Raw genomic sequence first — 57,671 nt, 5'->3', positions numbered from 1 at the left:
GTTCCCAGTATCGTAAGCCTCTTTAAGGGAGCCAACTGGCCGGAACGGGAAGTGTTCGATCTTTTCGGAATTCCTTTCCGCGACCATCCTCAGCTGGAAAGGCTGATCATGCCCGACAATTTTCAGGGGCACCCTCTCCGGAAGGATTATCCTTTGGAAGGATTCGGACAGGATTACCTGATCGAGGACCTTTTGACGATCCATGTTAAGGAAGATATGGGGGCGGAATGACGATCATGTACGAAAAAACGGCCGAGCATTTCGGTTCGAAATTCCGGCATTTGCCGGAAGGCCATCTTCTCGTGAACTTAGGCCCGTCCCATCCGGCCACCCACGGAATTCTGCAGAACGTCATCCAATTGGACGGAGAAAGAGTGGTCGAAGCGGAATCGGTCATCGGATACGTGCACCGCAGTTTCGAAAAGCTAGGGGAGAAATATACCTACAACCAATTTCTGGTCTGCACGGATCGGATGAATTACGTTTCCACTCCTCTGAATAATATAGGCTGGATCCTCACCGTGGAAAAAATGATGGAGATCCAAGTTCCGGACAAGGTCGTTTATGTAAGAATGATCGTGTCGGAATTGTCTCGGATTATGGACCATATCATCTGCAACGGAATTCTGGGAGTGGATCTAGGCGCCTTTTCCGGGATGTTGCACCTGTTTCATCATCGCGAGAATATCTATCAGGTCCTGGAGAAATTGACAGGCGCCCGTTTGACTACCACGTTCTGCAGGATAGGTGGATTAGAAAAGGATATCTATCCCGAATTTGCCGACGAAGTGCGTACGATCTGCAAAGGACTAAAGCCTGCGATCGAAGAATTCCAAAGCCTTTTGGTAAATAATAGAATCTTTATGGATCGTACGAAAGGAATCGGCGGAATTTCCGCCGAGGATGCGATCTCATACGGATATTCCGGTCCGAATCTCAGGGCCGCGGGCGTTCCCTGGGATGTCCGTAAGGATGAGCCGTACATGTTTTACGATAAAGTGGATTTCGACGTTCCGATCGGGGAGGACGGTTCCGTGCTGCACCGAACTCTAGTGCGGATGGAAGAGATGCGACAGTCCATCCGTATTATAGAACAATTGGTGGAGGGAATTCCTCCCGGTCCCCATCACGCGGACCTGCCTCACGCGTATCTGCCGGAAAAAGGCAAAGTTTATAAAAACATGGAAGAATTGATCTACCATTTCAAAATCATCATGCACGGAGTCAAGGTCCCTCCGGGAGAATATTACCAGGCCACGGAAGCGGCAAACGGAGAGCTCGGCTTTTATATCGTGTCCGAAGGGGAAAAATCCCCTTGGAGAGTTCATGTCCGAAGACCTTGTTTTTGGTTTTACCAATCTTTTCCCGATCTGGTCAAGGGGGGATTGCTCGCGGATACGATCGCCACGATGAGTTCCCTGAACGTTATCGCAGGGGAGTTGGATTGCTGATGTCCTACCGATTCAATCCGGATTCCGAAAAGAGATTCTCCAAGCTGATGGAGATGTTTCCCGATAAGAGAAGTGTTATTCTTCCCGGTCTGTATCTCTTGCAAAAAGAGAAAGGCTACGTGGATCGGGAGGGAATGGCTTACCTCGCCGAAAAAATCGGCCCACCCATCTCCCTCGCTCAAGTATACGGGGTCGCTACTTTCTATACCTTGTACAACAAAAAACCGGTGGGAAAATACCACATCCAGATCTGCGGAACTTCCAGTTGTTATATGAGAGGCAGCGATAAGATCGAAGAGCATATCTGCTCCGAGTTGGGGATCAAGACCGGACAGACTACCAAAGACGGAAAGTTTACGGTAGAAGAAGTGGAATGTTTGGGCGCCTGCGGATACGCTCCTATGGTGCAGATTAACGACGCATATTATGAAAATCTAACGAATGAAAAAGTGGACGAACTTCTTCGGAGTCTGGATTAGGAGGATCGCCATGGCGGAAATGAAAATTCTTACCAAATACATCGACGACCCCAGATCCAACGAATTGGAATTCTACGAATCCGTACACGGATACGACGGGATGAAGAAAGCCCTTCAATTGAAACCGGAAGAGATCGTGGACATAGTCAAAAAATCCGGGCTCAGGGGGAGAGGCGGGGCCGGTTTTCCTACGGGAATGAAATGGTCCTTTATCCCCAAGGACATACCGAAACCGAAATACATCATCTGCAATGCGGACGAAGGGGAGCCCGGAACTTTTAAGGACCGCAAGTTGATCGAAAAACTTCCGCACCAGATCATCGAGGGTATGGTCATCGGCGCTCGGGCGATCGGCGCCAATAAGGGATTTTTTTATATCCGAGGGGAATTCAATAAAGGAATCGATTCCATGCAAAAGGCCATCGACGAGGCCTATGCGAAAGGATATCTCGGAAAAGACATCCAAGGAAGCGGTTTCGATTTCGATCTGGTTCTTTATGCCGGAGCCGGAGCTTATATCTGCGGAGAAGAGACCGCTCTCATCAACTCCTTGGAAGGAAGGAGAGGACACCCTAGACTCAAGCCTCCGTTCCCCGCCGTGTCCGGTCTGTACCGTTGTCCGACTGTGGTAAACAACGTGGAGACTTTTTCTACGGTTCCGCATATTTTGGACAAAGGCGCCGATTGGTATTCCAAGATCGGGACCGAGAAATCACCGGGCACCAGATTGTTTTCCGTATCCGGGCACGTAAAAAGGCCGGGCGTTTACGAAATCGTTTTGGGAACTCCTCTCATGGAACTCATCAACGATCTTTGTGGGGGAATGCTGGATGACGTGCCTCTGAAGGCGGTGATTCCGGGAGGATCTTCGGTGCCTATCCTGACTGCGGAGGAATGCAAGACTGCGAATATGGATTTCGAGTCCATGGCCGCCCACAAGACCATGCTAGGTTCGGGCGCAGTGATCGTGATCGGAGAGGGGACGGACCTGGTCGAAACCACCTATCGATTCGCCCGTTTTTACGCGCACGAATCCTGCGGGCAGTGCACTCCTTGTCGCGAAGGAACTCATTGGGTCCGAGATTTGCTTCATAAAATCCGGGAGGGAGAAGGAACCTCGGAGGATTTGGAATTGATTCTTTCCCTTTCCAGGAACATGGAAGGCGGAACTACAATTTGCCCGCTTTCCGACGCCTGCGTAGGGGCCGTACGACCGACAATCCAAAAGTTTCGGCATGAGTTCGAAGCAAAGCTGAAGGACCGTGCAAAAGCCCCTTCTCCCGTCGCCTCAGGAGTTTAAAACGAAATGGATTGGAACCAGATTCTCTTTTGGCTGCTGAAGAGCGTTCTTTTTTTCCTAGTATTCATCACTGCCTGCGCTTATTACACGTTAGCCGAACGAAAGGTTGCGGGTTATATCCAGGATCGCAAAGGTCCGAACCGAGCCGGGCCGTTCGGTCTTTTTCAGCCTTTGGCGGACGGGATCAAATTTTTAACGAAAGAAGAGATTTTTCCGAAGAACGTAAATAAGGTCATGTATCTGATCGCTCCCGGAATTTCCATGACCTGTGCCATCATGGCTTGGGCTGTGGTTCCTCTCGGCGGTGTTCTGCCTCTTCCGGAGTGGATTTCCCGAAAGACGGGATTGGCATCGCTGGATTTGCAGATCGCGAATCCGGATACCGGGATTCTTTTTTTGTTCGCGATTTCGAGCCTTGCGGTTTACGGGATCATTCTGGCAGGTTGGTCTAGTAATAATAAATATTCCTTAATCGGAGGGATCCGTTCCACCGCTCAGATGATCAGTTACGAACTCCCTCTCGGGATGTCCGTGGCGGCGATCGTGATCTTAACTGGTTCCTTAAGATTAACCGATATCAACGATGCTCAGGTAGGACTTTGGAACGTTTTTAAACTTCCCGGCTTGATCGCGTTTTTGGTTTTTGTGGTCGCTATGTTCGCGGAGACGAATCGTCTACCTTTCGATTTGGCCGAGGCGGAATCGGAATTGGTCGTAGGATTTCATACCGAATACGGAGCGTTTAAATTCGCACTCTTTTTTATCGCGGAATACATGAACATGGTGACCATGAGTTGTGTCGTCTCCCTGCTTTTTTTCGGAGGTTATAACGTGCCTTTCGGAATTCTGGAAGGTTCACAATTCCGCGCGATTTTCGGACTGCTCTTCTTTACCGGTAAAGTGCTTTTCTTTGCATTCCTGTTCATGTGGGTTCGTTGGACTCTTCCACGATTCCGTTACGATCAACTGATGACCATCGGTTGGAAAAAAATGATTCCTTGGGCTGTGGCGAATATCGTCATCGCAAGCGTTTACATCGGTATGGACGGGTTTTGGAAATGGTAGGTATTTTCGATCATCCTCAATTACTGCTCTTCTTCGTTTTTTCCGGAGTGTTAATCGCCGGAGCCTTGGGAGTGGTGTTTCATCCGAACCCGATCAGTTCCGCGGTCCTACTCGTGTTGGCTTTTTTTGCCTTAGCGGGTATCTATGCGGTGCTGGGATCCGTTTTTGTCGCGACCATGCAAGTGCTTGTATATGCGGGAGCGATCATGGTTTTGGTCGTATTCGTATTGATGCTCTTATCCCTTCATGACGACGGAATTTCTAAGTTGTGGAAGCATCCCGCTAAAAAGTTCTTTCTCCTCTTTTTCGTGGCTATCTTGGGAATCGTCCTGACCAATGCGGTTCGGGAAGGAGTTCCGAATTCGCAATCTCCTGCGCACGGCTATTCTTCGTCCGGAGAATACGAGTATTCCATCGCGGCGGAAAACGGGGGCCTCTCCAAGCCGAAAACGGTACGCGGAAATACCGCAGTAGTAGGAGCTTCGATGTTTTTGGACTATCTTCTTCCTTTCGAGGTATTGTCCGTCCTGTTATTAGCGGCCGTGCTCGGAGCGGTAATTTTAGGAAAGAAAAATCTCGGGAAAAAACCCGGGGAGGGCGATCTATGAATCCGTCCGTGTTGAATCCGACCATTTCGGGTATTCCGGTAGAGTATATTCTGATTTTAGCATGTATCGTATTTACCATCGGGGTTGCCGGCGTACTTTTTCGTCGGAGTGCGGTTGTGATCTTCATGTCCGTGGAGCTGATCCTGAATTCCGTGAATTTGGTATTCGTGACCTTTTCCAAAGCGTTGCAGCAGGTCCAAGGAGAGGTGATAGTCTTCTTCGTGATGGCCATAGCCGCTGCGGAAGCGGCGATCGGATTGGCGTTAGTCGTCGCGATCCAGCGCAGGAAGAAGACCAGCTTCGTCGACGAAATGAATCTGATGAAGTGGTGAAAATATGACTTGGAACGTATTGATACCTCTGATCGTTCTTTTGCCCCTGGTCGGAGCGGGAATCAACGCCCTATTCGGCAGGATTCTAAAAGGGAGTTGGTCGGGAATCGTAGGTACCTTCTTCTCCTTCCTTTCCTTCGGCTTCGGGGTATTCGCTTTTTTGAACTATAGGCCCATGGAGAGAACCGTTCCGGAGATCGTTCCTTTTTTCCGTTGGTTGGAGGTGGGCGGTTTTAACATAGAAGTCGCTTATCAATTGGATCAGCTTTCCCTTTTTATGGTCCTGATTATTACTGGGATCGGAAGTCTGATTCATCTGTATTCGATCGGATATATGAAGGGCAATCCAGGGATCGCACGGTTCTTTTCCTATCTGAATCTGTTTCTTTTCTCCATGTTACATCTGGTTCTCGCGGAAAATCTAGTGGTCCTGTTCTTCGGTTGGGAAGGCGTGGGTCTTTGCTCTTATCTGCTCATCGGTTTCGATACCCATAAAGAAACCGCCGCAAACGCAGGCATTAAGGCGTTTCTTACGAATCGGGTCGCGGACTTGGCTATGGTGATCGCGATCGCTCTGACATACTGGTATTCCGGTTCGGTTTCCTTTACTCAGATCGCTTCGGTCCTGCCCGAAATGAAAGGGTTCCAGCATGTTTTACCCGTGGTGACCGGTTGTTACTTTATCGGAGCCATGGGGAAATCGGCTCAGTTTCCTTTTCACATCTGGCTGCCGGACGCTATGGCCGGACCCACTCCCGTTTCCGCTTTGATCCATGCGGCGACGATGGTAACTGCGGGGATCTTTCTCATTGCGAGGCTCAATTTCCTATTCGTTCTAACTCCTCAGGTCGGCGTCTGGATCGTAGCGATCGGTACGTTTACCGCGTTCTTCGCCGCGACCATAGGGATTTTCCAAAACGACATCAAAAAGGTTCTCGCTTATTCCACGGTTTCCCAGCTCGGTTATATGTTCGTGGCGATGGGAACGGGAGCTTATGTTGCAGGCCTTTTCCATCTTTTGACCCACGCTTTCTTTAAGGCCCTACTGTTCCTAGGTTCCGGTTCCGTCATCCATTCTTTACACGACGAGCAGGATCTACGTAGAATGGGCGGATTGAAATCCCAAATGAAGATTACTTGGTTTACGTTTCTCTTAGGTACTCTGGCGATCTCGGGAATTCCTCCTTTTAGCGGTTTCTTTTCCAAGGATTTGATTCTGGAAAAAGCGTATTTTTATAGTCCGCTCTTTTTTGCTTTGGGCGTAGTCACAGCCTTATTGACGACCTTTTACATGTTTCGTCTAACGTTTCTAACTTTTACCGGAACCTCCAGGGTATCCCCCGACGTCCATCCCCACGAATCTTCCTGGACCATCACGGTTCCGTTAATCGTATTAGCCCTCGGAGCCGCCTTTAGCGGATTTTTGTTGGTGCCCGATTCTCTAGGAGGAATCGATTTGCTGGAACGGTACTTTAAGCCGGTGTTTTCTATGGGAGAAGAATATTCCCGTAGATTCCTTCGGTCCGGACATTCCACCGACCATCATCTTACTCCGAGTGCGGAATTAACGTTAGCCTTGCTTTCGTTGGGGGCCGTCGCCGTCGGTTTGACTCTTTCTTGGAGTTTCTACGTAAAGAAAAAAGAAATTCCTCCTGCAGAGCAGGATTATGCGGGCTGGAGAAAGCTCGTCGTAAGGAAATATTATATCGACGAGATATTTTCCGCTTGGGTCGTCCAGCCGATCCTGTTTTTTTCCGAATTCTTCTCTTCCGTGGTGGAAAAACAGTTCTTGGATAAGATTCTAGTCAATACCGGTAGGATCTCTTCCGGAATATCCGTACTCCTTCGCCGCCTACAGACCGGAACGATCGTAGATTATGCTTTTATGATCGTCCTCGGAACGATTCTCATTCTATCTTTATTCCTCTGGAGGGGATTGTAAGTGCCCCAGTTTTACTTAACGCTCCTTCTTTTTTTACCCGTACTGGGGATCCCCTTGCTTTTTCTTTCCGGACGTCCGGGGTGGATCCGTTCCGTTTCTTCCCTAATCACGTTAGCTGTATTCGGGATGACCCTTCCACTCTTTTGGGAATTCGTGCAAGGCGACAGTGGGCCTCAATTTTCCCATCGTATCCATAACTTCATCGATTTGGGATCCGGTGGGCTGGATTATTACGTCGCAGTCGACGGTTTTTCCCTGCTTTTAATCGCCATGTCCGCGATCCTGTTTTTCCTATCCTGTTTGTCCGCTTTTTCCGGAGTAAAATACAGGATACGTGAATTTTTCATCCTTTTGCTCCTTGTAGAAACTGGAGTGATCGGAGTTTTTCTTTCCTTCAACCTAGTGCAGTTTTACGTATTTTGGGAATGGATGGTTCTGCCTTTCTCAATGATGGTCGGAATCTGGGGAGAATCGGGTCGTGTTCGCGCGGCCATGAAATACCTGCTATTTTCCTTTACCGGATCGGTGTTCATGTTGGCGAGTATCCTGGTACTCTACCATTATTCCTCGACTCTCGATCTTGAAGAACTCGCCGTATTACCCTTGTCTAATATTCCTCCGGACCTCAGATTCTGGCTCTTTATCGGATTCAGCTTCGCGTTCGCCATCAAGGTACCTTTGTTTCCGCTGCATACCTGGATGCCGGACGTTCATGAGGAAGCTCCCACGGTAGGTTCCGTGGATCTGGCCGGAATCTTATTAAAGATCGGATTATTCGCGTATGTCAGAATCGCGATCCCGCTCTTTCCCCAGGTGTTCCTGGATTACAGGGATTTCTTTTCCGGTCTGGCTGTGGCGGGGATCTTGTACGGAGCAGTAGTGGCTCTCACCCAAAAAAACACCAAGCGCTTGGTGGCCTTCTCTTCCCTTTCCCATATGGGGTTCTGCATTTTGGGTATCTTATCTTTAACGGAAGAAGGAGTGGCAGGCGGAATGATCCAGATGGTGAACCACGGATTTACTTCCGGATTATTGTTCTTTTTATTAGGAATGCTGCATGAAAGAACCGGATCCAACGATCTGACTCATGTCTCCGGTCTTGCTAAGTCTGCTCCTTTCCTGGCAGTTTTTGTCGGATTAGCGGCTTTTGCCGGCGCCGGTCTACCCGGCACGAACGGATTCGTAGGGGAATTCCTGATTCTGATCGGAACATTCAAATATCATATTTTATTCGGGATCCTGGCGGGAACCGCGATCATTTTCTCCGCGGGGTATATGCTTCGGTTCGCAAAGGCTTTGTTATTCGGAGAGCCGAACGAGCCGGCTTCCTCCATGTCGGCTTTGACCATCCGGGAAAAGTGTATCTTGGTCGTGACAGGCGGATTGATTTTAGTGATGGGAGTGTTTCCGGGGCCTTTCCTAAACTTCGTGACTCCTAGCGCTCGGGTCGTTTTGAATAGCACTTCCGAAGAAGCGTTGAAGGAAAGGGCCTTTTCCGAAAAGGAAGGTTCCTTAAGGCAAGTGGACCGCAAGTATCAGAATTATAGATCTCTCGGAGCCTCCGTTTCGAGTTACGAGGAAAGGATTCCGGTCACAAAGGGGACGGGAATTCCGGGATTAAGACGCCCCGTTAAGGAGAAAACGGAATGAATTTTCTTCCGAACATAAACGACATGCTTGCGCTGCTTCCCGTACTGATCCTTTCCGGAGGCGGGGTTTTGCTGCTTCTTTTGCAATTCGTATTCCACGGTTCCGAGTTTCGTGTGGTTCGCTTTACCTGCGGAATCCTGCTGGTAGCCGCGTTTTTGGGAACTCTGTATTCGCAATTCAAGATCCCCGGGCCGGGAACGTATTTCGGAAATCAGATCGAGTTGGGTTTTCTAAGTTTTTGGTTGAGCGCTTTGTATTTAGTCATGGCTTTCGGAACGGTACTTTCTTCTCCGCGCTCCCTCGAACTGCATAAGATGGAGTTTCCCGAATTCTACCCTTTAGTTCTGTTTTCGACCGCGGGAATGTTTCTGATGACGAGTAGTCGGGACATGGTGACGATTTTCGTCGGACTGGAATTGATGAGTATTTCCTTATACGTTTTGGTCGGCATGGCGAAGAGCGACGAATTCTCTCTGGAAGCGAGCCTGAAATACTTTCTACTTGGAAGTTTTTCCAGCGGATTTTTTTTGATGGGCATGGCCTTTCTTTTCGGCGGGTCCGGAAGCACGGATCTGTCGGAAGCATTGAAGCCTCTGGTAAATCCCGGCTTCGACGCGAATTTTACGAAAATAGGGTTACTCCTACTTTTGACGGGAATCGCATTTAAGATCGCTTTGTTTCCGTACCATTCCTGGACTCCCGACGCTTACGAAGGAGCTTTGACTCCCGTCACCGGATTTATGGCGACTGCCTCTAAATCGGCCTCTATGGGACTCTTGTGCGTGGTATTCGGTCACCTTCCGATTCCGGTATTTTCCAGCGAATGGGCTTGGGTGATGGGAATACTCGCTCTCTTATCCATGACCTACGGAAATTTCCTGGCATTAAAACAGGAAAATTTAAAGCGTTTGTTGGCGTATTCCTCCATTGCTCATGCTGGCTATGTCGTTGTCGGAATCAGTCTAGGTGCAAGAGAAGAAGCCGTTTTTTATCTCATCGTATATTCCTTCATGAGTTTGGGCGCCTTTGCGCTCCTTTCCTATTTGGAACAGGGACGGAGACAGGTTACTTTCGCTTCCATACAATCTTTGGCTTCCTCTTATCCGAAAACGGCGTTCGCCTTGTTCTTATTTTTCCTCTCTCTCGCCGGAATTCCTCCCTTAGGAGGATTCTGGTCGAAGTTGTTTTTGTTTCAGAAAATAGCCGAGCAGGAAGGCGAACTCGCTAGACTCCTGTTGCTCGGAGGAATCGCGAATTCCGCCCTGGCTTTGTATTATTATGCGAAGATCGGTATCTCCGCGTATATGAGTTCCGAGGAAGGGGAGATCTCCAAGCAGGAGAATCCGGTTTCGAGTTACGGAGTCGCTTTCGTTTCCGGTCTCAGCCTACTGTTCGTGTTGGCAGGTTGGTATTTTCTGCAGCCTAAAAACCTCGTGAATCTCACTCTACAGCCTAGAGCGGAATCCCTCCGAAAATAGGTATGTCTTTCTTTAAAAGAATCCTTTCCCGCATCGCGGATCTTACGGCCGGTTCGGAACAGGTCGAAAGCGGGGAAAACCCGGCCCTTCGTACCGCAATGCTTTGCTACGGCAAAAGGAAGAATGCGAAGAATCTAGATCGACTTTCCTCGGAATTGACTCGGGCGAATTTTCTGGTGCCTATGTTCGAGGCCTCGAAAGTTTCTCCTAAAAAGAAGACAAGAGCGAAAAAGAAAAAAGTCTCCGGGAAAAAAAGAAAACCTTCGGACGATAAGATCGTTTTTTTGTACGTAAAGGACGAGAACGGTCGGATATTTCTTCCGGCATTTTCCCACTCCCAGGAGGTGGTGCGTTATTTCGGGTCGGAAACCCGGACGATCCGACTCGAAGCAGTCGATCTTTGGTGGGCAGGACTCCAAAACGAGGAAGTTTCCGGAGTGGTGATCGATCCCGTAAGCGCCCTTTGGATCCTGAACAGGGAGCATCTGGAAATATTACAAAAGGAATCCTCTATTCCCTCCGGATAAGGATATCCGTTACTTCTGAATTTCCGAATTTCGCGTCTTCTATTCGGGAAGGAACATTAGAATTTTCTTAATTAATAGGGTGGCGTTTAAGGGTTTGATGACGATGTCCACCATGCCCACAGCCTTACATGCCAAAAGCGTTTCTTCCTCGTTGGAAGCGGTAATCCCTATGATCGGAACTTTCGGATCCAATTCCCTGATTCTTTTGGAAAGCTCCAGTCCGTCCATTTTGGGCATTCGGATGTCTGTCAAAACAATATTCGGGCTCGTTTTTCGGAACGCTTCCAAGCCTTTCAGTCCGTCCTCCGCAGTGATCACTTCGGCAAAGGTTCCTGATAAGATTCTGGAAAGGGAAATGGATACGATGAGCTCGTCCTCTACGAACAGGATTTTGATCGGTTTCTTGCTCATGGTAATTCGATTCGGAACTCCGCTCCAACTCCGTCGGAGCTGGCCGTCAATTTTCCCCCCATATTCTTTTCGACGATCGCTTTTGACATATAAAGACCTAGTCCTACGCCCGCACCCTGTTCTTTAGTGGAAAAATATGGCAGAAAAATCTTGTCTCCGACGGAGGAATCGAAGCCTCCTCCGTTATCTTTTACGACGACGATCTTTCTGTCTTCCTCGGAAAAAATGCGAACAAGGATACTCGGAATTTCCGGTTTGTGTTGTAAGAGCGCATCCTTCGCATTGGACAGAATGTTCAGCAATACCTGTGCGAGTTCGTTGGGATATCCATAAGCCGTGTCGTTTCCCGAAAAATGGGTCTCGATTTTTATATTTTGGTTCTTCATACTTGCGGCGACGAGTGATAGACTTTTCTCGACGGTATTCCGCAGGCTGAAGGTCTCCTTTTCCTTATTCGGCTTATAGAAGTTACGAAAATCGTCTATCGTTTGGGACATGGATTGAAGTAAATCCAGAATGCGGGCGGTGGTGTCCTGGACGTATTTCTCGTCGGATTCTTGTTCGGTATAAGCGAATTCCATCTCCTGAATCAAAATGGAGATTGCATTCAGAGGCTGTCTCCATTGGTGGGCGATATTTCCGATCATCTCTCCCATTGCGGCCATTCTGGATTGTGCTTCCAGTGTCCTTTCTCTTTCCCGACGAAGGCTCATTTCATGGTCTATCCTGGCTTCCAGACTTTTATTTAAAAGCTCTAGCTCCTCGTTTTTTGCGACCAAGCTGTCCTCGGCATTCTTCCTTCTCGTAATGTCTCGAATCACTCCGACGAAATATCGATGTCCGTCGAGATGAACTTCCGAGACTGCGAGTTCGATCGGGAATATGGTTCCGTCCTGTTTGATCGCCAATACCTCCCTACCGATTCCTATGATTCTTTTTTCGGAAGTGTGAATGTACCGTTCTATATACGAATCGTGCTCGGAATAAAACGGATCCGGCATCAATACCTTTACGTTCTTTCCCGTGACTTCGTCGGAGGAAAATCCGAACATTTTTTCCGCAGCAGGATTGAACATGATGATTTCTGCGCCTTCCGTTATCAGAATGATCGCGTCCACCACCGTTTCGAAGATGGCTAAAAATTTCTTTTCACTCGTTGCCATCGCTTTTTGAGCTGATAATCTCCGATTCTGTTCGATCAGATGGGAATACGCGTAGGAGAGATGGTAGGAGACGTCCGCCAAAAGTTCGTTTTCGACTTCGTTGAATTCGGATTCATCGTCTGAAACCAAGAAAAGAAAAATTTTAGACTCGATTTCCAAGTTCAGGATCGGAACCAACATTGCGGAGTAGGTTCCTTTTTGCGCGGATTTCGAGAGAGAAATGATTTTTCCGGAAGACTGCGATAGAATTAAATTCTTAGGCTCGGGAGAAATGTTCTTTTTCGTGGGTTCGGGGAGATGCTTTAAGAAGTCTCCGAGAGTTTCCGCAGAACCCTGAGGAGCGCCGACTAATTTCTTCCATTTTCCTTCCCCCGCCTCCCATTCGAGAATGAATGCGCAAAAAAATCCGCCCTGTTCTAAGGCTAAATTGCAAACCTGCTCGAAAAACGACGAAACGTCCTTCCAGGAAAACCACTTCTGCCTTAACGCAGTTTTATAGTTGGATATTCCTGTCGTAGTATGAATTTCGCGAGACATAACGGAATACCGCTCCAAATCAGATAATTCTTAAAAGAATATCATAAAATATGCAAATAAAAAGGAAGTAATTCCTAAACCTAAAGGATAATCCGATGAGTTCCGGATTTGACCGTACGCTCCCGATTTTGTCAATATTTTTCTCTCTTGGATATAACCGGAAGAGATTAGGAACGGAGGATTTTTATCCGTTTCCCATAGGTTAGAATTCGGAGGAGAATTTCCGCTGGTCCGAAAAACGAGAATTTTCTCCATACGTAAGAAAAGAGGAGGCAGGCTCCCCAAATCGGAGGAACCAAAAGCAGTAGGACAAAATTTCCGATTCGGTCGTAGAATCCGAATCCCCAACCGCAAAAAAGACAGGAACAAATCATCGATTCTCCCAGATAATTCGAAAGGGAAAAGTTTCCTCCGGATTCGAACCAAATGCGATCACCCACGCTTTTCGGGGAATGATAAAATAAGCCTAACAAGTAAAGATAGCAGAAACAAAGTGCCGGGGCGCTCAGCGTTTCCGCTACAGCGGACCAGATCTTCCATTGTAAAGGGAAGTTGGAAATAAATAGATGCCGGGAATCTGCAAGATAAACGAAGTTGCCTAGGATTCCAAACGGGAGAAACCAGAAGAACAGTTTTCGGAGTCCTGTACGTGAGGATTCCCAATTCTGAAGCAAAGAGGATTTTGCCGCCGCCATACCGACGGAAAACATCGCAAGAATCGAAGGCCATTGGAATAGGATCGTAAAAGGATAGGAAAGTAGAGTATCTTCCGTTCTCTGTTTTACGGAATCCCAAAATGTTCCCAAATATCCTGCCTTGGATTTTGCTATGATTTCGGGAAGGGATTCGGCAATCCTCGCATGGAATTCGTCTTGGCCGTATGCGAGAATCATTCGAAATAAAATACCGACGAATAGACAAAGAAGGGAGAACTTATACAACCAGGATCTGCTTTTGTTCCGGAACAGCCAGGACAGCGAGCCCAAAATCGCATACGAAACCAGTATATCCCCCAAAAAGAGAAAGGCACTATGCAAAATTCCGAGAAGCAGGAGCCCGAACATTCTTCTAAAATATCTGCCTGAGGCGGACGAATCCTTCCACTCCCGGGTTTGAAGAGCGACACCATATCCGAACAAAAAGGAGAACATTACATAAAATTTGGATTCGAAAAAGAATGCTACGATCCAGGAAGCGATTTCGTCCAAGAAGATCTGGTTTTCTCCGAGGGAACCGACCACAACCATGGGCTTAGCGAAGTAAGGCAGGTTGACCGCTAAGATTCCGAATAAGGCAAAACCTCGTAGAAAATCTAGAAAGCCTATCCTTTGTGTTTGCATATCTCTATTCGGCTGTCCTTTTTGAAATCAACTGAAATGTCGAAAACCTTTTTCCTTCGGATGAACTACGTTTCCATTGTACAAAAATTCCACGCGAGGCGATTCGCCATCTTTTGTAGAGCGCACGGAACCTATGGGAGTGACGGGAACCGACTGCCATTCAGATGGAATTAATTCCGGGGAAAGAAATATCAGTTCCAGTTCTTCTCCCGAGGAGACGACTCCATCCAATCCGATCGTGTCTTCGATCCCGGGAAGGATCGGAATTCGATTCAATTCCACTTCCATTATCAAATCCGAAGCGTGTGCAAGTTTTTTTAAATCTTGGGCTAATCCGTCGGTAAGATCCATACATGCGTGAATTTTAAAATTAGAATGTAGAGATCTACTAATGGATAGATTCGAAACCGGTCTTAAATGGCGATCTAATGCCGCTTTTCGGAGTTCCGCCGATGCGGAACCCGAGGTTCCCTCCAATATCCGGTATCCCAATAACGAACAACCGATATTTCCGGTAAGATAGATCCGATCACCGGCCCTACCTCCTTTTCTTGTTGAAGGCGCTTTGGAACTTCCGATTAATGTCAACGTAAGGTTTAACTCTCCGGATCGGTAAGTGTCTCCTCCGCAGAGTTCTATTCCGTAAGAATATAATGTTTCTCTAAATTTATTTACGAACGGAAGCAGGAATTCCTTTCGGTTTGAGGTTTCCGGAAGGCCGAAATTAAAAAAGGCCTTTTCCGGAATTCCGTTCGCGGCGGCTATATCGGAAACGTTCACTTCCACCAATTTGGCGGCAATGTCGGCTGGGCTACTCCAATCCAATCGGAAATGAGTCCCTTCTACGATCGTATCCGTTGTGACCAGGAAACCGTTCCGGCCCACATAACAGTCACTATTCTGTTCTTGTCCGGCCGGATAAAGGGAGGAGATGAGTTCTTCTTCGTTCAAATCGTTTTCCTGGAATCCTTTCGAAAAACCTTGACTTCGTTTTTGTTCGGTCTCAGTTTAAACACATGAAACTAAGAACTGCAAAATCCAATCTGTCTGCCGGAATACGTTTTGTTTTCTTCGGACTCATCTTATCCTCTATCGTGCTGCTCGATTGGCAATCCAAAACGGAAGCCGCACCTCAGGCGGGAATCTGTAAATTTACGCTCGATCCTGAAAAAACGAGCGTGGAGTGGAAGGCCTTTAAGTTCACCGAAAAAACAGGCGTAGGCGGAAAATTTACGAAAATCCGGATCACGGGATTTAAAACCGGAAAATCGCCTGAGGAGGCTTTGAGAGGGTTCAAATTCTCCTTGGAGCCGATCGACTTAGACAGCGCAAATCCGGAACGCGACGCCAAGATCAAAGGGGCTTTTTTCGGAGCTCTCAAGGATGACGGCAAGATCTCCGGGCATTTTGTTTCGGTAAAGTTTGACGCAAGCGGAAATGCCGGCACTGGAGTAGTCAAATTGACGATGAACGGGATCAGTCGGGACGTGCATCTGAATTTTACATTAGAAAATGGCGATTTACTGAAGGCGAAGGGCACGATTCTTTTGAAGGAATGGAAAGCCGAACACGCCGTATCCGCTTTGAATCAAGTCTGCAAAGATTTGCATACCGGAAAGGATGGAAAGTCCGTCCTTTGGCCGGAAGTGGACGTGTCGATTACTAGCGTCTATCTGACCAAATGCGATTAGAAAACGTGTTGGTTCGGACTATAAGTTACTAGCAGGGAGTTTTTCATGGGATCCCCCTGGTTCGGGCAGAGGCGTGGGTTCACGGGAGTGCCGTTCGCCTCCAGATCATAAAAACGCCCTTTCTACAACTTCTTTTTTCCCAATTTTTCTTGTAGGACCTCCTACAAGAATTCGCTAAAAAACGTTCTTGCCGAAATGAGAAAATTCTGATAAGCGATCGAAGGTCGCGCGAGACCGCAGGGGTACCACCGCACCGGCCCCCACCCAGAGCAGGGTGGGGACCCGAAACCCAACCCCTAAAAATCCTTGACCCCAATAGTCGGTACGCGAAATTGGCCAATACAGGACGTTTTTTCCCCATGCCAATCATATCTAAACAGCATAGAACTCCTTCCTTGAAAAAGGAACAAGCCCAGAAGGCTTGGTACGTCGTGGATGCCGAAGGAAAAACCCTTGGCCGCCTGGCTTCGGAAATCGCCCATAGACTCAGGGGGAAGCACAAACCTACGTTTACCCCCAACGTAGACTGCGGTGACAATATCATTGTGGTCAATGCGGCCAAAATTGCCGTTACCGGAAGCAAAGAGAGCCAAAAGGAATATTTTCACCATTCACGTTATCCGGGCGGGATGACCGTTACTCCTTTACAGGAAATGAGAAAAAAACATCCCGAGAGAATTTTGTACGAAGCGGTAAAAGGCATGCTTCCCAAAAGCAAGCTCGGCGCGGAAATGCTGACCCACTTCCGGATTTTTCCGGGAGCCGAACACAACCTCGGTGCCCAAAAGCCCGTGAAACTGGAACTTTAGGAGAATCGATTAAATGGCAACTGCCAAGGAAATTTGGGCCGTAGGTCGTAGAAAGAACGCGATCGCTCGTGTGAAGTTAAAAGAAGGCTCCGGAAAAATCCTCGTAAACGACAAGGATATCAAGGATTATCTCCACAATAGTCGTTCCAATTTGAAAGAGGCTCTGAGTCCTCTCGCTTTATTGAATTTGAACGACAAATTCGACCTGAAATTGAACGTTTCCGGCGGAGGAATCATTGGTCAAGTAGGAGCGATTCGCCATGCGCTTGCACGGGTGATCTGTCGTTATAATCCTGAATTCAGACCGACCGTCAAGAAAGAGGGTTTACTGACTCGTGACCCGAGAATGGTAGAGCGTAAAAAATACGGTCTACATAAAGCTCGTAGAGGAACCCAGTTCTCTAAACGTTAATCTTTCGTTTTTCGAACCGTTTCTCGAAATGCCTGAAGTTCTTGAATGCAAGACCTCGGGCATTTTTTGTTTTTAGAGGACACAATGAAGTACAAGAAAGTCGCCGAGATTCGAAATATCTTCCTGAACTACTTTAAGGAAAAGGGACACACCGTGGTTCCTTCCTCTTCCCTTTTACCTGCGGGGGACCCAACATTACTATTCACCACCGCAGGAATGGTTCAGTTCAAACCGTATTTTACGGGAGCGGTCGAACTGCCTTATACGAAAGCGACTTCCGCTCAAAAGTGCCTCCGCACCACCGATTTGGAAAACGTAGGTAAAACGGAAAGACATTGTACGTTTTTCGAAATGCTCGGTAACTTCAGCTTCGGGGATTATTTCAAAGAGGAAGCGATCGAGTTCTCTCTGGATTGCTCCGTAAACTACCTGGGTTTCTCTAAGGAAAAAATCTGGATTACCGTCTTCGAGAACGATGATGAGGCGGAAAGAATCTGGATTTCCAAAGGAATTCCTCCGGAAAGGATCACCCGTCTCGGCAAAAAGGACAACTTTTGGGGACCGGCGGGAGATAGCGGGGCCTGCGGTCCTTGTTCGGAATTGTATTTGGATCGTGGACCGGAGAGGGGTTTTCCGGAATGCGGTACTAAAAAGGAATGCAAACCGGGCTGCGACTGCGATCGTTTTTTAGAATTTTGGAATATAGTATTCAATCAGTTCAATCAGGATACGGAGGGAAACCTTCATCCCCTGAAACAGACCGGCATAGACACCGGATCAGGATTGGAACGGGTAGCGCTTCTCCTTCAGGAAGTGGATTCCGTTTACGATACGGACGAACTCCGGGGAATCATCTCCGAAGTGGAGAAAGTTTCCGGAAAGAAGTATGTAGAAGAGACGAAGGTGCCCTTCCGCGTGATCACGGATCACATTCGATCCGTTTTATTTTCCGTCGGGGACGGAATTTTTCCCGATCGTACGGGAAGGGGTTACGTGATCCGTCGCTTGATCCGCAGAGCCGTACTCTTTGCGCGGAAACTGGAATTGAGGGAGCCTTTTCTCTATAAATTGGTAGCTCCCGTCGTTTCGATTTACAAGGAGCGTTATCCGGAATTAGAAAACCATGCGGCTAGCGTAGAAAGGACCCTTCTTGCGGAAGAGGAACTATTCTTGAAAACGCTGGAGATCGGTCTGGAGAAAATCGAAGCTTTGGTAGCCAAAACCGTCGCCTCCGGCTCGAAAATATTTTCCGGTAAGGACAGTTTCCTTCTCTACGGGACGTACGGTTTTCCCGCTGAAATGACGGAAGAAATCGTCGCCGAACACGGACTGTCCTTCGACAAGGAAGGCTTTTCCGAGGAGCTGGAAAAAGACCGGCAGACTTCCCGAGAGACCTGGAAGGCGAACCGCTCGAGTCTCTTTACCGGAACGAAGACGGATAAAACCGAGTTTTTAGGGTATTCCCGCTTGGAAGCGGAAGCGCCGATCACTTTCGCATTTTTCGAAAATAAATCCGTGGATTCCTTGCGTGAAGGTCAATCCGGAGTTCTGACGTTCCGAGCCACTCCTTTTTATCCCGAAGGAGGAGGACAGTTAGGCGATACCGGTTTCGTCAAAAAGGGTTCCTCCCTGTTCAAAGTCCTGGATACTCAAAAAGAGAATGATATCATTTTACATTACGGAATCGTGTTGAATGGAAGTTTTGCGGTCGGAGAGTCGGCGGTTTTAGAGGTGGAAAAGGAACGACGTGAGAAGTTGAAATCCCACCATTCCGGCACCCACCTTTTGAACGGAGCCTTGAGAAAGATCCTCGGTACGCACGTGATGCAAAAAGGATCCGTCGTTTCTCCCGATTATCTTAGATTCGATTTTTCCCATCCGTCCCCTATGACTGGAGAGGAAATCAGAAGGATAGAGTCCTGGGTGAACGAAAGCATTGCTCTTTCGATTCCGGTCGAAACGAAGGTTCTAGCGATAGAAGAGGCGAAAAAGACGGGAGCAGTGGCCGCCTTCGACGAAAAATACGGCGATTCTGTCCGCGTTTTGCAAATGGGGGATAGGTCTCTGGAATTTTGCGGCGGGACCCACGTAGAGAATACCCGAGACATCGGCTATTTTTATATCAAAAAAGAATCCAGCCCCGGGGCGGGAAATCGCCGTATAGAGGCGGTGGCCGGGCCGGCAGTGATCGAGACTTTTCAGAATCGATTTGCGGAGCTTACGGAATCCGTCCAAAATCTCAATCTGAAGATCAAAGAGGATTTAGGATCGGAATCCGCTTCTCTTACGATTCAGACCCATGTTCCCGGGCCGGAAGAAATCCGTTCTCTCTTTGTTGCGAAGGGATCCGATGCGGTGCGGGAACTCAGGGAGCTTTCCGAGAAACTTTCCTTTGAAATCGAGGAAACACAGTCCAAATTCCTGAAGGAAAAGAAAAACCGGGAATCCAAGGATTTCGAAAACAATCCTACTGTGATCCAATCCGTTCTCGAAAGCGCCGAATCCGCAGGGACGACCAAAGTTCTAAAAGCGATTTTCGATTTCAAAGACGCGAAAGCCCTGAAGGGACTTTCGGACAGTTTGAAGGTAAGGGAAAAGGATATGATCGCGGTGCTCGCAAGCAGAAACGGAGAAGACGCGAGTATCATCGTCACTTGTTCTCAAAACTTGGCAGGCAAGGTCGTTCATTGCGGTGATCTGGTTAAGTCCGCTTGCGAGTTTTTGGAAGGCAAAGGCGGAGGAAAGCCGGATATGGCGCAGGGAGGCGGCAAAAACGTCTCTAGGCTGGAAGAGGCAGTGCAAGTCGCGGTCGATCGCGCAAAGGCTGCATTAAACGGGAGTAAAGTATGAGCGATCCATCCTTCGACGTAGTGTCCGAAATCGATAGACCCGAATTAGTAAACGCGATAAACCAGGCGATCGGCGAAATTAAGACAAGATTCGATTTCAAGGGATCCAAGTCGGAAATCAAGTTAGAAGAGGAAAATCTGACCCTCACTTCCGATAACGAAGCAAAGCTGGAAAGTGTCATCGACGTATTGATCAATAAGATGGCCAAGAGAGGATTGGGATTGAAATCCTTCGATTTCAAATCCAAGGTCGAGCCTGCCACGGGAAATACCGTTCGGATGAAGGTAAAGATTAAGAACGGATTGGAAAAAGAGCAGACCAAGGAAATCACGAAGGTCGTTAAAGATTCTAAGCTAAAAGTGACTGCGACCATTATGGGTACCAGCGTCCGAATTCAGGGAAAGAAAAAGGACGATCTCCAAGAAATCATGCGAATGTTAAAAAATGCGGATCTACCTTTCGATCTTCAATTCCAGAATTTCAAAGGATAATTCGGACTTGGGAAAAGTTCGGATTTATGTTCCGGTCAAAAACATCCTCGAAAAAATCAGGTCTAAAGTAGCATGACAAAGAAATTATTCGTTATCATATGGACTCTCGTTCTGAGCGTCGGACTATCCGCTGAGGAGGAAAGTCCGGTCAAATTCAAATTGGAAAAGGGCATCGGTGAGGTTTACTTTTTGAAGGTGGTCCATCCTTCTCATTTCGGAATCCAAAAGGACGCGCCTCATCGAATCCAAATCGTCTCCGGCCCCGGATTGAAAGTGGAATCCTCAGACCTGAAGCTGAAAGGAAAGACCTCCCCTAAGAAAAAGGAATATTTTGAATCGGTCGAACCCATACCGATCACGGTAAAAGGGAAGGGCGAACTGGAGATACAGGCAAAGATTTTTTACTGCGACTACAATCGGAACATCTGTATCCCGGGCAAGATCGTTCAAAAGGAAATCATTAAATAGATTTTCCGAATTTACCGGCTTTCGCGGGAATGCGAAGCCGGACCTTCCTTCGTTTTATTTTTTTAATTCTATCTTTAGATCCGGTTGGGTGACCTGAAATAGATAATACGTCTTGCCGTTGATCGGCCGGGAAGTCTTGGCGATTTTCCCTTTCGAATCCACCAATTCCTTCAATATTTTCCGGTCCGTAGGTCGAAAGAACTCGCCTTTTTCCGCGATGAAAAGATTCAAAGCCCGTTTTCTTGCCAGTTCCAACGCTTCGTGTTCGTTCCCTTCCAGAGAAGAGACTACTACTTGGTAGGTCGAGGAATTGAGGAATCCCTCCGTAGCTTTTACGAATTGGTCCTCTTCGGCAGGTGCGGATTCCTGCACGACGGATTTGGGCGGTTCCGTTTGTCCACTTTCCTTTGTGGTCGGTGTTTTACAAACCGAGAAGAAGGAAAAAATCAAAATCAGAGAGACGGCGATTTTAGGTTGCATAAGCGCTCCGGCGTTACCTTACGGGAAGGTCATAGATTGGGGATTCTAAAATTCGCTTCAACAAATTCGCTTGTACGATCCTATAAACGAAAGTACAGTTTTTAGGATCGCTATAATCTTCTCGATATAAAAAAAAGCCTTCAAAAAACCAGGAGAAGGCTGCTCGGTAAGCCAAAAAATCCGCGTTCACGGCCTCTTTCTTACGGGAAGCATTTTCCTTAGTTGTTGTGTCGGAAGGATTCGAAGTGGGTTGTTGTTGGCTTTGGGGGGAAGTCGCCGTCGACTGGGCAGGTTGGTTTGGAGTCAGCGATGCAGTAGCTGCACCGGGAGATACTGCGACTCCCGTAACTCCCACTTGGGGGTGTTGGGCCGGAGGAATATAGGAGGGAACGGGAGTCCGTCCTGCGGTTCCCTGTAGGTATCTTTTTTCTTCCCTAAGTTGGGTCGCCAAAATCGGCACGGAGATTTCGTCCCTTTTTCGCAAAGCTCTCGCCTTGCATTCTTCTCTCAACTCCAGGAGGGGCTTCTCCTGATTCGGCATCGGAACGGTTACGACCGCTTGGAAATATTCCCTGGATATGAAACCGGTATCCGTGACGTTATCCCAGGCTTTTCTTCTAAACTCGGGGTCGGCCGGCTCGCAAAAGAGGAGGCAAAGAGGGATTAAGACCGTCAGCCAACGGAACATGGTTCCCATTTTTGCAAATCCCTCGGGAAAAACCAGCGGGATTTTTTCGGGGAACTTGTGGACATCGCGCCTTTACGAGGAAAAGCTGTTGGTATGTGGAAGTCCTTTCCAAAAACGATCTCTCCGATTCTAGGCATTCTCCTGTTCTCTTTCGTCGGTTCGAATTTGTCGGCCGAGGAGGACTTGTTTGCGAACGTCCGATCTTCCCTCGAATCTAGGGTTAAGAAAGTCGTTCTGAAAAACGGCATTCGATTGCTTATGATGAAAAGGGGGGAATCCCCTACGATAGCGGTTTATACGAAGTTCCTTGTCGGGTCCGTCGACGAAAAACCCGAGATCGCGGGGACCGCTCATTTATTGGAGCATATGCTTTTCAAAGGCACGAAGCATATAGGAACGAACGATTACGCAAAAGAGAAAGTTTATCTGGACCAAATTCGAGTCTGGGGAAAACGTCTGGACGAATATAATATTCGAGAAAGGGAATATGCCAATCGAAAAGAATCCGTTCCGCAAAATTTCCTAAAGGAAAAAAAGATCCTGGAAAATCGCTTCAAGGGTCTCTTGGAAACGCACCGTAAATTCGTGGTATCCAACGAGGATTCGTATATCTACGATAAAAACGGTGGTGTGGGCTTTAACGCTTACACGACGAACGACGTTACGAATTACCAGATCTTATTGCCCTCCAACCGCCTGGAAATATGGGCAAAGCTCGAGTCCGATCGTTTGAAGGATCCTATATTACGGGAATATTATACGGAACGGGACGTGGTCCTGGAAGAAAGGCGGATGCGCGTCGATAACCAAGGTCTGGGCACCCTCCGTGAGAAATTCCTGGGAACCGCATTCGAAAAACATCCCTACGGAATGCCGGTGATCGGCTATGAATCCAATCTTCCCTTTCTGGACATCGACAAGACCGAGGATTTTTTTCGTAAGCATTATCGCCCGGGAAATATGGCCATAGCGGTGGTAGGGGATCTGGATTTCTCCGCCGTCGAAACGATCGTTCGAAATTATTTCGAGGACATTCCCGAAGGAAGTCTGACCCAACCCGTTTCGGTCAAGGAAAGTTACGATCACGATCCTAGACGGATAAGCGTAAGACATCCCTCCGGTCCCATGAAGGTAATGGGATGGTTGGTCCCGGCTCCTCCTCATCACGATCGACCGGTACTGGACGTAATCGATGCGATCCTGACCCAGGGAGAAACCGGAAGGTTGTACAAGAGATTGGTCCTTCGGGAAAAATTAGCGCAGAAAGTGTCGTGTTGGACGGGAGATCCCGGAGAAAGGTACGACAGTCTCTTCGCGATTTATATCACGAACGTTCGAGGAGTGGATCCCGATGGGATCGAAAAATCCGTCTTGGAAGAACTGGAGACTTTGAAGAACGTAGCGGTCGGGGAGGAAGAGTTGGCTAAAGTAAAAAATCAGATCATCGCGGACTACATCCGCGGACTGAACAATAACGGAAAGCTTGCGGACGTTCTTACCTACTACGAACTCATTGCAGGGAATTGGGCGGCTATCTTCGAGGACTACTCCCAATTGGATAAGGTAACTCCCGAGGATATCAAACGGGCGGCCAAGAAATATTTTGTTCCGAGAAATCTCACGGTCGGAGACCTGATCAGTTCCGAAGGAGACAAAAAGTGAAATCCTCCAAATTCTACCTTTTCTTTTTCATGATCTCCTTCCTGTTTCCTTTCCGTACGGAGACCGCTCCCGGGGATTTCGTTAAGGACGTCAAGATTCCTGCCCTAGAATTCCATTTCCCGAAAATTCAGGAATTAGGCGCCGATCCGAATACTCGAATCCTATTTCTTCCGAATTCGGAATTTCCCCTAAAGACTCTCGAAATTTCCTTTTATGCAGGGCCTTCCTACTTTCCGGAAATCGAATGCGAACTTTCCGATATCCTGCCGGAAGCCTGGAAAAAGGGAGGATCAAAGGCACATCCGGGACAGACCTTCGCGGAGGTTTGGGAGTCTTACGGCTCCAAAATGAGGGTCCATGCGGACCTCGAAGCGATTACGGTCACGTTTTCCTGGCTCTCGAGGTACGATAAGGAGTCCAAGACTTTGATCGCGGAATTCCTGAACCAACCGTATTTCGGTCAGGAAGCCTTCGAGATAAGCAGACTTCAATTAAGCGAACAGATTAAGAGAAGAAATGACAATATAGCTTCTTTGGCCGGCCGTAAGGCGATGGAATTGGCCTACAAAGGAAAAATCCGCGGAAAGTTCTCTTCGGCCGCCGGCTTGGATAAACTGACTTCGGATGCCGTATTCGGATACTATTCGAACTACGTTTCCAAGGCGCGTAAATCCGTGTTGGTGACCGGGGATTGGAAAGAGGATACCGTATCCTCGTTTTTAAACGAAGTGTTGCCGGCTCCCGGTGGCGGAGGAAAAAAAGAATCGGAATTCCTGCCGCAGTCGGAACTGGAAAAGAATCTTAAATCCCTAGGGTATAAGAATCTAGTGGTGGACAAAGGAAATACCCAAAACGTAGTTCTTTTCCTCGGGATCGGACCTGCGCATAACGATCCGGATTTTTACGCCATCCAAATCCTGAATTATATCGTCGGAGGAGGGGGATTCAATTCCTACTTCATGAGCAAAATCCGGTCCGATAAGGGTTTGGCCTATTCCTCCTCCAGTCATCCCATCTTTGAAAAAGATCATTCTCTTTTGTTTTTTATGACTCAGACGAAGTCGCAGACCGCGTTAGAGGTATACGATCTGATGGGGGAAATTCTGAGCGAAAAGACGTTTCATCGAATCACCGAAGAGGAGTTGAAGAACGCGAAGGAAGCGATTCAGAATAAATTCATTTTTCTGTTCACGGACTCGTTGGAGATCCTGAGGAACGAGGCTCGTTTCCGGGAACACCGCATGCCCAAGGATTATCTCAGAATTTACAGGGATAAGATCCAAGCTGTGACTTTAGAAGATCTTAAGAGAGCGGGAAAAACCTATTTTAAACGGGACAAATTGACGGCCGTCATTTCGGGACCCAAGGCCGTAGTTTTGCAGACGCTTCCTTCCTCGAAAGCGATCGGACCCGAGGATCCGATCCCTTAGAATGCAAAGTCGGTTCGAACATAAGCGTTATACTTTCGAAGGTATTTCCGAAGGCGGGATCAGGACTTCCGTCGTCGTTCCCAATCTGAATCTGATGTTCGATATCGGCCATCAGAATCCGAATAAGATTCACGTAGGCACCCTACTGTTGACTCATGCCCATCTGGATCATTCCGCCGGCGTTCCGTATTACGTTTCACAGAGATCGTTAAGGAAACTTTCTCCCCCGAAAATATACGTTCCGAAGGAGTTGGAATCCCCTTTGCGGGAGATCCTAACCCTCTATTCCAAGATTGAGGACTTTCCTTACCAATACGAGCTGTTCGGAGTCGGAGAAGGCGAGGAAGTCGAGCTGGATTCCTTCCACAGCTTTAAACCTTGGAAGACGTTTCATCGAGTCGTATCCCAAGGTTATACGATATACGAAAAACGGAAAAAATTGCGGAAAGAATTCCAAGGACTGAGTTCCTTGGAATTGGCGGAGAAGAAAAAATCCTCGGAAGGAATCGAGGAAGTGATCTCAAAACCCGTAGTGAGCTTTTCCGGAGATACGAAAATAGAATACGTGCTGACCCACAAGGACGTAGCCGAGTCGGAAGTGATCTTTTTGGAATGTACTTATATAGACGAGGAAAGGGACATCGCAAAGGCGAGAGAATGGGGACATATCCATCTGGACGAGATTCTCCACAATCTTTCCGCGTTTAAAAACGAAAAGATCGTCCTCATTCATTTTTCCAAACGTTATCCTATTCCTTATATTAGAAAACTTTTGGCAAAGAAGATTCCTTCCTCGGAAAAGGACAGATTTCATCTGTTTTTGCCGGAATAAAAAAGCCGTTCCGAAATATGGCGGATTCTAAAAAACAGGCGGATAAGAAAGGACTCTCTCTGTATAAAAACGGACTGGAGGAATGGATCGATCGCGATCTGGTTCGCCGACCTTATCCTTGGCTCCGCACTTTGGAAGAGAACGCCTCTAAGGACGAGATTCCGGTACTTTCGCCCGCCTCCGGAGCAGTACTCGCTTTTTTGGTGTCCTCTTGGAAACCCACAGAAGTTCTCGAACTAGGGACAGGTTACGGAGTATCTTTGATCTGGATTTATTCGGCGCTGCAAGGGTCCGCTAAAATCAGAAGCGTAGATAGAGAAATACAGTTTATGCAGACGACGCAATCGTATCTAGACAGGCTGGAAGCGGATTCGCGTCGGATCGAACTTCTGAAGGGGGAATGTGTGGAAGTCCTACGAAGGTTCTTTTCCTCCTCCGTCAAAGGGGAGAAGGAATTTCTGTTCGTGGATTGCGACAAAATCCGTTATCCGGAGATCCTGAAATTGGTTCGGGACGGAGGCAGGGGAAGAGATTTACGGGTAGTCTTTGACAATGTTCTTTGGCACGGACGTCCTGCCGACCCGGAACGCCAGGCTCCTTCCGATCTGGCGATCCGGTCCTTCTGGGAAATTCTCCAGGAATCCGGCTTGCCTTATACGCTCTTTCCTGTAGGGGACGGCCTAATCTGCATCGATTTTTCCGGATAAAAAGCTTGTTACTCGCTAATGGAATGTGCTATATTGCCGCGAAGGGGCAATATAATGATAAAAAGTTTTTTCCCTAAGGGAATTGCGGTATTAGGATTACTGGTTGCCGCTTCGTACGGCGCGATCGCACAAAACAAACAACCGAACACGGATTCCAAATCGGCGGAACTGGCTAGCGTGGCCAACGATCCGAAATACCAGGGCGATTACTTGGAGGAATTTTATTTTGCAAGGACCTTGAATTCTTCCCAGTCCAAGCTCAGGCACGACCTGTCGGCTTTGGAGATCGTGATCAAGAATTTCGGTTCTCAGGTCCAGGGTTCTCCTGAGGAATTCGACGGGATTTGGAAAAAATACAACGAGGCGTACAAATTCTACTTAATGCGTAAATATGTCGTTTCAGGCAGGAAGACCAGGGAAACGGAGGAAGCCACAAACAAGTTGTACTCCAAATTTTCCGATCTTTATAGCCAAAAAGTGGACCAGCTTTTGGGTGAATGCGCAGACACCATCGTAGGTGCCGAGCAGAAAAGCGGGCCGGCGGGTGCGACTAAAGGAAACTCCGGAAGAGATATTTCGGAAAATCACCATAAATTACAGATCGCATATTACGAATACATTCAGGCGGAACGTATGCGTAAGGATTCCCGTTTTAAGGACAGTCTCATTCACCTTCGGTTGGCAAAGGAATACGGAATTTCCATCCTGAGTCATCTCAAGTCCGAAGAAGAAAGCAAGGGAGTCAGAGAGAAATACAAGGTCGATCTCAGCGATAACCGAAATCTCGTATTCTCGGAATCCAAGCAGCAGTAAAAGAACCGACAAAACCCGGGAAGTCCCGGGTTTCACTTTAGATCGACTTCCCCCGAATCCTTCAGGAACAGACTTTACACGGATCCTTCGTGGAAAAATCTTTCCAATACGTGAACGATAAATTTCGAATCTTCTTTCTCGCTTTTTTATTTTCTTCCTCCGTATTTTCGCAAGAGGTTCCTAAAAGCACGTTTAACATATTGATCGATCCCGGCCACGGAGGTTTGGATCTGAAGCCCAAGGAGGAGCACGGAGACAAGTATGATCCGATTACTCGGAAATACCTGGAACCGTACAAGGCCGGCGCAAAGACGAAGAGCAGACGTGAAAGCGAGGTCGTACTTTCTTTAGCCAAAGAAGTGAAGGAAATTCTGGATTTGACTCGAAGCCCCGAGGGTTTCGAGACCTTTCGGACTTACGCCAAACGATTCACCGAAGATACCTTGGTTTGGGTGCGCATCGATTCCGATTTAACTCGCGAAGAAACTGCGAAGGAAGAAGGGCCCGACCTTTCCGCAGATCCGAACGCACCCTATCGACTCTACGATTACCCCGACAAAAAGAGCGGTCAAATCAAGCCGGGGAGAATTTCCAAAATCAACGCGGCAAGACCTTATCTGGTTCTCTCCCTACACTTGAATCCCAGTTGGAAGGGACATCCCGGAGGAATGGCTGCGGTATTGACTCCTTCCTATCGAACCTTTTACTCCTTGCGGAAAATATCCGAAGGCGCCTCCGCGAAAAATTTCGAAAACGGACCTTGGGGGGAGTGGATGCGCTTCAAGATGGAATGGTCCAGATTGCAAAACGCGGTCGCGGATTCTTGGATTTATTTCAACGGCTATTGGCCTGACAAATCGGGGAGAAAGACGGATACTTCCAATTTCGAAGGATACCGTCAGAATATGGTGACATGGAAGTACGCGGATTCCCAGGGTTGGGTGGAGAAGGCGAAAGCGAACGGACCGGGACAATATGCCAAGAAGCATTCTGAATATTCCGCAAAAGGGCCATTCTGGAATCGGGAAAGGGGGCAACCCGAGCTATGGAGAAGGGAGGACGGAGCGGAAGGATTCGGCGGAGACAATCATTATGCATCGGCGGAGTTGATGCGTTTCGTTCAGTTCGGATTGAGAACGATGCCTACGGACGAGGAGGAGCTGTCACGTCCGGGACCGATCAACGATCCTTATATCTCGACATACAGTCTTCCTACGTTTATCAATGCGATTTCCGCGTATCTCGAAATCGGATATATAGATAAAGAAAAAGATATGCAAATTCTGACAAAGCGCAGAAAGGACGTTGCAATTTCCTTAGCCGTAGGAATTTACTCCCTCTTTCATGGAATTCATCCAAAGCAACTCGATTTACCTTATGTTCCGAAAGGAAAAAAGATTTCTTGGAAAAGATATGAGAATTGGGAGGAAGGAAATTATTTTCGGATCGTTCGTGAAGACTAATTCCGAGTCTTCTTTCCACAACGGGCAAAACGAATCCTCGACTTTCCTACGAAAAGTTCTCGGCTCCGAAGTTTTGCCCATAGTTCCAAGAAACATTCCTTAACAACTCGCAAATCCGCTAAACTAAAACCTCTCACAGCAAAAGATCGATTCAACAATCGCTTTCCGAACCTAAGCCAACCCTACTATACAGACCTAACTAGAAACATTCTGGCTAGATGTTATCCTAAACAATGTACTATGTAGATTCAGAAAAAAGAACAGAAGTAATCTTGACAAGAATTTCATAATATGACATAAATAATATTATGTCTCATAAGAAAGCTGTGGCTTACATTTCGAAAGAACTTTCTCAATTCAAACTTCGATATATCGATTCTAAGGGCCCGGAAATAGAGTTGCGCAGGGTCCAGGATTTTATAAGAAACATCTTTCAAAATGGAGGATACGAAAAGAGCGGATCCGGACAGGATTTGACTCCTTGGTCAAAATGGATCTACGTGGAGGACGAAGGTGAAATCATTTCGGCTCAAAGAATCGTTAAAAAGACTAAGGAGAATCGAATCACGATCGAACAGGCCAGTGTCCGAGGAGAAGACCCTGATTTTCGATATTCAGTGGAGGGGGAGGGGATTGCCGACTGGAATTCGGTAGCATTTGAAAATTCAAAGCGGGGGATAAAGGCAGCTTTTTTGAACGGGGGAGAAATCATTCGACATTGTTTAGAAGAAAATTATAAACTTGTACTAGGGTTCTCAAATCCACAAAAAAGAGGAATCGAAAGACATTACTTGGCAAATGGAGCAATCTTCTCATCACAATATTCTAAACCGGTATTTTTTCCTTCGGATAGCCTGAACGGTAAATCCTTTGACTTAAATATTATCGAAATAGGAAAAACTACTTTGCAAAGGATCGCCGAAAAAATATAAAATCATTTCGTCGGTTATTTTATGCAGTGGGTCAGTTTATTTTCTGCGATATTCGTTCTATATTTGGGAATTCATGTTTTTAGAATGGTTCCTAAGAAACCGGTCCAAAAGTATTTCTTGCTACTTTGTATCTGTTTTTCTCTCTGGGGATTCTTATTTTCGTTTCGGGGACTTTTGCCGTTAGAATTAAAAAATTTAGCCCTGAACATTACGGTTATTCCCGTCCTATTCGCCCCGTATCTATTTTATAGAATTGTTTGGTTCATTACCGAGAAGGAAGGGGAGCCGAAAACTTCCTTATACGTAAGTTCTGCGATCGTTCTATACTTAGTCGGTGCAGCTCTCTCATCTAAGATGGGTGTGTTGACAAATCCCGAAACCTTCGAAGCCAAGGGATTCTTAAATTACCACTTGGCAAACGCCTATTGTGTTTTGTTTTCCCTTCGGTCTATGATCTTACTTTCTAAGAGTAGCTATGAAGGAAGCGGTATGGTAAAAGTTAGATCGGCACTTCTCCTTGCCGGTTGCTTACTAGGAATTTGGATCTCCATCGGATTCGTTTACATTCTTCCTTTTTTTGGGTTAAACAAATCCTACTTAGCTAGTACTGGATCGGTTATCTTCGCTTTGTCTTGGTCAGTGGCGATCATCCATTTTGATGCATTTCAGGTCCGAGAAAGGGTGTTGGAAGGATCCGGTATTCCAATTCTAAAAAGGATCACTTTGGGCCTAGTAATGCAAGTGTATAGAATTTTGGATCCAATCGGCTACAATTTAAACCTACAAATGTCGCATGAAAAGTTTATTTCCGATCTACTGGATCATAGTAATTATCTACTTTCCATTCCGGGTTCAAGAAAATCGGAACGCACGAAAATCCTCAGATCCAGATTCAAAAGATACATTCGCTAATTTCATCAGGGTTTCCTGAGAAATTCCTTCATAACCAAGTGAATAGATTCTCTCTGAGCGGGAGTGAGCTTTAATAAATCCTGAACGATCCGTTCTGAATGAGTATTGACGATCGTTTCCCAAATCTCATCGTGCTTACGGGATTCAATTTTGATTTTCTTGGACGAAGGAAGGCGTAGTGGTCCAATCTCGTCCTTTATGTAAGCGGCTGAATAGCCTAATTTTAGTTCCATGACATGCAAAACTAGGTCCGGCGGTTCCCTCTCTCCGCTGCAATATAGGCTTATGCTTTGCTTCGTCCTGTTGATTTCTTTCCCAAAGCCTTCTTGTCCTTTTCCGAAATCCTCCACCGCTTCAGAAAAGCGTTTTGCTATATTTTGGCGTTTATAATCTACTTTTTTCAAAATAAATGTCAATACTGTGGATTAATCTGGTTGACAGTAGTCAACGCTGTTGACTAAACCATCAGTAATGGGTTGCCTTAAATATAAGGTTTATTCTAGGGAAGTTAAATATCAACATTAAAACTGCCGGCAGGTTTTGGAAGAGTAATAGCGGCAAAAATTTGATATTCAAAGGAATAAAGGGTCAAGAATCGTTGGCATTCCGGCAAAAGGTTTCCGTTAAGAATTCGAAATTGAGGAAACTTTCATAGAGGGTAATATGGAAATAGGAATGGGGATCGTAGTATTTTTAACGGCAATTGGTTCTAGCTGGTTTTTTTATAAAAGATCGGATCGAAGTAAGTTATCAATTTCCTTTGTCCTTATGGCGATCTCACTAGCAGGGTGGGGGATGTCAGTAGAACTCTGCGAATGGACGCTACTTTCGGATTCGGCTCGATTTATTTCTCTTCAATTGATTACATTCTTTCCGCTTTTCATTCCGGTTTTATTAACCTATGTTATTACAAACTACGCTAATCCGAACGAACTGAAAAGCCCTCCAGCATGGACGAGTCTTATTCACCTAATATCGATAACTTACTTCTTAATTTATACATTGAAGGAGCAGCTAACTCCTTTTGTAATTACAGACGGAATCGCGGTATATGTCTCGAATTACAGATACAATTTATTCCAAATTTATTTGATTGGGTCTATAGCACTTTCTCTAATTGCGATAGGAAGAAATTTTGTGAAAGGGGACTATGTAGTAAAGCTGCATTCCCTCTATATGTTTGCAGGGATCCTTGTAGGATTTATCACTGCGAACATATACTCTTGGATCCTTCCGATTTTGGCAATCCATGTGAATTCAATTTCCGTTTTAATAATGGTGGCCTTCCTGTGGCTCACTTATATTCCGGTCTCCTACCATAAACTATTCGATGCGAATTTATTCGGAGGGACCTCGGATATCCGAAACCCGAGGCTTGGGGCTCTTATTATAGAATTGAATAAGTGGCTTCTTCATAAACTCTATCCGGCCGAGTATGTAGACATTTGCAACAAGTTCGAGAAAAAAAGAGAGGAACTTCTGATAGAAGCCGCCCAAAAATTCGAACTTGAGAAATTCAGAGAAGTTCTTCATTCTAAAAAAATGGAACCAAGTAAGGTAACGACCAATTTCATTCGGAGGGTGCAGTTAATATTTTCAAAGCCGAATGAATTGGCTCGGAAGGGGGATAAAGAAGACTAGGAAGGAAAATTCATGATAAACGGTTGTGAGTAGAGTTTAATAGGAGAAGAATATTTGCATCTATCTTAATTCTGTCTGCATTTTGTATATCGGATAGTATTCTATTCGGGATCGTATATGTAATCCTAATCTCCCCATAGTCTTTTATATTTTTGGTCTGTGGGCAGGCCTTTTATATAACTTTTTTTATAAAATTTTTCGTGAAATTTGTATGTCAGCAATGTTTTTCTATTGCCTGATTGTTAAGTAATTTAATATTTTATCCAAACCGTCTATTTTTGGTTTTTGGAAAATCTCTTTTTTCGCTTAGGGTGCTTTCCTTTTTCGAAAGTAGCAGTTTTCTTTTTTGGTTCTATATTCCAATATAGGATATTTTGGCGGAGGATTTTCTGCATGTTTCATTCTTCTTTTTGTGTCCGTGTTTGCTTGTTTTTGTTCTGTGTTTTTTCTCCTTTGTACGGCCAACCTGCGAATGTTCCCTCTTTGAATCCTCAATCGTATGATTGGTCCCAATGGCAGAAGAACTTGCAGGGTTCGTATTCGGTGGCGAACAACCAACATTCCGTTGCGGGTTGGGACGGGTTGGTTCTGCAAGGGTTCGGGGTTTTGCAAGCAGAATGGGAAGCTCAGGTGCAGGCGGAGATCAACGCGAAGGTTTCGAGCATTCACACCCAAGACAGTTTTCAGAGCGTCCAGGATTATCAGAATTATGTGTATAACTTTTTGGAGGGCCAGGCTTCGAGTCTTTTGACTCAATGGCAAGCGGACGCAGAAGTGTCCATCCAACTGAATCGGGAACATTTTCTTTCGAGTAACTTCGGTGCGGGAGAAGCTCAGTTGGCCTCTATGGATCGTTCTTTTTCGCAGGAATTCCAGGACTTTCTTTCCGGGAAATCCTTGAGCATAGGCTCCGATCCTTTGTCGAATCCGTTTTTGTCTTCTTCCCAGAATTCCTTGCAACAGTTGGAACAGAACTGGTTTTCTCAATTTCAGGCGAATGTGCAGAACGGTTTGTTGAATTACCAGCAAGCTCTCCAGTCGTTGAACCAGAATTATGCGAACCTTTTGAACCAGGTGAACGCCACGGAAGCGAAGTACCAGGCATACATGCAGCAGATCCTTTCCTACGAATCTAGCGTTAAGGATCAGGTGAAGCAAACCATGGACGGGTACCAGCAATTCCTGAACGGCACGGATCTTTTTTGGAATACCGCGAATGTTCTTTTTGATTCCAAGGCGGGGTCTTATGTTTCTTCTCCGGCCTGTCCTTCCGGAGACATCTGTGCGGATTATCTGTACGACGTGACCTCTAGGCAATTTTCCTCCTCGTGCGCGAGCGGGGATGTTTGCATTTCTCTTCGCTATGACACTTCCACTCAGCAGTATCTCTCTGCGGTTTGTCCGAGCGGAGGGGATTGTTCCTCGAATCCGAGTCAGAATTTTTCCGTTCGGACGTCCTTGAACGCGGACGGCAAGGCTTTCCAAAATGTGATCAACAATATCGAAACAGCGATCACGCAAGGGTTGACTTCCTACGGGATTTTTGACGCCACTTCGGGGCAGTTGTTGAGCTACCCTCAGTCCTGCGTAAATGTCGGTAGTGTTTGTTCTTCAGGCCAGTTTGATTTTACCTCCTCTAAGTTTCTGTCGGGTTCCTCTTGCCCTGCGGGCCATTCCTGCGCTTCCGCAGTGGTGGATTTGTCGGATCCTTCCGCGCCTACGGGGTTGTATGTGGCTTCTTCCTGTGCGAGCGGGGATCCGAATTGCGTGGTCTGTCCTTCCACAAACGGGGTTGCGGATTCTTGTCAGGTGCAGTCCTTCGAGGCTTCTTTGGTATATGCTTCGAATGCGATGTCCTCTTTTTTTGCGAGGGAGCAAGGGATCTTTAACACCCAGTTGAACTCCGTTTTGTACGGTGGGAACGGGATCGGGGGAAGCCAGTCTTTGGGTTTGGGCTTCGATCCTTTCAACCATTCCATCAAGCCTTCTCACAGCAGTTCGAGCTTGTACATCACGACCTGGGATTTTTTGAGCGCCCAAGGCCGTCCAGACAGAAGGACGGGTCTTGTGGGTCTGGCTTGGGAGATCGTGGATTTTCTTTCCGGGAAGATCAGCGGTACGGATTTTCAGAATTGGCTCATGAACGAGTATTCTGCGGGCTCGAGCGGAGTCTGTCCGAGTAACCCTACGATCACAGACAATACCTACAATTCGAACGACTTCAATGATGCTTGTGTGGCACAGGCAATTTCAGGGATCGCACCCGGCGTGATCGTAGATGCGGTGAGTAGTCAAGGTACGGACCTCGTTGCGTTTAACGATCGTAGTTATGTGGGGAATAGCTACATGATCACGGAGGGCGGTCCGAACAACTGGAACATGGACCCCGCATACTGCCACGACTGGTTGGGCTGTTTTTTTGATCCTGCAGGTAAAGTCCCTGCGATCGGTGGTGCGAACCAATTCTTCCAAAACAATCCCACGATCGGGAGTCCCTACGGGAATAACTTTTACAATTATACGGAAGACCAAGCTGGGGTGACCGACTGGGGGCCGGTGTTGTCCAACACTACGATGCAAGAGGATTCCATCGGGATCTTTTTGAACTATCATACTTCCGATCTGAACGGTCGTGGGAACGCGGTGACTTGGCAGGCTGCCTTGAACCAACTGAACCAGTTTGCGACCAACTGGCAGAACAATGTGGCGCCTGCGATCCTGAATTGGTCGGCTCAGGTGAGCAATTTCCAATTCCAGTATTCCACTTGGCAACAGTCGGAGGCGAGGTTGTTGTCCCAGGCTCAGTCTCAATATTCTTCTTCTCTTATCAACCTTCAGAAAAGCGAGATGTCTTGGCTCTCCCAGATGAACGATCTGCAAACGAAGGTGAACGGTGAGTTTGCGGCTGCGAATTCCAAACTTCAGAATTCTCAAGGGCAGGCGGATGCGAACCTGGTCGCGAGGGAATTGTTTGCCCGTTTCAATCCCGGGTCCTCCGGCGCGGAACTTTCCTCGATCCCAAAAGGTTCTGGTTCCTCCGATCCGTTTGCAAGCATGGGTTCGGCTTTGGATGGGATCGATCCGAGTAAGGGTCTTCCGAATTTCGACCTTCTTTCCAAGTTTTCCGGGGCTTTCGGGAGCGCTGCGACAGGGATGGGGAATCTGTCCCTTCTTTCCTCCACGAACAACGCGATCGTGAACGCGAGGGCGAGCTATATGCAGGATCTTGCAAGTTCCTTGCGTTCGGAACGGACGTTTACCCAGAACGGAGAGGCGGATCTTTTGAAGGATCACGGAAAGTTGTCCACGAAGGAAGTGGACGGTCACACGTATCTTACGGACGAGCGGGGGTATTTCGTTTCTTGCAGCGGAGGTTCCTGCTCTTCCTGCGGTGTGGATCCTACGAAGTGCAACGGGGGGTCCGCTACGGAACTGGGGGCTTTTATCCAGAGCGTTTGCGGGGAGAAGATGGATTCCTGCAACCAGTATACTAGATTCAAATATTCGAATGTTTCCTACGACAAGAGCACGGATTCCATCTCTATGGACGAGTCTGTGTATACTGGTTCCGCTTCCGCTTCGAGTCCGGGTTGTAACGGGAACGCGACGGACGCGGGGTCGTACTGTTTCGGGACGGCTTCGAGGCATGTCACGATCAACGCTCCGGTTTTTGCTCTCGGCGGTGGGGCCAACAGTTTCGGGAGTCTTTTCGATGCAAATCCGGATCATCACGAAGGGGACATTCTCTCTTCGTTTATCAGCCGTAGTTTTGCGAGCATGAACAATTTCTTTGTGAATAGTTCGTATTCGGGCGCGATTTTATCCAAGTTGAACGCTCTTGAAACCGCGAACAACTACAACCTCCAAGCGGCCGGGAATAGCGCGAGCGCTCAGGCGCAGAATGCAAACCTCATCGCGGATGTGATCGACATCATGGTTTTGCACAAGGGTTCAGTTCAGGATTTTATCAAGAAGGAAACCCAGAATCTGGTGAACGGGATGGTGGCCACCGCTCTCGCGAATGCCTTCCATCTCACTCCGGACGAGGCGGCTTTTGCGGCCGGGGTGTATATGGACCAACAAGCTTACAAGAACGCAGAGCATCATTTGGGTTTTTTGAACAAGGTGGATTCGTTTTTAAAAGCAATTCCCATTTTAGGGAACGCCATCCTGGATCCTGCCTATCGGCAGGTGCTAGATTTGACTCATGCGGACGACCTTCGCGCCATCCAACAATGGAAGGAAGACAAGTACGCTACGTACGGTTTTATCGCGACGGAGATCCTGAAATCCCAGAATGCGACTCCGGAACAGATTGCGTATGTGAGTCGGGCGGTGGCTTCTTTTTTCCGGATGAAGGACGCGAAGGAGGAATTGGGGATGAGGGGAAATCTCTTGTCGATGTCCCGGCTCGATGGAATGTACCGGGCCCTCACGGCTTCGGTCGGAGGTCTCGGGGCGGAAGGTTTGGGAGCCTTTCTCAAATTTAGCGGCCACGCATTGCGGTCGGAGGGTTTGATTTCCGCAAGAGAAGAACGGAAATTCGACCAAGACCTGCGGTATGCGATCGACGATATGAAGATGGTATATGATAAAAACGCGATCAAGCAATGGCAGGGAGCTCAGGTCCAGCTCATCCGTGAGGCGACCGTCGCCTACGGTATGAACCAAGGGATGGATCCCCAAGCCGTGCAAACGATCGCGAACGCTGTCGCGGAAATGGTGGGACGGCAGCAAGCTCAGGCGGATTTGAACAAATTGCACGCGAACGAAGATTTGTTCACCTTAGGCGGAACCTATTTGGACAGACAGGCTTTTAAAGGAGGCCTTTCGATCATGATGACGAAGATCTTCCGCGGGGCTCTCTTAAGCATGGTGGACACAGGAAGATTGACGGGGCTTTTTACGAAGTCCCAGACCAAGGAATTTTACCAACAGACTCTTGCGTTGTCGAATTCTTTTACCGGAGCCACCCTCGAAGCTCAGGCCCACCAAGGTTCTTTGGACAAGTATTGGTGGAAGCAACAAGAACGAAATGCAGTCTTCGATTTTTTGAGTAAGGTCCTGGATCCGAACGGAAATCCGGCAGAACAACAAGGAGTTGCCGCAGCTCTCAAATACTACTTTGACCAGAAAGAATCCAAGAAACAGGCAAGAAAGCAAAAGCTTTTGGACATAGAGCAAGGGATCGAATTGGCGGCAGCGATTGCATTTACGGTTCTTACGGAAGGAGCTGGAAGCGAGACAGTTGCGGGGACGACTACAGAAATCGCAAACGAAGCGAGGATGGTGGAAGCAGGAGAAGATTTGGCGACTGTAGCGAAAGGAGCGGAGACTGTGGGCCAGACAGCGAAGGATGTGTCTTGGCTCCGAACCGTGGCCTTTTCGAAAGATCTGTTCGAAGTGGGCGGGAACATGCTGAAACTTCAATTAACAAACGGCCAACTGATCGCAGGACTCGTGAGTACCGTCGGACAGACATGGATCGGGGATGAGTTAGGAGGAACGAACGGAGCGGTCGCAGGACTGGTCAATGGAATCATCAGCACAGTGACAATGGGCTCGAACCTTCCGATGACAGGGTTCGTGAGTTGGACACCTCACCAAAACAAAGACATTCTCCTCGGAGAAGACGGACAAGCAGGAGGTTGGGGAGGAGGATTCGCATTCGCAGACGAAGGAGCGAACGTAGGACTGAGCTTTACTCCCGGAAGTGGAATCGACTTGAACGTAAACTACAACTTCAAGGGAGCGAATGGAGAAGGCTTAGGATTCTTGGGAGGTAGCTATAACGCAAGTAGCGGGAATACGAGCGTAAGCGGAGGAGTGGATCTGTTCGGGAAAGAAAAAGGAGACCTACACCACGGAGGATTGGTTGCAAGCGTGAGTAAGGACGGAACCTCAAGCATAGGAGGATACTACAACTACGGGGACGGAAGACTTCCTCCGAACCTCAGAGGCCACGGAGCTACTCTCAACTACTCGAACGACGGAAGACTGAACTTGAGCGGTCAGTTCAAGGGATCTACAGTAGCATCGGTAAATTATAATACTGCAACAGGAAAATTCGAGAAATTGGAAGGGAACATCAACTTCCAAAACGACCTGAACTTGGCATTTATCCAAGAACATGCGATCGAGAATTTTCAGAAAGGAAGTAAGACAGTTGCGACGACAACAGGAAAACTTCTCGCAGAGATGGGACTCTTGTCCAAATCGGACTTGAGTGTACTCCTGAGTAGCCCTGAAGGAGTGAACAAAATCAACGACCTCTTCGAAGAGATGAAATCCAAACTGGATACGGAAGAGAAGAAGAAGCTCTTCAAACAACAACTGAAACTTGCGGGGAAAAGAATCGGGATCCGAATCGAATTCGAACCTTCTGTGACAGAGACATGGCAGAAACTAACGAACAGAGTGTTGGGAGACGTGTTACTTGCTTTTGGTGGTGCGAATACGGGACTGAGCGCAGTGGACACTGCGGAGAACCTCTTCCGGACAAAAACCTGTTTTGTAGCGGAAACAGGAGTTTGGACTCCTAAAGGCAGAAGGTCAATCCAATCCTTGAAAGTAGGGGAAGAGGTCTATTCTCTTAACGAAGAGACGGGTGAGATAGAAATCCAAAAGATCACGGAGACATTCATCCACGACGTAATGAGTATCCACAAGTTAAAGTATGAAAACGAAGGGAACTTGGGAGCTACATGGAACCACCCATTTGGAGTGTTAAATGCAGGACAAAGGAGTAAAGATTCCGGAGTTTCAGGGGATCTGTGGGTGAAGGTGGAAGACCTGCGAGCAGGTGATAGAAGCATTACGAGAAGAAGCCTACAGAATGCGAAGTTGAAGAGAAGACTCGCAAATATCCCGGTCATTGCTGCATCCATCGGAGACAGGTCTTGGGTAAACGAGGACCTCCGTTCCAACTGGAAAGAGGAAGTAGAAGGGACACTGGAAATCAGAGAGATCCAGGAGATTCGTAGACCTGAGAAAGTGTATAACTTAGAAGTAGAGAAGAACCACAGCTATTTTGTATTCGTAGGAGATGAGCCGGTGGTGGTGCATAACTACATAGTAGATGAGAAGGAGCCTATCCTTTCCAGAAGTGAAGTTGAGAAGGCGTATAGCCCTAAAGAGACAGAATTGAAGTGGAAAGAGAAAGTTTATAAAAAGACAACTCTCAATGGAGAAACAGTTTTTGTTCGGGATTATGAAAAACCGAATGTAAAAGAATATGTTCGGATTACTAAGGACGGTTTGATTGAACAAAGACTAGTTTGGAAAGGAGATACACTGCTTGGGGATTTCGTAAATTCGATGACAAGCGGAGAGAAGGTAAAATATTTCAATACGAAAGGCCAAGAAGTCTTCCTCCAACCTGAAAAGATCGTAAGAGATCAAGGAAGCCAAAAACTCCCGTTCGATCCGGTTGACCCTAAACTTGCGAATGAGACAATTAATAAAGTCAAAGAAGATTATCGTAAGACTTTAGAAGCCGAGTTTGCAAATAACAAGAAGTTAAAACCGGAGCAGATTCAAGACGAGATTAATAAGAAAATGGAAGTAATTAATCGGATCGCAGATCGAACCTTTAAAAATAGTTTTGTTGATGAAAACGGAAATTCGATTCGATTCGGAAGTGATGAGTATCTAAAGACTCTTGCAGAACCTGAATTTAACGGGCAAGATGGCGGTGCAAAACATACGGGGATGGAAATCCCTGTTAAAGTGATTATCGACTATCTGCGAGCAAAGTATCCAGATGGAAAAGGATTCACCCCAAATTTAGCTCCTTGGAATGAAAGGATTACATCTGCAAAAGAAAGTCTAAGCATGATGTCCAAAACTTTGGAGGTGCTAAAATCTAATCCAGATATTCCAAAGGATGCGAAGGTCGCGATTGAAAAAGATATGACAAAAAGGATGAAGAGCAAGCGTTCTGAGATTTCAACCTTAGAAACTATTCGGAGGTCGAGAATGGAGAATTTCCAAGCAGAGAAGAATTTGATTTTTGGGAAAAATGAAAAAGGAGAATACAAAGTAACTTCCGAAAGAATCGGAGAACAAACTAAGGCTGCAATTTGTCGTGTCGATACGAATTATATGGAAGGCCGCGTTAATGGTAGATTTGAAGCTAGTTTCGGAGACTATTTCTTAAACAAAATCGAAATGGGCGATATTCTTCCAGGAAAGCAGCAGACTCAAGGACTTGTCTTGGACCAAGCCTTCTTGACTGGTTTTGAAAAAACCTACCCTCTAAACAATCGAGATAAATTGGATGGAGTTGGTTTTGAAGAAGCGAATCGGTATACGGGGGATCCAATGCCTATGTATGAGATCAAGAATTTGGTGCTTTCATTGAAACCCGGCGAGGCAATGCAGGTTTGGGCGGATACGGACTTTAATAAAGGGATGTATTCTACGCCTGGGCCAAATCATTATTATGAGATTGGTAAGAATTCTAAGGGAGAATTGCTTTACTTGAATCATACGGGAGAACAGATGAAGTATATTGATTCAAAGGGGAAGCAGAAGGTTTTGGTATTCGGGCAACCTATACCTCCCGAGGCTTGGCCTTACTTGCGAATTTTCCGGATCTATAAATAATGAGGCAACTAATGAAAGCACTTTGTAATTTCATATTCAGCGGATTGCTCTTAATTTTTTTTCTGCTAATTACATGCAAAGATAGTAAAGAAAGTTTAGAGCTTAAAAAGAAAGAATCTGTTGCGAATGCCATAAATTCTACCTATCAATTAGGAGGCAATGGTCTCGCTTTTCTTGTTGATAGAGAAACTGCGATAAGACTAAGGGATGAATGTCTTTCTGGCGGCGTTCCAAAATCAAACAGCAAATCATGTATAGAATATATGAATTATTGGGGCGAGACTTGCTTTGATTTTAGGCCAAAGGAGGGTAGAGCTATAGCAAAGTTTTATAAGCACCCTGAAATATATAAGATAGAAGTTACGATTATCAATGAACTAGAATATACTTTAATATTTAAGGGAAAAAAGGCCAGTCTGAGTTTGAACCTTTTAGGTGATTTCCCTGTAAAAAAGGGTTCTGGAAATGAATTTTATGCAGACCCTATTTTGACAATTCCAAACGATTCCCGGTCTTCTGGATCCATTGGCAGGATGGATTTGATTTACGGAGGAGAAGGGATTCGTAATATTCGTCATGCTCGTTTCAATACATTGGAAGAGTGCGAAGCCCAAAACTTAGCAGATGAAGAAAAGAATAAGCAGATTCAGAGAGATTCCGAAGAGCAGATAAGAATATTAGATAAAGAGGGGGTTAAAGTAGGTGAGCCTCGCAAAAACTAAAATAGTCAGATAGGGTCAATATGACGCACTTGTTGTATGTGGTTTCTGGAATGGACTCGGTTCCAGTTTGGATGGACGGTCTTTTAGGGGATTTCCTTTAGAAAACCTTCAAGCTCGGAATCAGTGATATTTTCCTTTTCTGCTTTATCATAAATAGAAAGTAGAAAGACGGTTTTAGCAATGAAGACTACGCAAGAGATGACTCTTCCGCCGCCGGATTTTCCTTTTCCTTTGGAAGAGATAGGAATTCGGATCTTATAACAGTTTTGGCCGAGATTTTTGCCTTGAGTGGGGTTTTCTTCGATATCCCAGCCTAGGTCCTCAATCTCCTTTTTAAGAGAAGGGTATTTCTTTACGAGACGTTTGAACTCCCTTTCGAAATTAGGAGTGGTTTCGACTTTATAATTCATTTAAGAATTGAGTTAGGGATTTAGATTCGAGTTTGCCTGCGAGGATGAGCTGAGCTTCTTTATAACCTTCCGCGATACCGGCGAGGATTTCCTCTTTAGTGGGTTCTTGTTCTTGAATGAGGTTTTTTTGAATGAGGGCTTCTTGAATGAGAGCTTCTTCAACGAGTTGGCGTAGGTCGGTGAGTTGCCTTAATATTTCTTTGAGTTCTGCGGAGGGAACGACCACGTAGCCCCCTTTTGGGGAGAGATCTTTTAAAGCAACGGCCCTCATTCCTTTCGAGGGAAGAGCGGTTCCTTTTTTTCCTTTGGTATTTTTGGGAGTCTTGGTCCGGGAAGTTGTGGTCTTCATGTTTGTTCTTTAGCGGTTTTGGCGGGCGCTAGCCTATTAGATATTAGAAGATAGAATTCGGAACTTTACCTTCCCACCATTTGTTTCATTTTCCGTTTCATTAGAAAAGCGTCGAGGAAATCGGTAACTTTTTCTTTGTCTTCAGTGGATAGTTTTTCGACTTCGCTGAAAAGGTTTAAAAGATCCCTGTCTCCAATCTGAACTTTTGCCTGGTCTTCGGTGGTATTTCCAAGAAGGAAATCTCCGGAGACACTCAAGACGTCGGCGAGTTTGCGAATTTTATCCGCAGTGGGTTGGGAATCTCCGCGTTCATATCTTCCGATGTGGTTTTTATGAAGCCCTACTAGTGCGGCAAGTTCCTCTTGAGAGAATCCTTTTTGAATCCGGAGTTCCTTGAGGCGCTCTGGAAAGCCTGCATTTTGGGGTTTTGGGGAAACCTTTTTCATTTCTAAGTGAAACATATACGTTATCAAAAGGTGAGTGTCTACCAATAAGTGACACTTTTTGTGTTGGATCAGGTTCCCTAAATGGTTGACCATTTCTACCATCTATGGTATTCTCAGTAACATATATGGTGTCGGAGAAGAAAGTGCCTATAGCGAAAAAAAATCCCACCCTTGAAGAACTGAAACGGTCCGTGGACCTCGTGGCCTTGGTTCGGGGCTACGGAGTGGACTTAAAGTCGTATGGAAAGAACTGGGTGGGGAGATGCCCCTTCCACGAGGACAAGACTCCCTCGTTTGTAGTGACCCCTTCCAAGAACCTGTGGCATTGTATGGGAGCTTGTAGAATGGGGGGTAGCGCGATCGACTTCGTGATGAAGAAGGAAGGAATTTCAGTGAAAGAAGCGATTATGAAGCTGCGGAAACTGCAAATTGCGGAACCTACTTCTCAAACTTCTATAAATACGATTGTCCCAAGGAAAGAAGAAATACCTCGCAAAAGATACGAGGAATTCACGAAAGAAGAGCAAGGTCTCATCGAATCGGTATTCGGGTATTACCAAGAGACATTTTTTAAAAGCAAGGAAGCGAAGGAGTATTTAAGGTCCCGAGGGATCTATGATAAGGAGATCCTTCGGAAGTTCCGAGTGGGCTTGGGTGACGGAAGTCTTGTGGAAAGATTCCTTCCAAGCTGGCATGTCCAGGAGGGCAAGGATGCGAGAAGGACCCTTATCGAGTTCGGCCTTGCGGCAGAGAAGGTTGGTTCCGAACATTTTAAAAACTACCTCGTATTCCCGCTTTTGGATGAGAATGGAAATCTTGCAGGTGCGTATGGGAGACACTTGGAAGTGAAAAAGCCTATGGGTCGTTTCCGCCACCGGTATATGAAAGGCCCTCATGCCGGGTTATGGAACAGAGAAGCATTCGGGGAGAAGAGCCTTGTTCTTTGCGAGTCGGTGATCGATGCACTTACATTCTATGTGAACGGGATCCGGAACGTGACTTGTAGTTTTGGGGTGGAGGGGTATACGGAAGAACTCCATGAAGAGATTCTAAAGCAAAATCCGAAACGTGTCAGCATAGCTTATGATAACGATCCTGCGGGCAACGAAGCGTCGGAGAAGCTAGCGGCCCGACTTTTAAAAGAAGGGATTCCATGCTACCGGGTAAAATTCCCGATGGAAATGGATGTGAACGAGTACGCGTTAAAAGTGGCAAAACCAGGAGAGATGCTTAATGCACTGGTATTAGATGCGGTGAAGATCAGAGTGGAAGAGTCTTTTGTTGAAACCGAGGAAGACCTTTCTTCTTTAGAGGAAGAGACAGAGCTAAAAGAAGAAACCCCGCAGGGTCTTGAGAATTCCAAGGGCTTTGTCGTGACAAGGGGTTACGAAGAGATCGTATTTCGCAAAGGGGAAAGAGAGTATAGGGTTCGTTCCCTTTTTAAGAACCAAGGTATGGATATAATGAAGGTGAACTTGCGCCTCTTAGTAGGTGAAAACTATCATATTGAGACCTTGGATTTGATGAACGAGAGGGCAAGGAAGGGCTTTATCCAAGGTGCCGGTGATGCGACGGGGATCTTGGAAGAGACGATCCGAAGCGATTTAAAAGAGGTGTTCCGGGAATCGGAAGAGATGCTATGGGAACACCTGGAGAAGATCCGTAAGCCTGCAAAAGAAGAGATCCAGTTAACTCCTAAGGAGATGGAGGAAGCGACCCGGTATCTCAAGGATTCGGAACTGGTTTCTAGGATTTTGGAGGATTTCGAGAAATGCGGGCTTGTAGGGGAAAGGACGAATTCACTCTTAGGGTATCTGTCTACGATCACAAGAAGGACGGAGAATCCTTTAGCAGTGATTATACAAAGCTCCTCCTCAGCGGGAAAGTCGACTCTTATGGACTCAATCTTAGATTTCGTGCCGGAAGAAGAGAAAGAGAAATACTCAGCAATGACAGGCCAGTCCCTTTTTTATATGGGGGCGAAGGACTTAAAATACAAGGTGCTTGCGATTTCGGAAGAGGAAGGAGTAGAGAAAGCCAAATACGCATTGAAGATCCTGCAAAGCGAAAAGAAGATCAGTATAGCTACGACTTCTAAAGACCAGCAAACTGGCAAACTTTCTACGACGGAATATACGGTGGAAGGCCCGGTTGTATTGTTCCTTACGACGACGAGCGTGGAAATAGACGAAGAACTGCAAAACAGGGCAATCGTTTTAACGGTTAACGAGGACAGGGAGCAGACGAAGACGATTCTTATGAACCAAAGATCGGAAGAGACTTTGGAGGGGGTCTTAAGGAAAAAGACGAAGGATAGAATCGTTACACTTCACCAAAATATACAGAGACTACTCAAGCCCTTGGCGGTAGTAAATCCCTACGCAAACGAGCTTCATTTTCCGGACACAAGATTAAGGATGAGGCGGGACCAAAAGAAATACCTGACTCTAATCCGTTCGATTGCACTTCTCCACCAATTTCAAAGAGAGATCAAGAAGGCTAAGGATGCGACGGGGAAAGAGGTTCCCTATATCGAAGTGGAGAGATCGGATATATCCTTAGCAGGGATCCTATTTAACCGGATCTTCGGAAGGAATTTAGATGATCTTAGCCCTCACACAAGAAAGCTACTCTCGGAGATTGGCGCGTATGTGAAAGAACTATGCACCGAGAAAAAGCTGGACAAGTCGGAAGTCCGGCTTACAAGAAAAGAGATCCGGGAAAGAACCGGAGTAAGCGATACCAGACTTCGAATCCATTTAAAGAGATTGGAAGAACTGGAATACGTCTACGCGAGACCAGGCAAACAAGGTCTCGTAGTAGAATACGAACTTCTTTGGGAAGAGGAAAGAGGGGATGATTTCACTCTCACCTTTTTAGAGGAAGAGACTTGTGCAAAACAAGTATTCGATTGGAATACAGTCCTCCTTCCAAACCCCCGACCTTCGTCTACTTCGCCTAGCAAAGAGCCCACTTCGCCGGGGGTTCGCCTGCCCCTCGCCCCCCCTTCGCCTGGGGGTAGCCTAGGGGGAGAAAATGCAAACGGACCGGGAATTTCTGCATCAATCGGGGATTCTCTGCAAATCGATCAAAACGCTTCCGAAAACGCTAGTCTAGGAGAATAGAAAATGGGTTTTAATCCTTACGCAAGCACTGGCGGCAAGAAAAACAAGATCCCGAAGGAGCTCCGGTATCTATTGCCTTTAACGGAAGATCCGAATCCGAGTATTTTAGAGAAAAGAATATTAGAATACCTTTACTACGAAAGAGGACTTGGGTTTGTCGTGGATAAAACGATCCGGGGTCACCGGTTCTTTTTGGAGGTGTTTTTTAGATGGTGTATAGAAAGAGGGATAGAGGATCCTGAGCAGTTGAGCATGTCCCTTGTGGACAGATACCAAAGGTATGTATCCCAATATAAGAACCAAGTAACGAAAAGACTTATTATACCGCAGACCCAAGCGCATTTTCTAAACACGGTAAGGGCCTTTTACCTGTGGATGGAGAGACGGGAATTGATCGTAAAGAATCCCTGCCTGGAAATGAGGCTTCCCCGCAATATAAAAAGGATTCCTCGGAATGTATTGAAGGTGGAAGAAGCGGAGAAGATTTTGTCTGTTCCCGATTTGAACTCTCCTTTGGGACTTCGGGATCGTGCGATTCTGGAGTTATTCTATTCTACTGGTATGAGAAGATTCGAACTCCAAAAATTGAAAATTCAGAATATAGACTTCGTGAATGGAACGGTATTTATAGAAGAGGGAAAGAGAAAGCAGGACAGACTGATTCCGGTTTCAGAAAGAGCTTTGGAGTGGATTCGCAAGTATTTAGAGGATGTTCGGATCCGGTATGTGAAGGAGCCGGACGATGGGACTTTGTTTTTATCCAGATTTGGGAAACCGATAGATTTAGAATGGATTGGGTGGATGGTAACAGGCTCCCGTAATAAATCAGGTGTAGAGAAGAAAGGTTCGACTCACATGTTCCGGCACACTACTGCGACTTTGATGCTTGAGAACGGAGCGGACATTCGTTTCGTCCAAGAGATGCTTGGACACCGTCAGTTAAGTTCCACCCAAATCTATACTCACGTAGCGATCCGTAAACTGAAAGAGGTCTACGAGAAGACCCACCCTGCGGAAATCAAGGTGGAGAAATCGGAATTGGAACTGGGAGAGGAAGGAAAAAAGACCTCTGACTCAAGCTAAATAGATTCTCTCTTTAGTAGGTAGAAGTACATTCAAAAAACGAACCAAGTAAACAATCACGACGCCGGAGGCTTACCTTGTGTATATAATCGCAGTCGCATCTTTAAAAGGAGGGGTAGGTAAGACTACACACTCTACGAATTTATCGGTCCATCTTTCTATGAAAGGAAAACGAGTCCTTGCGGTGGACTTGGATTTGAACAATAACCTAACGGATTTTTTCTTGAGGAGTTTGGATAGAAACTATCTGGAGGAAAGAAACGTACTTTCGGTAATCCTAGGAGAAAAGGAAATCGAAGATTGTGTCCATAAAACGGGGTTTTCAGGCTTGGAAGTATTGCCTGCGACTATTTCCTTGGGAGCAAAGACGAAGAATCTGGAAACGGACTTTCTTCTTTCTACTTTGGGGAGTTCCCTGAAACGATTGGATTACGACTATATAGTCTTAGATACACCGGGACATTTATCCGTAGAGTTGCAATTTGCGGTTACGATTTCCGATCTGATCCTTTCTCCTGTTTGCCCGAAACGTTGGGTGTTCCAAGGAATGAAGGATTTAAAAGACGTGGAAGAGGGTTTCGAGAAAGAGTCCCTTCGGATCGTTGCGGTCCCTTCTATGGTTGGTAAAGGAAAACAGGAAGAAGAGAGACTTTTTAACTTAAAAAAGAAATATCCCGTGACTCGAACTTCTATCGGAAAACTGAGAGCGATTGAAAAAGCATCGGAAGAAGGAAAGGCCCTAAAGGTCGGAAGTAAAGGATACCTTTGGTTTGAATCACTTGCAGACGAAATCCTTCAAATCCAAAAGCGGAGTGTTACTTCTAAACAAAGGATGTTCGTATGAGAAGCGAGGAAGAGAAAGCTAAAGAATGGATGGAGACTCAAGAGAGGACACCTCGTCCCGGAGCTTCTCTATCTAGGCCCTATATTCCTAAGGGAGTTGCATTGAATCCGATCGTAAAGATGGTTCCGCCAGAGAGTTTGAAACCGAACCCTCGGAACGATTTCGACCCTTTGAGTCCGGAAGAATACGAGAACTTAAAAGAGGACATCGCTATAAACGGAATCCTGGATGCGCTCACTGCCAAGAAAGGCGGAACTATTGTCACGGGAGAGAACCGCTACCGAATCGCTTTGGAATTGAAAGAGCATGAAAACGAAGAGGTAAGAAGGCGAGTCCAGAACATTCCTGTACGTTTCTACATGAATGATTTAACGGAGGAAGAGGAATACGACATCCTGGAAGGGGACAATCTATTCCGCCGACACTTGACCCCGGAGCAAAAGAAAGAACGACTAAAGAAGAGAATCCTCCGTAAATACAAGGACGAGCTTGTATTAGATAACCGAGGAGGGGATCGTAAGAGTGAAATACCAAAGGATGAGGTGGATTTATTTTCCGAAACGAAAGGATCTGGAGATGAGGATGAGGCTTTGGCCGAAGATCCAAACCAAGGATCAAACCTTCAGGGTGAAGTTTTGATCCTTGAAAAGAAAAATATCGCAAAGAAGATTTCGGAAAATGAGAATATACCTCTCGGAACTGCGACTCGATATGTTTCCGAAATCCGTAAAGAGCTTCACTCTAAAGATCCTAAACCGGCAAAGCAAAAGACGACAAAAGAAACTCATTCTAATAAGGACAAAGTAAAGGAATTTCAGAAGAAGTTTTCTAGGCTAACCGCTACGGGCAAGAAGACGGAGGTCAATCGACTTGTAGGAAAACTAATCGGAGTTCGGAAAAAAATATCCGAATTGAATGCTCAAATTTCTGCTCTTCAAAGTCAAGAGAGCGAAGCTATAGAGAAACTTGTGTCTGTCGGAGAGAAGAAGAGGGTCCAGGGGTTGCACGTATGAAGCGGAAAAAAACTCCCGGTCTTACGAAAGAAGAAATTGAGATGACTCAAAGAATAGAGGAATTCCGAAAGCGTCACGAAAGAATGAGTGCTCGCGGACAACTAAAACGGGCAAAGGAATTATTCGAAAGATTGGCTTCTTATAATGAGAAATTCGAAAGGCTGTATACCCGGATGCAAAAACTCGGGCAAGAAGTAAGCGAGATCGAACGGAAGATCCGGGTCATAGGACTTGGGGAGATACTCGAAAAGTTGAAAGGAAAACAGACGTAAAAATACTGTTGTTTTTGAAGAAAATGATTTGAGAATATGAAAGTAAAAGAGATAATCAAAATCATAGAAGATGACGGTTGGTATTTAGTGGACCAAAAAGGAAGTCATAGACAGTTTAAACACTCTTTAAAACCTGGAAGAGTCACTGTAGCTGGAAAGCCCAGTGCCGATATTCCTACAGGAACCTTGAAGAGTATTTTAAAACAATCCGGTCTAAAGTAAAAGAATATGGAATACCCAGTAATTATAGAAAAAAGTCCTACAGGTTACGGAGCCTATGTTCCAGACCTTCCCGGATGTGTTGCCGTAGGCGGAACAGAGGAAGAGGTCACCCAATTCATCAAGGAAGCCATTGAATTCCACCTGGATGGAATGAGAAAAGACGGGGAACCTATCCCGGAGCCTTCTCGGGTTACCTTGGTGTCCGTTTAAACTTAAACTTCTCTCACCATGCTTTCCTAAACCAGCACCGTTAGAATCTTACCCCTCTTTAGCTGGGAATTCACACCGCTTTCCTATATCGCTTGAGATTGGATTTCTAAGGGAGGACATCCTTTGAGAAACCTTTTTGCACCCCCAACCCAGTAATACGGGGGTGCTAATTACAAACCGACTTTGTTAAAAATATGGAAGTGTGTTAAATATGGATTCTCAAGCAGGTCACAATCAGGATCCAAAAGACGAAGCCCTTGGATAAAATCAGCTTTAAGAAGGAATAACTCCTTTGGAAAGTCCAAGAGACTCCCAGACTAACTTCAAGAGGGGGTTTGCATTGGTGCCGATAAATAGGCAAATAAGTCCTTTTTAGCCCCGAATTTTTGTACAAATTAGTATATTTTAGTAAAAGAGGTTCCTAGGTGCATTGGGGAAATTCCCCAATGGAAAAGAAAGCGCGAGGATTTGGTTTTAGCCTCTGTAGTAAAAAGCTCGGGAAGTATATCGCTTTTGGGATACGATCGTATGTACGACGAAGCGTCATCGCGGCGTTTTACAGTTCAAAGTCTTAGAATCAAATGTAACACGATGTTACATTTGATTCTAAGAAGAAACGGGAGATTTTTCCAAATAAAACCTCATTTAGTGTCCTTTCCTCTCTTTCACGAAAAACGTGTCTAGGGGATTTTTTTCTGAGCTAAAGGTTCTCTTAGGCGAATTTCACAAGGAATCGGCAAACGCTCTGGAAGAATCTCAACTTCACGAAAAATTTGCACACGACACCTGTTTTGTAGCGGAAACAGGAGTTTGGACTCCTAAAGGCAGAAGGTCAATCCAATCCTTGAAAGTAGGGGAAGAGGTCTATTCTCTTAACGAAGAGACAGGGGAAATAGAGATCCAGAAGATCACGGAGACCTTTGTCCATGACGTAATGAGTATCCACAAGTTAAAGTATGAAAACGAAGGAAATTTGGGAGCTACTTGGAACCACCCATTTGGAGTGATAAACGCAGGATCCAGAACAAAAGATTCCGGAGTTTCAGGGGATCTGTGGGTGAAGGTGGAAGACCTGCGAGCAGGTGACAGAAGCATTACGAGAAGAAGCCTCCGGAATGCGAAGTTAAAGAGAAGACTTGCAAATATCCCGATTATTGCTGCATCCATCGGAGACAGGTCTTGGGTGAATGAGGACCTCCGTTCCAACTGGAAAAAGGAAGTAGAAGGGACACTGGAAATCAAAAGAATAGAAGAAATCCGTAAACCTGTGAAAGTGTATAACTTGGAAGTAGAGAAGAACCACAGTTATTTTGTATTCGTCGGAGACGAGCCTGCAGTTGTTCACAATTATAACGAGGCTATCCAAAGGATTTTAGATGGAATCGGAATCGTTTCGGAAGATGGTACGAAGCTGTTTGGGGGTATTGTGGAAGGCCCGAACAGCACGAAGAAGGTTGCGAGTGTAGATGATCGGATCCGAGCATTAAAAGGAGCCAAAGAATTCGATTACGGAGGCTCTAAATGGAAGAATATAGAAACAGGTGAGAAGGAAGTAGTTCATTTCCAATCGGAACGAAACGTATATGGACTGAAAGAAGATCTCTATTTCCGTAAGAAGAATGGAGAAATTATTATTGAGCAAGTCCAGCACGTAAATGGGAAAGAATTAAAGACGGTCGGGAACAATCTTGATGTACTCAAACAAACAGTTGTCGGAGTGGGTTACAAGACGACGGAAGAATATTTGAACCATTTGACGAATGTGCTTGAAGAGCGAGCAGGAAAAGGAACTAAATACGACGACGGCCGACCTGTAGCTAAATTGAGCAAGGATCCGATAACTGGGCGTCCGATCTTGAGAGAGACACCAAATGGCCTACATACGGCTGCTGTGGAAATCACCGTAAAAGGAGAAAAGCTCCAGGGTAGAACTTTAGTGGAAGAAGTGGGACGGACTCAGAGAGAGGCACAAAGCCAGTATCCGGGAGAAAGAGGCTTGGTGAGAAGCTACGATAAGAGTAATCCTTTAGAATATAAAGCCTGGGATTGGAAAAATGATAAGTATGGAGATGGAATTGGCGGAGATTTGAGAGATAGCCATATTTGCCAGTCGACAGTGATTGCAGAAGATATTCATAATAATAACCGAACAACTGGGGAAGTTGCTAAAATCATTGCTGACTATGCAGCTGCGAGAGGAAAAAGACCATCGGAGTTATTATATTTCGAAATTTCGGAAGCAGTAGGAGATCTAGGGCTGACGATACGCAAACAGGATTACATTGAATTTAATCCGAAAAAAAGCCGTAGTTCATTTAATGATAAGTTATTTGATTTCGTGAAGGAACAGTTAGATCAAGGCAAATCTATTGTTACTGGTGGTAGATACGGAGATAGTATAGATCACGTTGCCAAAATAGTTGCTTTCGTAGAAAGTCCAAATGGACAAAGAGGATTTTTGGTAAACGATTCTTATGGAGATGCATATAAAGGTTATGCTCGAAATGGAAAGAACGGTTCTCAGGATGGACGGATGGTATTCTATCCTTTGGATGATCCCATGATTGCAAAATTCAAATATGCATACTCCGTTACAGAAAACAATGGAACAAATACACCCTCTAATCCTCAGGGGCCGAGAAGACGTAGTTCTTCAGGTTTATGGAATAGATTTACAAACTTCTTTAAATTTTGGAAATAGAATAAAATGAGAAACTCGAAAGTAAAAATACTAGTCCTGCTAATTCTTTTGTTGCAAACGGTTGGAATTTGGGCCCAAGAAGAGCCTCGTCCTGGAGCAGATTGTATCACCGGAAAAGATAATGTTTCTTTAAAAGTTCTAAAGACGATGAAGGACGATGACGTTTTGAAGCAAGAGTTTGTCGGACCGGCAGATATGGATACTGGCGGCTGGTGGTGGTCCCTTGGATGGGCGACTTCTCACCTTCGCCCTAAAGGACAAGAACTTGCAAATTTTATGAAATCTAAGCCCAAGGAGTCAAATAAAAAGGCTATTAGAGATTGGACCAAAAAATCCTGCGATAATATTGCTTATTATGCTCAATATTATGGATTAAAGGAAAGAAAGGCATATTGTACCAATGTAAATCGAGGTATAGGCGAAATAATTCTTTCATATATCTATATACATGAAGATAAAAATAAAATGAATTCCTTTTATCTTCTGCCTGGAAGGCAAAATATGAAAAAAGAATTTTATGAACACGGTCGTCCGAGAGAAATTACAGTTTATTATTTAATACCTGAAAATTCAGGAATGATTCAAAATGGTGCAGTTGTTTTTCAAAATCCTTGGTTATATCAGAAGCAGAAGATAATACTGAAGGATACTTTAAGCTACCAGAAAATTGAGATTCCAAATTTTGAAAATATTTATGAGGACACTCCATTTTCAGATTGCTGTAGTAAGAGAATCATGGTGGCGATCGAAATCAATAGCGTGTATGATGGCACTAAGGAGAAAGACATTACCTGTATAACAGATATACGAAGCGGAGGAGAAGATGAAAAGGTCTACCAGTATGTCCCGAAATAGGAAAAGGAAAACGAAACCCGGCTTCTGCCGGGTTTCTTCGTAAAAGGGGTAAAGAGTAAGCCCGAACGAGAAGATTATGAGAATATTAGAATTCACAACTCTGCTAATTCTAACTGCGATGAGCTTTGAAGCCAACGCTAGGATTCTCACGCTCAACACCGCGAAGGATCGAGCCGGGGTCAAGTTATTGGGGGGTAGGGAATTGTGGAATTTGAAAAGAGCGCAATAACTTGACCGAAGGTGAGAGCCTGACCCGAGGATAGAAACATAAAGGTATTAGAATAAGCGAAAATGCGAGGGACGCGGCCAAAGGAGAAGTGGGTGGAAACGCGATCCGAGTTCAATTAACAAACGGCCAACTGATCGCAGGACTCGTGAGTACAGTCGGACAGACATGGATCGGAGACGAACTGGGAGGAACGAACGGAGCGGTCGCAGGACTGGTCAACGGAATCATTAGCACAGTGACAATGGGCTCGAACCTCCCGATGACAGGATTCGTGAGCTGGACACCTCACCAAAACAAAGACATTCTCCTCGGAGAAGACGGACAAGCAGGAGGTTGGGGAGGAGGATTCGCATTCGCAGACGAAGGAGCGAACGTAGGACTGAGCTTTACACCTGGAAGTGGAATCGACTTGAACGTGAACTACAACTTCAAGGGAGCGAATGGAGAAGGCTTAGGATTCTTGGGAGGTAGCTATAACGCGGGGAGCGGGAACACAAGTGTAAGCGGAGGAGTGGATCTGTTCGGGAAAGAAAAAGGAGACCTACACCACGGAGGATTGGTTGCAAGCGTGAGCAAGGACGGAACCTCAAGCATAGGTGGATACTACAACTACGGAGACGGGAAACTTCCTCCGAACTTACGAGGCCACGGATTCACACTGAACTATTCTACAGACGGAAGACTGAACTTCAGCGGTCAGTTTAAGGGATCTACAGTCGCATCGGTAAATTATAATACTGCAACAGGAAAATTCGAGAAGTTAGAAGGGAATATCAACTTCCAAAACGATCTGAACTTGGCATTTATCCAAGAACATGCGATCGAGAATTTTCAGAAAGGAAATAAGACAGTTGCGACGACGACTGGGAAACTTCTCGCAGAGATGGGACTCTTGTCCAAATCGGACTTGAGTGTACTCCTGAGTAGCCCTGAAGGAGTGAACAAAATCAACGACCTCTTCGAAGAGATGAAATCCAAACTGGATACGGAAGAGAAGAAGAAGCTCTTCAAACAACAACTGAAACTTGCGGGGAAAAGAATCGGGATCCGAATCGAATTCGAACCTTCTGTGACAGAGACATGGCAGAAACTAACGAACAGAGTGTTGGGGGACGTGCTGCTTGCGTTCGGTGGTGCGAATACGGGACTGAGCGCAGTGGACACTGCGGAGAACCTCTTCCGGACAAAAACCTGTTTTAGCGGTAGTCAGGAGATCTGGACGGTAAAAGGATACAGAAGGTTAAACGAATTAAAATCCGGAGATAAGGCGTACACGTTAAACGAAGAGACTGGAGAAATAGAGATCCAGGAGATCGAAGAAGTGATCACGCACGATGTAAATGTAGTACACAAAGTTCGTTATGGTAACGGAGGAATTGTGACGACAACTTGGAACCACCCGTTTGCAATTTTAAACGCAGGAGAAAGAAGTAAGAATTCGGGAGTGAGTGGAGACGTGTGGGCGAAGGCTGAGGACTTAAAAAGCGGGGATAGAAGCATTACGAAGCAAAGTATCCAGAGAGCCAGAATGAAATCGAGACTGAAAAAGACCCCTGTTTTAACGGAGAGATTGGCATACGCGTCTATTGCGCTGCATGGGAATCCGTTTAACGGCGTAGTAGAAGCGAATTGGAAAACTGAAGTAGAAGGAACGCTCGAGATAGAAGAGATCCGTGAAGTCATAGAGAAGGAGAGAGTGTATAACCTTGAGATGTCCGGAAATCACAACTATTTTATCCGGATCGGGAATGACCTTGCACTGGTCCACAACTACGACGAGACGACTCAAGCAATCCTGAAAGATCCGAATCTAACACCGAAAGAGAAAATGGAGAAACTGCTTGCCCGAGAATCGTTTACGTTTGAGGGGAAGACTTGGAATCGAGAAGAAATCACTCCTGAGAAAAAGGACGCCAAAGGCAAGATTGTACAAAGAAGAGAATTCGGATACGTCTCTGAGGAAAACCAGTATGGCAAGAAGGATACACTTACCTTCAAAGAAGTGAAGGGAAAAGTAGAAGCAGTCCAGTTGCAAGAAGGCGGGAACTTAGGGAAATATTATAAAGAGATTAAGAAATATAACGAGAAATTTAATCAAATAGATGGAAGAGAGAGAATCTATGGGAACTTACCAACTTTTGAAGAAAAGCCTCAACATTATAGAGATGAGGTTCGCATAGCGCTGAAAGATAAGGGAATAGAAGTGCCTTTAACGGAGGATGCTAATGGAAAGAAATCCTTCAAATTCTTAAAGTTGGAAGGAGACAAGATCAAGTCATCCAATACCCCGAGCCGGATGATAGAGACGGACGGAGGAGTTCTTGTGATTGCTGGACAAACACATACGCAAAGAGGTTTTTCTTACCAAGGAGAAAGTGACAGAGAAGGTTTAAAAGTACATGATGGTCCACATCCTGGACGAGCAGTTCATGACTATGAAATCTGCCAATCTGCTGCACCTGCGGAAATACTGCATGCCTTAGGTTTTAAAATGACAGAAAGTCAAATGAAAAAATTCGGGAGTTTGGAGGTGATGATTGCTCGGGATTTTGCTGACTTTGCGGCTAAATCAGGACGAAGACCGTCTGATCTCAATTATAACGAGATTACGAAGATCTTGAGTGAGAAATACGGATTCGGAAAACAGGATTCAAAAGAAGTAGGATACAATAAATCTTACGAAGCACCGAAGGCAAAATATTTTACAAACGGTCGTTTTGATGAAGAATTCCTGACTCAACTAAAAGACTACAATACAAAAGCAGCTCACGATTTCCAGGGAGAAAAATTGAAATCCTGGATTATCTCCGAGTTAAGAGCGGGACGACAGGTAGTCGTAGGCGGGAATTTTGCTGGCTTGGATCACATACTTGTAATTACTGGATACGACAAGTATGGATATATTGTGCATGATTCCTATGGGGATGCGAATAAGAAGTATACGAATACGGATGGTCGCTACAATCGTTATAAATTTAAGGATCCGCTTTTTAGATTCGGATACGGCTATTCGGTTAAGAAAAATTAGGAAAGGAATAACGTAAAGATATGAAAAAAGAAATATTCATTTTGATTTTAGTTCTTCTGGCTTCCTCTGCTGCAAATGCGCAAGAGGATACGTTTAAGGAAGATTGTTTTTCGAAGAAGAATAACCAAGAGTTAAAGCTGCTATCCCAAAAGAAATCTTTGGATCCGATCACAGGACCTCTTTATGCGAGAGATGCGAAATATCCGGCTAAAGGGATGGATTGGTCGACCTCTTATTTTGCAGAACCTTGGGTGAAGATTAGTAGAACGAGACCTAAAAACAGAGGTGAGGCCATTGAATGGGTGGAGGACACTTGCGGATTTAATGCTTACTTAGCGCAGGATTTTTACCCTCAAACTTTTTGGTGCGAAGGCGTAGATGGTTTCGGCATCGGCGAGGTAATTGCCGGAGTCATTTCGATTCAAAAGAGTCATTTTTATATTGCTCCAGGATACAATCAGGGAATTGAAAAACGAAACAGTCAACGAGAAGGTTTCCTCGCGTATTCTCGTCCTAAAGAGATTACAATTTACTATTTAGTTCCTCGTGTCGTGGATACCCCCCAAGGAGGAGGGACCCGATTTAACGACATTGTATTCTTCGATAAACAGACTTTCAAGTTGGGAGAGGCACCTGGTTGGCAGAAAATCGATATAGAGAATTACGATAAAATCAAATCTTATGTTTCTAAGTTCGATTCGAAACGGAGAGAACCTTTGATCCTTGTGGCGATTGAGATCAATTCTGTATACGAAGGGAATAACCCGAAATATAAAGATAAGACTTGTATCAGCGAAATTGGAAACGTTTTGGAGGACTCGGAATATTCTAAGCAGTATATAAAGAAATGAATTCTCGCATACAACACCGCGAAGGATCGAGCCGTGGTCAAGTTATTGGGGGTGAGGGAAATTGGTGTACAGTGATAGTATTCGGCTGACATTTCTTCAGAAAGAAATTTCCTAATTTTCTAAAATTGGTTCGTCGTTTT

At 46.0% G+C, this 57,671-nt stretch carries 50 protein-coding genes (1 of these 50 running past the window's edge); 40 read left to right on the top strand and 10 right to left on the bottom strand.

Features of this window, described 5'->3' with window-relative positions; all coding sequences use genetic code 11:
* The 11 genes in view from EHO60_RS15025 to EHO60_RS14975 are tightly spaced (at most 11 nt apart) and all read left to right on the top strand, a layout consistent with a single transcriptional unit that may run on beyond the window.
* Window positions 1–231 carry the 3' portion of an NADH-quinone oxidoreductase subunit C gene (locus tag EHO60_RS15025; RefSeq protein ID WP_135769033.1) on the top strand. It extends 294 nt beyond the left edge of the window, so only the last 231 of its 525 coding nucleotides appear in the window; its start codon lies off the left edge, out of view; its stop codon occupies window positions 229–231.
* A gap of 5 nt (window positions 232–236) precedes the next feature.
* On the top strand, window positions 237–1,451 hold the full coding sequence (locus EHO60_RS15020; RefSeq protein ID WP_135769032.1) for an NADH-quinone oxidoreductase subunit D: 1,215 nt from the start codon (window positions 237–239) through the stop codon (window positions 1,449–1,451).
* Window positions 1,451–1,930, top strand: coding sequence for an NADH-quinone oxidoreductase subunit NuoE (gene nuoE / locus EHO60_RS15015; RefSeq protein ID WP_135769031.1), 480 nt, complete (start codon window positions 1,451–1,453; stop codon window positions 1,928–1,930). Before EHO60_RS15020 ends, nuoE begins: the two co-directional genes overlap by 1 nt.
* A gap of 10 nt (window positions 1,931–1,940) precedes the next feature.
* On the top strand, window positions 1,941–3,230 hold the full coding sequence (gene nuoF / locus EHO60_RS15010) for an NADH-quinone oxidoreductase subunit NuoF (RefSeq protein WP_135769030.1): 1,290 nt from the start codon (window positions 1,941–1,943) through the stop codon (window positions 3,228–3,230).
* A gap of 6 nt (window positions 3,231–3,236) precedes the next feature.
* On the top strand, window positions 3,237–4,295 hold the full coding sequence (gene nuoH, locus EHO60_RS15005; RefSeq protein WP_135769029.1) for an NADH-quinone oxidoreductase subunit NuoH: 1,059 nt from the start codon (window positions 3,237–3,239) through the stop codon (window positions 4,293–4,295).
* The gene (locus tag EHO60_RS15000; protein ID WP_135769028.1) at window positions 4,289–4,903 is read left to right on the top strand and encodes an NADH-quinone oxidoreductase subunit J family protein; all 615 of its coding nucleotides are present in this window, start codon (window positions 4,289–4,291) and stop codon (window positions 4,901–4,903) included. Before nuoH ends, EHO60_RS15000 begins: the two co-directional genes overlap by 7 nt.
* An 11-nt stretch (window positions 4,904–4,914) precedes the next feature.
* On the top strand, window positions 4,915–5,235 hold the full coding sequence (nuoK, locus tag EHO60_RS14995; RefSeq protein WP_135769235.1) for an NADH-quinone oxidoreductase subunit NuoK: 321 nt from the start codon (window positions 4,915–4,917) through the stop codon (window positions 5,233–5,235).
* A gap of 4 nt (window positions 5,236–5,239) precedes the next feature.
* Window positions 5,240–7,177: an NADH-quinone oxidoreductase subunit L gene (gene nuoL, locus EHO60_RS14990; RefSeq protein ID WP_135769027.1), complete on the top strand. Its 1,938-nt coding sequence runs from the start codon at window positions 5,240–5,242 to the stop codon at window positions 7,175–7,177.
* Window positions 7,178–8,827, top strand: coding sequence for a complex I subunit 4 family protein (locus tag EHO60_RS14985; protein ID WP_135769026.1), 1,650 nt, complete (start codon window positions 7,178–7,180; stop codon window positions 8,825–8,827). It begins immediately after the preceding gene.
* On the top strand, window positions 8,824–10,305 hold the full coding sequence (locus EHO60_RS14980) for an NADH-quinone oxidoreductase subunit N (RefSeq protein ID WP_135769025.1): 1,482 nt from the start codon (window positions 8,824–8,826) through the stop codon (window positions 10,303–10,305). The genes EHO60_RS14985 and EHO60_RS14980 overlap by 4 nt, the downstream gene beginning before the upstream one ends.
* Before the next feature lie 2 nt (window positions 10,306–10,307).
* On the top strand, window positions 10,308–10,832 hold the full coding sequence (locus tag EHO60_RS14975) for an SseB family protein (RefSeq protein WP_135769024.1): 525 nt from the start codon (window positions 10,308–10,310) through the stop codon (window positions 10,830–10,832).
* 39 nt (window positions 10,833–10,871) lie between these two features.
* Here EHO60_RS14975 and EHO60_RS14970 read toward each other — a convergent pair whose 3' ends face one another.
* From EHO60_RS14970 to EHO60_RS14955, 4 genes are all read right to left on the bottom strand, one after another.
* Window positions 10,872–11,243, bottom strand: a complete 372-nt coding sequence (locus EHO60_RS14970; RefSeq protein WP_135769023.1) for a response regulator — start codon at window positions 11,241–11,243, stop codon at window positions 10,872–10,874.
* Entirely contained in the window at window positions 11,240–12,943 is a 1,704-nt protein-coding gene (locus EHO60_RS14965) for a PAS domain-containing sensor histidine kinase (RefSeq protein ID WP_135769022.1), read from the bottom strand. Before EHO60_RS14965 ends, EHO60_RS14970 begins: the two co-directional genes overlap by 4 nt.
* Before the next feature lie 167 nt (window positions 12,944–13,110).
* Window positions 13,111–14,283: a DUF418 domain-containing protein gene (locus EHO60_RS14960; protein WP_135769021.1), complete on the bottom strand. Its 1,173-nt coding sequence runs from the start codon at window positions 14,281–14,283 to the stop codon at window positions 13,111–13,113.
* 27 nt (window positions 14,284–14,310) lie between these two features.
* Window positions 14,311–15,234, bottom strand: a complete 924-nt coding sequence (locus tag EHO60_RS14955; RefSeq protein ID WP_135769020.1) for a thiamine-phosphate kinase — start codon at window positions 15,232–15,234, stop codon at window positions 14,311–14,313.
* A gap of 65 nt (window positions 15,235–15,299) precedes the next feature.
* Here EHO60_RS14955 and EHO60_RS14950 point away from each other — a divergent pair, with 65 nt between their 5' ends.
* The 6 genes from EHO60_RS14950 to mpl17 all read left to right on the top strand — a co-directional run bounded on the left by EHO60_RS14950 (window position 15,300) and on the right by mpl17 (window position 21,004).
* Window positions 15,300–15,974 carry a YceI family protein gene (locus tag EHO60_RS14950; RefSeq protein ID WP_135769019.1) on the top strand — a complete coding sequence of 225 codons (675 nt, stop codon included), beginning with the start codon at window positions 15,300–15,302 and terminating at the stop codon, window positions 15,972–15,974.
* Window positions 15,975–16,333: 359 nt separating this feature from the next.
* Window positions 16,334–16,783, top strand: a complete 450-nt coding sequence (rplM, locus tag EHO60_RS14945; RefSeq protein ID WP_135769018.1) for a 50S ribosomal protein L13 — start codon at window positions 16,334–16,336, stop codon at window positions 16,781–16,783.
* A gap of 13 nt (window positions 16,784–16,796) precedes the next feature.
* Window positions 16,797–17,195, top strand: coding sequence for a 30S ribosomal protein S9 (rpsI, locus tag EHO60_RS14940; RefSeq protein WP_135769017.1), 399 nt, complete (start codon window positions 16,797–16,799; stop codon window positions 17,193–17,195).
* An 84-nt stretch (window positions 17,196–17,279) separates the two neighbouring features.
* Window positions 17,280–20,045 carry an alanine--tRNA ligase gene (gene alaS, locus EHO60_RS14935; RefSeq protein WP_135769016.1) on the top strand — a complete coding sequence of 922 codons (2,766 nt, stop codon included), beginning with the start codon at window positions 17,280–17,282 and terminating at the stop codon, window positions 20,043–20,045.
* Window positions 20,042–20,536 carry a YajQ family cyclic di-GMP-binding protein gene (locus EHO60_RS14930; RefSeq protein WP_135769015.1) on the top strand — a complete coding sequence of 165 codons (495 nt, stop codon included), beginning with the start codon at window positions 20,042–20,044 and terminating at the stop codon, window positions 20,534–20,536. Before alaS ends, EHO60_RS14930 begins: the two co-directional genes overlap by 4 nt.
* A gap of 72 nt (window positions 20,537–20,608) precedes the next feature.
* Entirely contained in the window at window positions 20,609–21,004 is a 396-nt protein-coding gene (gene mpl17, locus EHO60_RS14925) for a cell surface protein MPL17 (protein ID WP_135769014.1), read from the top strand.
* 54 nt (window positions 21,005–21,058) lie between these two features.
* On the opposite strand, the gene EHO60_RS14920 is transcribed toward mpl17, so the two are convergent.
* Both EHO60_RS14920 and EHO60_RS14915 read right to left on the bottom strand, forming a co-directional pair.
* Entirely contained in the window at window positions 21,059–21,484 is a 426-nt protein-coding gene (locus EHO60_RS14920; protein WP_135769013.1) for a lipoprotein, read from the bottom strand.
* A 13-nt stretch (window positions 21,485–21,497) separates the two neighbouring features.
* Entirely contained in the window at window positions 21,498–22,181 is a 684-nt protein-coding gene (locus tag EHO60_RS14915; RefSeq protein ID WP_210409380.1) for a hypothetical protein, read from the bottom strand.
* Between the two features lie 84 nt (window positions 22,182–22,265).
* Between EHO60_RS14915 and EHO60_RS14910 the strand changes: the two genes are divergently transcribed.
* The 8 genes from EHO60_RS14910 to EHO60_RS14875 all read left to right on the top strand — a co-directional run bounded on the left by EHO60_RS14910 (window position 22,266) and on the right by EHO60_RS14875 (window position 30,923).
* Complete coding sequence (locus tag EHO60_RS14910; RefSeq protein ID WP_135769012.1) at window positions 22,266–23,834, top strand: M16 family metallopeptidase; 1,569 nt, start codon at window positions 22,266–22,268, stop codon at window positions 23,832–23,834.
* On the top strand, window positions 23,831–25,264 hold the full coding sequence (locus EHO60_RS14905) for a M16 family metallopeptidase (protein ID WP_246028339.1): 1,434 nt from the start codon (window positions 23,831–23,833) through the stop codon (window positions 25,262–25,264). The genes EHO60_RS14910 and EHO60_RS14905 overlap by 4 nt, the downstream gene beginning before the upstream one ends.
* Before the next feature lies 1 nt (window position 25,265).
* Window positions 25,266–26,096, top strand: coding sequence for an MBL fold metallo-hydrolase (locus EHO60_RS14900; protein ID WP_135769011.1), 831 nt, complete (start codon window positions 25,266–25,268; stop codon window positions 26,094–26,096).
* 17 nt (window positions 26,097–26,113) lie between these two features.
* Window positions 26,114–26,803 (top strand): O-methyltransferase, encoded by a 690-nt coding sequence (locus EHO60_RS14895; protein ID WP_135769010.1) that lies wholly within the window; start codon window positions 26,114–26,116, stop codon window positions 26,801–26,803.
* A 54-nt stretch (window positions 26,804–26,857) separates the two neighbouring features.
* Window positions 26,858–27,616: a hypothetical protein gene (locus EHO60_RS14890; protein ID WP_135769009.1), complete on the top strand. Its 759-nt coding sequence runs from the start codon at window positions 26,858–26,860 to the stop codon at window positions 27,614–27,616.
* Window positions 27,617–27,705: 89 nt separating this feature from the next.
* Window positions 27,706–29,079, top strand: coding sequence for an N-acetylmuramoyl-L-alanine amidase (locus EHO60_RS14885; RefSeq protein ID WP_425460307.1), 1,374 nt, complete (start codon window positions 27,706–27,708; stop codon window positions 29,077–29,079).
* Between the two features lie 308 nt (window positions 29,080–29,387).
* Window positions 29,388–30,011 (top strand): LBL_2463 family protein, encoded by a 624-nt coding sequence (locus tag EHO60_RS14880; protein WP_135769008.1) that lies wholly within the window; start codon window positions 29,388–29,390, stop codon window positions 30,009–30,011.
* Window positions 30,012–30,032: 21 nt separating this feature from the next.
* Window positions 30,033–30,923 (top strand): LIC10906 family membrane protein, encoded by an 891-nt coding sequence (locus EHO60_RS14875; RefSeq protein WP_135769007.1) that lies wholly within the window; start codon window positions 30,033–30,035, stop codon window positions 30,921–30,923.
* Window positions 30,924–30,928: 5 nt separating this feature from the next.
* Here EHO60_RS14875 and EHO60_RS14870 read toward each other — a convergent pair whose 3' ends face one another.
* Window positions 30,929–31,327 (bottom strand): hypothetical protein, encoded by a 399-nt coding sequence (locus EHO60_RS14870; RefSeq protein ID WP_135769006.1) that lies wholly within the window; start codon window positions 31,325–31,327, stop codon window positions 30,929–30,931.
* 271 nt (window positions 31,328–31,598) lie between these two features.
* On the opposite strand from EHO60_RS14870, the gene EHO60_RS14865 reads away from it, so the two are divergent.
* The 3 genes from EHO60_RS14865 to EHO60_RS14855 all read left to right on the top strand — a co-directional run bounded on the left by EHO60_RS14865 (window position 31,599) and on the right by EHO60_RS14855 (window position 41,893).
* Window positions 31,599–32,564 carry a hypothetical protein gene (locus tag EHO60_RS14865; RefSeq protein ID WP_167880240.1) on the top strand — a complete coding sequence of 322 codons (966 nt, stop codon included), beginning with the start codon at window positions 31,599–31,601 and terminating at the stop codon, window positions 32,562–32,564.
* 393 nt (window positions 32,565–32,957) lie between these two features.
* Complete coding sequence (locus EHO60_RS14860) at window positions 32,958–41,171, top strand: TIGR04388 family protein (RefSeq protein ID WP_135769004.1); 8,214 nt, start codon at window positions 32,958–32,960, stop codon at window positions 41,169–41,171.
* Between the two features lie 11 nt (window positions 41,172–41,182).
* Window positions 41,183–41,893 carry a lipoprotein, tandem type gene (locus EHO60_RS14855; protein ID WP_135769003.1) on the top strand — a complete coding sequence of 237 codons (711 nt, stop codon included), beginning with the start codon at window positions 41,183–41,185 and terminating at the stop codon, window positions 41,891–41,893.
* Window positions 41,894–41,976: 83 nt separating this feature from the next.
* Here EHO60_RS14855 and EHO60_RS14850 read toward each other — a convergent pair whose 3' ends face one another.
* The 3 genes from EHO60_RS14850 to EHO60_RS14840 form a co-directional block, all read right to left on the bottom strand.
* Complete coding sequence (locus EHO60_RS14850; protein WP_135769002.1) at window positions 41,977–42,303, bottom strand: type II toxin-antitoxin system RelE family toxin; 327 nt, start codon at window positions 42,301–42,303, stop codon at window positions 41,977–41,979.
* Window positions 42,293–42,574, bottom strand: coding sequence for a hypothetical protein (locus EHO60_RS14845; protein WP_135769001.1), 282 nt, complete (start codon window positions 42,572–42,574; stop codon window positions 42,293–42,295). The genes EHO60_RS14850 and EHO60_RS14845 overlap by 11 nt, the downstream gene beginning before the upstream one ends.
* Before the next feature lie 143 nt (window positions 42,575–42,717).
* On the bottom strand, window positions 42,718–43,200 hold the full coding sequence (locus EHO60_RS14840; RefSeq protein ID WP_246028337.1) for a helix-turn-helix domain-containing protein: 483 nt from the start codon (window positions 43,198–43,200) through the stop codon (window positions 42,718–42,720).
* A gap of 23 nt (window positions 43,201–43,223) precedes the next feature.
* Between EHO60_RS14840 and EHO60_RS14835 the strand changes: the two genes are divergently transcribed.
* The 12 genes from EHO60_RS14835 to EHO60_RS14785 all read left to right on the top strand — a co-directional run bounded on the left by EHO60_RS14835 (window position 43,224) and on the right by EHO60_RS14785 (window position 57,531).
* Window positions 43,224–46,223, top strand: coding sequence for a CHC2 zinc finger domain-containing protein (locus EHO60_RS14835; protein WP_135769000.1), 3,000 nt, complete (start codon window positions 43,224–43,226; stop codon window positions 46,221–46,223).
* Window positions 46,224–46,226: 3 nt separating this feature from the next.
* Window positions 46,227–47,306: a tyrosine-type recombinase/integrase gene (locus tag EHO60_RS14830; RefSeq protein WP_135768999.1), complete on the top strand. Its 1,080-nt coding sequence runs from the start codon at window positions 46,227–46,229 to the stop codon at window positions 47,304–47,306.
* Window positions 47,307–47,385: 79 nt separating this feature from the next.
* On the top strand, window positions 47,386–48,150 hold the full coding sequence (locus tag EHO60_RS14825; RefSeq protein WP_135768998.1) for a ParA family protein: 765 nt from the start codon (window positions 47,386–47,388) through the stop codon (window positions 48,148–48,150).
* Window positions 48,147–49,163, top strand: coding sequence for a ParB N-terminal domain-containing protein (locus tag EHO60_RS14820; protein WP_135768997.1), 1,017 nt, complete (start codon window positions 48,147–48,149; stop codon window positions 49,161–49,163). The genes EHO60_RS14825 and EHO60_RS14820 overlap by 4 nt, the downstream gene beginning before the upstream one ends.
* Complete coding sequence (locus EHO60_RS14815) at window positions 49,160–49,435, top strand: hypothetical protein (protein WP_135768996.1); 276 nt, start codon at window positions 49,160–49,162, stop codon at window positions 49,433–49,435. The genes EHO60_RS14820 and EHO60_RS14815 overlap by 4 nt, the downstream gene beginning before the upstream one ends.
* A gap of 36 nt (window positions 49,436–49,471) precedes the next feature.
* The gene (locus tag EHO60_RS14810; protein ID WP_135768995.1) at window positions 49,472–49,657 is read left to right on the top strand and encodes a type II toxin-antitoxin system HicA family toxin; all 186 of its coding nucleotides are present in this window, start codon (window positions 49,472–49,474) and stop codon (window positions 49,655–49,657) included.
* Window positions 49,658–49,678: 21 nt separating this feature from the next.
* The gene (locus EHO60_RS14805) at window positions 49,679–49,867 is read left to right on the top strand and encodes a type II toxin-antitoxin system HicB family antitoxin (protein ID WP_135769230.1); all 189 of its coding nucleotides are present in this window, start codon (window positions 49,679–49,681) and stop codon (window positions 49,865–49,867) included.
* Between the two features lie 676 nt (window positions 49,868–50,543).
* Complete coding sequence (locus EHO60_RS14800; protein WP_246028335.1) at window positions 50,544–52,568, top strand: Hint domain-containing protein; 2,025 nt, start codon at window positions 50,544–50,546, stop codon at window positions 52,566–52,568.
* A gap of 6 nt (window positions 52,569–52,574) precedes the next feature.
* Window positions 52,575–53,423: an NADase-type glycan-binding domain-containing protein gene (locus EHO60_RS14795; RefSeq protein WP_135768994.1), complete on the top strand. Its 849-nt coding sequence runs from the start codon at window positions 52,575–52,577 to the stop codon at window positions 53,421–53,423.
* 76 nt (window positions 53,424–53,499) lie between these two features.
* Window positions 53,500–53,652, top strand: coding sequence for a hypothetical protein (locus EHO60_RS17160; RefSeq protein WP_167880239.1), 153 nt, complete (start codon window positions 53,500–53,502; stop codon window positions 53,650–53,652).
* Window positions 53,653–53,740: 88 nt separating this feature from the next.
* Entirely contained in the window at window positions 53,741–56,680 is a 2,940-nt protein-coding gene (locus EHO60_RS14790; protein WP_167880238.1) for a TIGR04388 family protein, read from the top strand.
* A gap of 20 nt (window positions 56,681–56,700) precedes the next feature.
* Complete coding sequence (locus EHO60_RS14785; RefSeq protein WP_135768992.1) at window positions 56,701–57,531, top strand: NADase-type glycan-binding domain-containing protein; 831 nt, start codon at window positions 56,701–56,703, stop codon at window positions 57,529–57,531.
* Window positions 57,532–57,671 lie beyond the last annotated feature (140 nt).

The sequence above is a fragment of the Leptospira fletcheri genome (assembly GCF_004769195.1).
GTDB lineage: Bacteria > Spirochaetota > Leptospiria > Leptospirales > Leptospiraceae > Leptospira_B > Leptospira_B fletcheri.
The sequence above is the reverse complement of the archived record's forward strand: the minus strand, read 5'-3'. Positions and strand labels throughout refer to the sequence as shown.

Excerpts from the sequence above, each read along its gene's own strand:
- EHO60_RS15020 (WP_135769032.1), top strand. The coding sequence starts at position 237 with ATGTACGAAAAAACGGCCGAGCATTTCGGTTCGAAATTCCGGCATTTG.
- nuoE (WP_135769031.1), top strand. The coding sequence starts at position 1,451 with ATGTCCTACCGATTCAATCCGGATTCCGAAAAGAGATTCTCCAAGCTG.
- nuoF (WP_135769030.1), top strand. The coding sequence starts at position 1,941 with ATGGCGGAAATGAAAATTCTTACCAAATACATCGACGACCCCAGATCC.
- nuoH (WP_135769029.1), top strand. The coding sequence starts at position 3,237 with ATGGATTGGAACCAGATTCTCTTTTGGCTGCTGAAGAGCGTTCTTTTT.
- EHO60_RS15000 (WP_135769028.1), top strand. The coding sequence starts at position 4,289 with ATGGTAGGTATTTTCGATCATCCTCAATTACTGCTCTTCTTCGTTTTT.
- nuoL (WP_135769027.1), top strand. The coding sequence starts at position 5,240 with ATGACTTGGAACGTATTGATACCTCTGATCGTTCTTTTGCCCCTGGTC.
- EHO60_RS14980 (WP_135769025.1), top strand. The coding sequence starts at position 8,824 with ATGAATTTTCTTCCGAACATAAACGACATGCTTGCGCTGCTTCCCGTA.
- EHO60_RS14975 (WP_135769024.1), top strand. The coding sequence starts at position 10,308 with ATGTCTTTCTTTAAAAGAATCCTTTCCCGCATCGCGGATCTTACGGCC.
- EHO60_RS14970 (WP_135769023.1), bottom strand. The coding sequence starts at position 11,243 with ATGAGCAAGAAACCGATCAAAATCCTGTTCGTAGAGGACGAGCTCATC.
- EHO60_RS14965 (WP_135769022.1), bottom strand. The coding sequence starts at position 12,943 with ATGTCTCGCGAAATTCATACTACGACAGGAATATCCAACTATAAAACT.
- EHO60_RS14960 (WP_135769021.1), bottom strand. The coding sequence starts at position 14,283 with ATGCAAACACAAAGGATAGGCTTTCTAGATTTTCTACGAGGTTTTGCC.
- EHO60_RS14950 (WP_135769019.1), top strand. The coding sequence starts at position 15,300 with ATGAAACTAAGAACTGCAAAATCCAATCTGTCTGCCGGAATACGTTTT.
- rplM (WP_135769018.1), top strand. The coding sequence starts at position 16,334 with ATGCCAATCATATCTAAACAGCATAGAACTCCTTCCTTGAAAAAGGAA.
- rpsI (WP_135769017.1), top strand. The coding sequence starts at position 16,797 with ATGGCAACTGCCAAGGAAATTTGGGCCGTAGGTCGTAGAAAGAACGCG.
- alaS (WP_135769016.1), top strand. The coding sequence starts at position 17,280 with ATGAAGTACAAGAAAGTCGCCGAGATTCGAAATATCTTCCTGAACTAC.
- EHO60_RS14930 (WP_135769015.1), top strand. The coding sequence starts at position 20,042 with ATGAGCGATCCATCCTTCGACGTAGTGTCCGAAATCGATAGACCCGAA.
- mpl17 (WP_135769014.1), top strand. The coding sequence starts at position 20,609 with ATGACAAAGAAATTATTCGTTATCATATGGACTCTCGTTCTGAGCGTC.
- EHO60_RS14920 (WP_135769013.1), bottom strand. The coding sequence starts at position 21,484 with ATGCAACCTAAAATCGCCGTCTCTCTGATTTTGATTTTTTCCTTCTTC.
- EHO60_RS14915 (WP_210409380.1), bottom strand. The coding sequence starts at position 22,181 with ATGGGAACCATGTTCCGTTGGCTGACGGTCTTAATCCCTCTTTGCCTC.
- EHO60_RS14910 (WP_135769012.1), top strand. The coding sequence starts at position 22,266 with ATGTGGAAGTCCTTTCCAAAAACGATCTCTCCGATTCTAGGCATTCTC.
- EHO60_RS14900 (WP_135769011.1), top strand. The coding sequence starts at position 25,266 with ATGCAAAGTCGGTTCGAACATAAGCGTTATACTTTCGAAGGTATTTCC.
- EHO60_RS14895 (WP_135769010.1), top strand. The coding sequence starts at position 26,114 with ATGGCGGATTCTAAAAAACAGGCGGATAAGAAAGGACTCTCTCTGTAT.
- EHO60_RS14890 (WP_135769009.1), top strand. The coding sequence starts at position 26,858 with ATGATAAAAAGTTTTTTCCCTAAGGGAATTGCGGTATTAGGATTACTG.
- EHO60_RS14880 (WP_135769008.1), top strand. The coding sequence starts at position 29,388 with ATGTCTCATAAGAAAGCTGTGGCTTACATTTCGAAAGAACTTTCTCAA.
- EHO60_RS14875 (WP_135769007.1), top strand. The coding sequence starts at position 30,033 with ATGCAGTGGGTCAGTTTATTTTCTGCGATATTCGTTCTATATTTGGGA.
- EHO60_RS14865 (WP_167880240.1), top strand. The coding sequence starts at position 31,599 with ATGGGGATCGTAGTATTTTTAACGGCAATTGGTTCTAGCTGGTTTTTT.
- EHO60_RS14860 (WP_135769004.1), top strand. The coding sequence starts at position 32,958 with ATGTTTCATTCTTCTTTTTGTGTCCGTGTTTGCTTGTTTTTGTTCTGT.
- EHO60_RS14855 (WP_135769003.1), top strand. The coding sequence starts at position 41,183 with ATGAAAGCACTTTGTAATTTCATATTCAGCGGATTGCTCTTAATTTTT.
- EHO60_RS14850 (WP_135769002.1), bottom strand. The coding sequence starts at position 42,303 with ATGAATTATAAAGTCGAAACCACTCCTAATTTCGAAAGGGAGTTCAAA.
- EHO60_RS14845 (WP_135769001.1), bottom strand. The coding sequence starts at position 42,574 with ATGAGGGCCGTTGCTTTAAAAGATCTCTCCCCAAAAGGGGGCTACGTG.
- EHO60_RS14840 (WP_246028337.1), bottom strand. The coding sequence starts at position 43,200 with ATGGTAGAAATGGTCAACCATTTAGGGAACCTGATCCAACACAAAAAG.
- EHO60_RS14835 (WP_135769000.1), top strand. The coding sequence starts at position 43,224 with ATGGTGTCGGAGAAGAAAGTGCCTATAGCGAAAAAAAATCCCACCCTT.
- EHO60_RS14830 (WP_135768999.1), top strand. The coding sequence starts at position 46,227 with ATGGGTTTTAATCCTTACGCAAGCACTGGCGGCAAGAAAAACAAGATC.
- EHO60_RS14820 (WP_135768997.1), top strand. The coding sequence starts at position 48,147 with ATGAGAAGCGAGGAAGAGAAAGCTAAAGAATGGATGGAGACTCAAGAG.
- EHO60_RS14815 (WP_135768996.1), top strand. The coding sequence starts at position 49,160 with ATGAAGCGGAAAAAAACTCCCGGTCTTACGAAAGAAGAAATTGAGATG.
- EHO60_RS14810 (WP_135768995.1), top strand. The coding sequence starts at position 49,472 with ATGAAAGTAAAAGAGATAATCAAAATCATAGAAGATGACGGTTGGTAT.
- EHO60_RS14795 (WP_135768994.1), top strand. The coding sequence starts at position 52,575 with ATGAGAAACTCGAAAGTAAAAATACTAGTCCTGCTAATTCTTTTGTTG.
- EHO60_RS17160 (WP_167880239.1), top strand. The coding sequence starts at position 53,500 with ATGAGAATATTAGAATTCACAACTCTGCTAATTCTAACTGCGATGAGC.
- EHO60_RS14785 (WP_135768992.1), top strand. The coding sequence starts at position 56,701 with ATGAAAAAAGAAATATTCATTTTGATTTTAGTTCTTCTGGCTTCCTCT.